This is a genomic window from Streptomyces sp. NPDC012825 (assembly GCF_042900925.1).
GTDB lineage: Bacteria > Actinomycetota > Actinomycetes > Streptomycetales > Streptomycetaceae > Streptomyces.
In genome coordinates this window covers 164,040-220,158 of sequence record NZ_JBIBBZ010000002.1, presented here as the reverse complement: position 1 = coordinate 220,158, position 56,119 = coordinate 164,040, and the positions used below count along the sequence as shown (strand labels likewise).

The following is a 56,119-nucleotide window of genomic DNA, read 5'->3' as shown; positions in this document are numbered from 1 at the left end:
AGGAACTGGCGGAGATCAGGAAGACGCCCAAGGTCGCGATCGTCACCAAGACCGACCTGGTCGACTCCAAGACGCTCGCCGAGCAGCTCATCGCCGTCGACCAGCTCGGCAAGGAGCTGGGCTTCGAGTGGCAGCAGATCGTCCCCGTCTCGGCCGTCGGCGGCAAGCAGGTCCAGCTCGTCGCGGACCTGCTGATCCCGCTGCTCCCCGAGTCCCCGCCGCTCTACCCGGAGGGCGACCTCACGGACGAGCCCGAACAGGTCATGGTCGCGGAGCTGATCCGCGAGGCCGCGCTCGAAGGCGTACGGGACGAGCTGCCGCACTCCATCGCGGTGGTCGTGGAGGAGATGATCCCCCGCGAGAACCGCCCGGCGGACCGGCCGCTGCTCGACATCCACGCCAACGTGTACATCGAGCGTCCCAGCCAGAAGGGCATCATCATCGGCCCCAAGGGCAGCCGCCTGAAGGAGGTCGGCATGAAGTCCCGCAAGCACATCGAGGCCCTCCTCGGCACCCCGGTCTTCCTCGACCTCCACGTGAAGGTCGCGAAGGACTGGCAGCGGGACCCCAAGCAGCTCAGGAAGCTCGGCTTCTGAAGGCCGTGAGCAGTCACGCGCCTTCCTCGAGGACCCTCGTGACGAGGGTCCTCTGTGCTTCCGTCAGGTTCGGGTCGCCGCAGCGGACCGTGCGGCCGTCGACGGTGATCTCGTACGAGAAGCCGTCCGGGACGCGGGAGCCGTCACCGCCCCCGTCGGCCGCGAGGACCGCTTCTGTCAGGACGGCCCACTCCCCGGCGTCGGGGCGGTCCGCCGTGTCCACCTCCGCCGACCGCTCGATGCCCGCGAAACCGCCCGTGCGCCGCACTCGAATCCGCATGAGCGTTCCTCTACCCCGGCTCAGTCCACCGGCACGCCCACGGCGGCCCAGGACTTGAGGACGGCCTGGATCTCCGCCCCGTCGCCGTACCGGTCCTTCGCGGCCTTCGCCGTCGCCGCCGCGAACTCGGCGAAGCGGGTCTCCGGGGTGAGGGCGCCGCCGGTCATCACGTCGTACCAGATCCGCCCGGCCCGCTCCCAGGCGTTGCCGCCCAGCTCGGTCGCCGCCAGGTAGAAGGCGTGGTTGGGGATGCCGGAGTTGATGTGCACCCCGCCGTTGTCGCCGCTCGTGCGGACGTAGTCGTCCATGTGTGCGGGCTGCGGGTCCTTGCCGAGGACGTCGTCGTCGTACGCCGTGCCCGGGGCCTTCATGGAGCGCAGCGCCCTGCCCCGCACGTCCGGGTGGAAGAGGCCCTCGCCGATGAGCCAGTCCGCCTCCTCGGCGCTCTGCCCGAGGGCGTACTGCTTCACGAGGGAGCCGAAGACGTCCGAGACCGACTCGTTGAGGGCGCCGGACTGGCTGAAGTACTCCAGGTTCGCCGTGTACTGGGTGAAGCCGTGGGCCAGTTCGTGGCCGATGACGTCCACGGGCAGGGTGAAGTCGAGGAAGATCTCGTCGTCGCCGTCCCCGAACACCATCTGCTCGCCGTTCCAGAAGGCGTTGGCGTAGTCCCGGTCGTAGTGGACGGAGGCGGTCAGCGGCAGTCCGGAGCCGTCGATCGAGTCGCGCCCGAAGGCGTTCAGGAAGAGGTCGAAGGTGGCGCCGAGGCCCGCGTACGCGCGGTTCACGGAGGCGTCGCCGGTCGCCTCCCCGCCCTCGTCGCGGACCTTCGCGCCCGGCAGGTCGGTGCCGTGCCGGCAGTCGTGGACGGTGCGGTGCGGCATGGCGGCGGCGCGGGAGGCGGCCGTCGGGGGCGGGGCCGGCCGCGACAGCACCCGGGCGGAGCGGGCCGAGGCGTCCGCGGCCAGGGTGCGGCGGGCGGTGGCCGCCACGGCGGCGTCGGAGGACCGCGCCAGGTGCTCCAGGAGGTGCGGCGGGACGATCGAACAGAAGACAGGCGTGTGTGCGCTCATTCCAGCAATGTGACAGGGCGTGATCGTGCTGTCACCGGGAGAGGCGAAGGATTGGCGAAATGGAGTGATCCGTCACTGTTCGAGTTTGATTCCGCGCGTGTCCCGCATACTGGAACGGGACGTCCGCTCGTACCGTCCCTGGGCTAAGCTGCGGCACATCATGCGTTTCGGGCTGCTTCTCCTTAGCTGCCGCGGCGAGGGCCTGTAGTCGTAGGCCGACCCCCTCCCCGCGGGACCTGGTGTTGCGTTCGACAGTCGGCCGTCCTTCTCCCAGCTGGACCCGAGGAGCCCCACGCAATGTCGCAGTCCCCGTTCATCGGCCGCCCCACGCCCGTCACCAACGAGGCCCCGCTGCAGAAGCCGTCCGGGATGCCGATCCACAAGTACGGCCGGTACGAGGCCGTCGGGATCCCCGACCGCACCTGGCCCGACCGGCGCATCACCCAGGCCCCCCGCTGGCTGTCCACCGACCTGCGCGACGGCAACCAGGCCCTGATCGACCCGATGTCCCCGGCCCGCAAGCGCGAGATGTTCGACCTGCTCGTACGCATGGGCTACAAGGAGATCGAGGTCGGCTTCCCGTCCTCCGGCGAGACCGACTTCGCCTTCGTGCGCTCCATCATCGAAGAGGGCGCGATCCCGGACGACGTCACCATCTCCGTCCTGACCCAGGCCCGCGAGGACCTGATCGAGCGGACCGTGGAGTCCCTGGTCGGAGCGAAGCGGGCCACCGTCCACCTGTACAACGCCACCGCGCCCACCTTCCGCCGGGTCGTCTTCCGCGGTTCGAAGGAGGACATCAAGCAGATCGCCGTGGACGGCACGCGCCTGGTGATGGAGTACGCGGAGAAGCTGCTGGGCCCGGAGACGACCTTCGGCTACCAGTACAGCCCCGAGATCTTCACCGACACCGAGCTGGACTTCGCCCTGGAGGTCTGCGAGGCCGTCTGCGACGTCTGGCAGCCGGGCCCGGGCCGCGAGATCATCCTCAACCTGCCCGCCACCGTGGAGCGTTCGACGCCGTCCACGCACGCGGACCGGTTCGAGTGGATGTCCCGGAACCTGACCCGCCGCGCGTACGTCTGCCTGTCCGCCCACCCGCACAACGACCGCGGCACCGCCGTGGCGGCGGCCGAGCTGGCCGTCATGGCCGGCGCCGACCGCGTCGAGGGCTGCCTGTTCGGCCAGGGCGAGCGCACCGGCAACGTCGACCTGGTGACCCTGGGCATGAACCTGTTCAGCCAGGGCGTCGACCCGCAGATCGACTTCTCGCAGATCGACGAGATCCGCCGCACCAGCGAGTACTGCAACCAGATGGAGGTCCACCCGCGCCACCCCTACGCGGGCGACCTGGTCTACACCGCCTTCTCCGGCTCCCACCAGGACGCCATCAAGAAGGGCTTCGACGCCATGGAGGCCGACGCGGCCGCCCGGGGCAAGACCGTGGACGACATCGAGTGGGCCGTCCCGTACCTGCCGATCGACCCCAAGGACGTCGGCCGCTCCTACGAGGCCGTCATCCGGGTCAACTCGCAGTCCGGCAAGGGCGGCATCGCGTACGTCCTGAAGAACGACCACAAGCTGGACCTGCCCCGCCGGATGCAGATCGAGTTCTCGCGGATCATCCAGCAGAAGACCGACAGCGAGGGCGGCGAGGTCACGCCGGCCGCGATCTGGGCCGTCTTCCAGGACGAGTACCTGCCCAACCCGGACAACGCCTGGGGTCGCATCCAGCTGCGCTCCGGCCAGACCACCTCCGACACGGACGGCACGGACACCCTGACCGTCGAGGCGGTCGTGGACGGCGTCGACACCGTCCTGACCGGCTCCGGCAACGGTCCGATCTCGGCCTTCTTCGCCGCGCTGCAGGCCGTCGGCGTCGACGCCCGCCTGCTGGACTACCAGGAGCACACGATGAGCGAGGGCGCCTCCGCGCAGGCCGCCTCGTACATCGAGTGCGCCATCGACGGCAAGGTCCTGTGGGGCATCGGCATCGACGCCAACACGACCCGCGCCTCCCTGAAGGCGGTCATCTCGGCGGTCAACCGCTCCGCCCGCTGACCTGCCCCGACACCGCTGCCCCGCACCCTCCGGAGGGTGCGGGGCAGTGTCGTGTCCGTACTGAAATGTGAGCCGCGTCACGGTTTTATCCTCAGTTAAGGAAGATCGTCCCGCGATGCCGGAAACCAGGTCGTATGAGGTGGGTTGACGGAAGATCGTCGAATGGCGGATGGTCGGCGCATCCCCCCCACGGACACCCCCCACATGCCCCTCCACCCCTCCCCGACCTGGAGTTTCGCATGCGCACGACCTCTGCCGTGGCCACCGTTCTCGCCGTGACCGGCGCCGCCCTCGGCTGGGCCCCCGCCGCTTCCGCCGCCACCGCCGGGGAGTGCGTGACGAACCCGCTCGGCACGGCGGGCCTGTACGCCGAGTTCGTCGAGAAGGACTCCGTGCGCCACTCGGACTCCGAGGGCGCGGTCGCGGTCGGCGGCGACGCGTACTTCGGCGACCCGGCGAAGCCCTCGGGCTTCTCCGTCGGCAGCCGCCTGACCGCCGCCGACCTCGCGAAGCTGCCCGGCGGCCACAGCGTCGTCGTCGGCGGCACCCTGTACGCCAACAACGTCGTCCTCGACAAGGGCACCGGCGTCGCGGGCGAGGTCGTCGACCGCTCCACCCCCGGCCAGGGCTTCGGCGTCGACGGCGACAAGGTGAAGACCGGCGCCTCCCCGGTCGACTTCGGCAAGGAGTTCACGGAGCTGCGCAGGCTCTCCGCCGGCTGGGCGGGCGTCGAGCCCAACGGCGAGGTCTCCGCCGACCCGAGCGGACAGGGCGTCTTCCTCACCGGCACCGACGCGAAGCTGAACGTCTTCGCCGTGAGCGCCTCCGACCTGGAGAAGGCCGGCGCGATATCGCTCAAGGTCCCGGCCGGCTCCTCCACCCTCGTCAACGTGCTCGGCGGCTCGTACGACATGCACGCCAAGCCGACGTACGGCGTGTGGATCTGGGACGAGAAGGCCGACGGCTTCGTGCAGGACGACTACGACTCGGGCAGCGACGCCTTCAAGCAGGTCCGCTCCCGGCTGCTGTGGAACTTCCCGCAGGCCGAGACCGTCAAGAAGAACTACTCCTCCTGGCCCGGCACGATCCTCGCCCCCAACGCCGCCGTCTCCATGGGGGGCGCGGGCTACGGCCCCGGCCACGTCAACGGCTCCGTCGTCGCCGAGTCCCTGACGACCGTCCCCGGCGCCGAGACCCACCGGATGAACTTCACCGGCTGCCTGCCGGGCGGGACCACCCCCGGCCCGGTCGTCACCCCCGAGCCCCCGAAGCCGACCGAGACCCCCGTCCCCACCCCGACGGCCACCACCACCCCCACGGCCCCCGCGACGACCCCGGGCACCCCCGCGGAGACGCCGTCCACCACCGCCCCCGCCACCCCCTCGGGGACGCCGTCCACCACCGCACCTGCCGGCACCCCGGAGGAGACCCCCACCACCCCGGCTCCGTCCGCCACTCCGGAGGGTGATCTCGCGACGACCGGTTCGTCCGTCGGACCCGGCGTCATCGGCGCCGCGGCCGCCGCCGTCCTCGCCGGCGGAGGCCTCCTGGCCTTCGCGAAGCGCCGCCGCCGCGCCTCCTGAGGCCCTCCCCGGGGCCTTCGTGAAGTCTTCGCGAAGTCTTTCGAACGGTGACGTGTCTCGGCCATCTCCACGGTGATCTGACGACGGGGTGCTGACGCCACATCAAGGATGTGGCTAACATCACGCCCACGCCGGCAGTGCTGCCGGGGCGTCGAGGAGGTGCGTATGCGGTCTGCCCGGAATTCACGTGGTGGGAAAGTGGGCATCTGCGGGATCCGCACCTCCTGGAACACCGTGGGGGACGGCGAGTTCTTCTGCGAGGAGTGCGGGGGCGACCGCAACTACCGGCGGCGCACCGGCCGCCGCAGGTTCGCCGTCCTGGGCGTCCCCGTCCTGCCCCGGGGCTGTACGGGCCCCGTCGTCGAGTGCGCGGCCTGTCACACGCACTTCGGTACGGAGGTGCTCGACCGCCCGACGACCAGCCGTTTCTCCGCGATGCTGCGGGACGGCGTGCACACCGTCGCCCTGGCCGTCCTCGCGGCCGGCGGCACCGACTCCCGCGCCGTCCTGGACCGGGCCGTCAGCGCGGTCCGGTCCGCCGGTTTCGCGGAGTGCACGGCCGTCCAGCTCGTCGACCTCGTCGAGGCCCTGGAGGCCGACACGGGGCGCTTCATGCCCGAGGTGAACCCGGAGGGCACGCTCCTCGCGATCGAGCTCCACGAGGCCCTGGAGCCGCTCTCCCCGCACCTGGCTTCCTCCGGCCGGGAGTCGATCCTCGTCCAGGCCGCCCGGATCGCCCTCGCCGACGGCCCGTACAGCCCGGCCGAGATGGAGGTCCTCGGCACCGTCGGCACCGCGCTCTCGCTGCCCCCGGACGACACCGTCCGGCTGCTCACCTCCGCGCGGACCGTCTCCTGAGGCCGGGAGCGGCCGGGGGAAACGACTCCGCGAGGACCCGGATCCCCTCCGGGCCCTCGCGGTCGACGTACCGGAGCGACGACTACTCGATCGCGCCGCTCGCGCGCAGCATGTCCTCGCGCTCCACGATCTTCACGCGCTCGCGGCCCTGCGGCTCGCCGAGCGCCTTCTCTGCGGCGTCGAGGGCGTACCAGCCCTCCCACGTCGTGTACGTGACGCCCCTGCCCTCCAGGAAGGCCACGACCGCGTCCGTCTCCGGGGCGGCCGGGTCGAGCAGGCGCCCGTTCGCGAAGTCGTCCAGGAGGTTCGCCACGGTCTCGTTGGCGTCACCCTTGGTGTGGCCGATGAGGCCGACCGGGCCGCGCCGGATCCAGCCGGTGACGTAGGTCGACGCCAGGTGCTCGCCGTTCTCCTGGACGACCCGTCCGCCCCGGTCCGGGACGGTGCCGCTGACGGCGTCCCACGGGAGCTTGGGCAGCTCGTCCGAGAGGTAGCCGACCGCGCGGTAGACGGCCTGGACGTCCCAGTCGGTGGTCTTCCCGGTGCCCTTGACGTTGCCCGTGCCGTCCAGCTCGGTGCGCTCGGTGCGCAGGCCGACGACCTTGCCGTCCTCGCCGAGGACCTCGACCGGGGACTCGAAGAAGTGCAGGAAGAGCTTGTGCGGGCGCTCGCCGACGTCGCGGATCGCCCAGTTCTCCAGGGTCTTCGCGACCATGTCGGTCTGCTTGTTCTTGCGGCGGTCCGCGATCGAGCCCTCGTCGTAGTCGATGTCCTCGGGGTTGACGATGACCTCGATGGTGGGGGAGTGGTCCAGCTCGCGCAGCTCCATGGGGCTGAACTTCGCCTGCGCCGGGCCGCGACGGCCGAAGACGTGGACTTCCAGGGCCTTGTTGGCCTTCAGGCCCTCGTAGACGTTGGCCGGGATCTCGGTCGGCAGCAGCTCGTCCGCCGTCTTCGCCAGGATGCGGGCGATGTCGAGGGCCACGTTGCCGACGCCGAGGACGGCGACCTTCTCGGCCGACAGGTCCCAGGTGCGCGGGACGTCCGGGTGGCCGTCGTACCAGGAGGCGAAGTCGGCGGCGCCGAGGCAGCCGTCCAGCTCCACGCCGGGGATCCTCAGCTCGCGGTCCGCCATGGCGCCGGTCGAGAAGACCACGGCGTCGTAGAAGGAGCGCAGGTCGTCCAGGTGCACGTCGGTGCCGTAGTCGACGTTGCCGAACAGGCGGACCTGCGGCTTGTCGAGGACCTGGTGGAGCGCGGTGATGATGCCCTTGATGCGCGGGTGGTCGGGGGCGACGCCGTAGCGGATGAGGCCGAAGGGCGCCGGCATCCGCTCGAAGATGTCGATCGACACGCCCGGCTCGGCGGCGGCCTCGGACTTCAGCAGCGCATCGGCGGCGTAGATTCCGGCGGGGCCGGCGCCGACGATCGCGACCCGGAGGGGGCGGGGCATGACTGGGTTCCCTTCGCAGCGACATGGCGGCGGAGCCGCCGACACTTAGGTCACCCTAAATAATGCACGGCCCGGAGCGGTACCCCGCCCCTGTCTATGAGGTCATAAGTCCACCTTATGACTTCCATAAGTGTGACTAGGTGGAGCCGTCGAGCGCCGTGGGGTCGAGGACCGTCAGGACGACGTTCTCGGGGCCCCGGGGGTCGTAGCTGACCTTGACGGCCGTACCGCCCGGCCAGGTGGACACGCTGCGGACCAGGCCCGCCGGGTCCGCGACGCCCCCGGAGACGACCGCGAGCAGGGCGGACGGGTCCCCGAGGACGCAGACGAGCACGCACGCGACGAGGACCACGCCGAGCAGGCCGTACGGCCCCCGCTTGATGATCCGCGTACGGCCGGCTCAGGAGCGGTGCGTCGCCGTCGAGCTGGAGCTAGGTCTTCTTCGCGCCCTGGACGACGGGTATGGACGGGGCCGTCGTCATCTCCGCACGCCCGCGACGAAGGCGGTCCAGGCGGCGGCGGGGACGACGAGGACGGGGCCGGGGTTCTTGCTGTCCCGGACGGGGACGACACCGGGGACGTCGTCCAGGACCTCGACGCAGTCGCCGCCCTCGCCGTTGCTGTAGCTGCTCTTGCGCCAAGAGGCGTCCGTGAAGTCGTACGAGACTTCGACGCAGTCGCCGCCGGACCCGTTGCTGTAGGAGCTCTTGAACCAGTTGGCGTTGGTCAGGTCGTACTCGCGCATCGTCTGTAGTCCTCCGCCGCCGACTCGATCCGTGCGAGGGACGCCTCCGGCGACAGCGTGGCGACCCTGAGCAGATCGTAGGTGTGCTGTGCCTGCTTCACCACCGCCGGATCGTCGAGGAGCGTCCCCGAAAACTCCGTCTCCGTATAGGCCGTTGGCGGCTGGTCCGCGAACTCCATGAGCTTGAGCGTGCCGGTCATGTGCGCGTGTGCGCCGACCTCGCGCGGCAGGACGGTCACCAGCACCCATCGGTTCCGGATCAGGGCTGCGATGTGGTCTAGCTGTTCCGCCATGGTCGCCGGACCGCCTACTGGGGTGAGGATCGCGTTCTCGTGCAGGATCACCCAATACTCGGGCCGTGTAGTGCCCTCCAGGATCTGGGCCCGGTCCAGTCGAGAGGTGACCTTCTCCTCGACGTACGCCTCTGCCGCGAAGGGGTGAACCGCCAGCGTCACCGCCCGCGCGTACGCCCCCGTCTGCATCAGACCCGGCACGACCGTCGGCGCGAACTCGCAGATCTTCGTCGCCACGGCCTCCAGCTCCGCGACCGCGTGGAAATAGGACGCGTACGGCGACTTGTCGATGAGCTTTCGCCATGTTCGTTCGAAAATACCGCCGGTTTGTAGGACCTCGTCGATTCGTTTCGCGACGTCCAGCTGTGGTTTTCGAATTCCCTGCTCGAACAGGCCGATGTAGGCGCCCGAGACGAACACCCGTCCGGCCAGTTCACCCTGGGAGAGCCCCGCCCCCTCCCGGCGCTCCTTCAGGAGTTCCCCGAAGAACTCCCACACGTCCTGTCGCTTGCCTCTGGCCATGGCTTAACTCCCCTGCCCTACCCCGCAGTTGTACGGCGTGCGCAACTGTCGATTCTACGGATCGGGGGCCATCCTGGAGAGGCGAAGCGAGAAATGGATTCAGAAAGGCATACGTTGGTGAAGGAAGACATCACGAAGGCGTCCACGGGGACGGTCGGAGTCGCACAAGAGGCGGTGGCGGAATTGCGCGAGGCGCTCGCGAGGGCGGGAATCACCCTTCCCTCGCTCGGCCTCGACGTCGTCACCCTCGCCGCCGATCCCCCGAGGCCGCTCGTGGAATTGGGATGCTGCACGGTGGAAACGGCCCGGCTCCTCGCCGCCGCCGTACTGCCGAGGGAGGAGAGTCGATCGTGACGCTGCCCATCGGGTCGTACGTCGTCGAGATCCGCACCGGACGGGTCGGAAGGCTCATGGGGCGCGAGGGGCCCTACGTCCAGATCCGCCCGCTGGGCGGCGGGCGCGAGTGGGACGTGGACCCGGAGGGGGTGCGGGAGGCCACCTCGGCCGAGCGGCTGAGCGCCGCCACCGCGCACGTCAACGCCCGCAGCCGGGGCGAGGTGCCTTGAGCGGCGGCGGGGCCCCGTAGCCCTCCCGTACGGCACCGGCGCCCGGCCCCGGGCCCGGCTGTCGGCGCCGTACGGGAGAATGGGCCGCATGAGTCTGTTCCGCGACGACGGCATCGTGCTGCGCACCCAGAAGCTGGGTGAAGCGGACCGCATCATCACGATCCTCACGCGCGGTCACGGGCGCGTACGCGCCGTGGCGCGGGGCGTGCGGCGCACGAAGTCGAAGTTCGGGGCCCGGCTCGAACCCTTCTCCCACGTGGACGTGCAGTTCTTCGCCCGGGGGAGCGAGCTGATCGGGCGCGGCCTGCCGCTCTGCACGCAGAGCGAGACCATCGCCGCGTACGGCGGCGGGATCGTCACCGACTACGCCCGCTACACCGCCGGCACGGCCATGCTGGAGACGGCCGAGCGGTTCACCGACCACGAGGGCGAGCCGGCCGTCCAGCAGTACCTGCTGCTCGTCGGGGGCCTTCGGACCCTCGCCCGGGGCGAGCACGCCCCCCACCTGATCCTGGACGCCTTCCTGCTGCGCTCCCTCGCCGTGAACGGCTACGCGCCGAGCTTCGGGGACTGCGCCAGATGCGGACTCCCGGGGCCGAACCGGTTCTTCTCGGTCGCGGCGGGCGGAGTCATATGCGGCGACTGCCGGGTGCCCGGAAGCGTCGTACCCTCTGCTGAGGCCATCGGCCTGCTCAGCGCGCTGCTCACCGGCGACTGGGCGACGGCGGACGCGTGCGAGCCGCGTCACGTCAGGGAGGGCAGCGGGCTCGTCTCCGCCTACCTGCACTGGCACCTGGAGCGCGGCCTGCGCTCGCTGCGATACGTAGAGAAGACCTAGGTAGGAGACCCATCGCCATGGCCATCGCACGACGCGGAATCCTCGGGCGGCAGCGCCGGGAGTACAAGCTCCCCGAGCCGCACCCGTCCGGCGCCCGCCCGCCGAAGCTTCCGGCCGAGCTGGTGCCGAACCACGTGGCCTGCGTGATGGACGGGAACGGCCGCTGGGCCAAGGAGCGCGGTCTGCCGCGCACCGAGGGCCACAAGGTCGGCGAGGGCGTCGTCCTGGACGTGCTCAAGGGCTGCCTGGAGATGGGCGTCAAGAACCTCTCCCTCTACGCCTTCTCCACCGAGAACTGGAAGCGCTCGCCCGACGAGGTCCGCTTCCTCATGAACTTCAACCGGGACGTCATCCGCCGCCGCCGCGACGAGATGGACGAACTGGGCATCCGCATCCGCTGGGTCGGCCGCATGCCCAAGATGTGGAAGTCGGTCGTCCAGGAGCTCCAGATCGCCCAGGAGCAGACCGTCGGCAACGACGCCATGACCCTGTACTTCTGCGTCAACTACGGCGGTCGCGCCGAGGTCGCGGACGCGGCGCAGGCCATCGCCCGGGACGTGGCGGCCGGGAAGCTGGACCCGTCGAAGGTCAACGAGAAGACCTTCCAGAAGTACCTGTACTACCCGGACATGCCGGACGTGGACCTCTTCCTGCGCCCGAGCGGCGAGCAGCGCACCTCGAACTACCTCATCTGGCAGAGCAGCTACGCCGAGATGATCTTCCAGGATGTGCTGTGGCCGGACTTCGACCGCCGCGACCTGTGGCGCGCCTGCGTCGAGTACGCCTCCCGCGACCGGCGCTTCGGCGGCGTCGACCCGGCCGACATGGCCGTCCTCGACAAGGGCTGAGGCGCGGTGACGGGGGAGGGGGGACGGATGGAGCTGGCCTACTCGGCCGACTTCGGCGAGGTGCACGAGGCGGTACGGGCCCGGCTGCGGGCCACCCGCTGGTGGCCGCTGCTGCGGTGGAGCGCGTACGGGGCCTGCGTGCTCACCGTCCTCGTCTCCGTCCTGGCCCTGCTGCCGCCCGCCCCGGAGCCCGGCACGGCGGTCCTGCTGGTCGCCCTCGGAGCGGTGGCCGTGACGTGTGCCGAGCTGGTCCCGTGGGCGACCGCCCGGAGCCTCTACCGGCTGATCGGCGCCCAGGGCGAGGCGAGGGCCGTCGTGGACGAGGACGGGGGGCGCTGGACCTCCCGGGACACCGAGACCACGATCCGGTGGGCCCTGCTCCCCCGGTACGTGGAGACGCCCCGGCTCTTCGTCCTCTTCACCGACCGCACGTCCGGCACCGGCTTCGCCTACCTGCCCAAGCGGGGCCTCGCCGACGCGGCCGACGCCGACCGGCTGCGGGCGCTCCTGGACCGCCACGCCGCGCGGGCGTGACGTACGGGTACGGCATGCGCGAGGGCCCGCACCGGAACCGTCCGGTGCGGGCCCTCCCGCGTACTCCACGTATGTCAGGTCACTTCTCGGCGCACTCCGCGCACGTGCCGAAGATCTCCACCGTGTGCGCCACGTTCACGAAGCCGTGCTCCGCGGCGACGGCCTCGGCCCACTGCTCCACCATCGGGCCCTCCACCTCCACGGCCTTGCCGCAGAGGCGGCAGACCAGGTGGTGGTGGTGGTCGCCGGTCGAGCAGCGCCGGTAGACCGTCTCGCCGTCGCTGGTGCGCAGCGCGTCGACCTCGCCCGCGTCCGCGAGGGACTGGAGCGTGCGGTAGACGGTGGTGAGGCCGACCGAGTCGCCGCGGTGCTTGAGCATGTCGTGCAGCTCCTGGGCGCTGCGGAACTCGTCCACCTCGTTCAGTGCCGCCGACACGGCGGCCCGCTGCTTGGTCGAGCGGCCGCGTACGGGGGGTCCTGCCGTCACCACGGGGGCCTCCTTGGATGCTTGTCTGCCCCCGCCATTCTGCCAGCCCCCCGCGCCCCCGGAACCGGACGTGGCTCACACCTTCGCGTCGTCGCCCGGCCGCCTCCCGGCCGGAACCCGTACGTCGCAGGCCGCCGGGTCCGCCGCGTCCGGCTCCGCCGCCCGCGCCCGCCGCCGCGCGAGCGGCGTGGCGAGCAGCGTGAGCAGGACGAAGACCCCGATCGCGTACAGCACGATCGTCGCGCCGGGCGGGGCCTCCACGTAGTACGTGGTGATCGTGCCCGACAGGGACACGACGACGCCGATGAGGACGGCGCCGAGGAACGTGGCCCGGAACGAGCGGGTCAGCTGCTGGGCAGCCGCGACCGGGACCACCATGAGCGCGCTGACCAGGAGCAGGCCCACGACCCGCATGGCGACGGTGACGGTGACCGCGGCCGTGACGGCGATCAGCAGGTTCAGGGCGCGCACCGGCAGGCCGGTGACCCGGGCGAACTCCTCGTCCTGGCTGACCGCGAAGAGCCTGCGGCGCAGGCCGACCGTGACCAGGACCACGAAGGCCGCCAGGATCGAGATCGCGGTGATGTCCTCCGGCGAGACGGTGGTGAGCGAGCCGAAGAGGTACGAGGTGAGGTTGGCGTTCGAGCCGGTCGGCGAGAGGTTGATCAGCAGGACGCCGCCCGCCATGCCGCCGTAGAAGAGCAGCGCGAGCGCCAGGTCGCCGCGGGTCTTGCCGTACGCCCGGATCAGCTCCATCGCGACCGAGCCGGCGACGGCGACGAGGGTCGCCATCCAGACCGGGCTGGAGTTCAGCAGGAAGCCCAGGCCGACACCGGTCATGGCGACGTGGCCGATGCCGTCGCCCATCAGCGCCTGGCGGCGCTGGACGAGGTAGACGCCGACGGCGGGGGCGGTGACGCCGACCAGGAGGGCGGCGATCAGCGCCCGCTGCATGAAGGCGGGTTCGAGGAATTCCATGATCAGCTCAGCAGTCCCGTGCGGAGCGGCTCGCCGGCCGCGTGCGGATGTACGTGGTCGTGGCCGGGCAGGGCGTGCTGCCCGACGGCCTCGGGCGGCGGGCCGTCGTGGACGACGCAGCCGTCGCGCAGGACCACGGCCCGGTCGATCAGCGGCTCCAGGGGGCCCAGCTCGTGCAGGACGAGGAGGACGGTGGCGCCGCCCGCGACCTGCTCGCGCAGGGTCGCGGCCAGGATCTCCTGGCTGGCGAGGTCCACGCCCGCCATCGGCTCGTCCATGATCAGGAGCTCGGGCTCGGAGGCCAGCGCGCGGGCGATCAGGACCCGCTGGTGCTGGCCACCGGAGAGGGCGTCCACGGAGTCCCCGGCGCGGTCGGCGAGGCCGACGAGGGAGACGGCCCGCTCGACGGCGGCCCGGTCGGCCTTGGAGAGCCGGCCGAACCGGCGGCGGGAGAGGCGGCCCGAGGTGACGACCTCGCGGACGGTGGCGGGGACGCCGCTCGCGGCGGTGGTGCGCTGCGGCACGTACCCGACGCGGGCCCAGTCGCGGAACCGCTTCTGCCCGGTGCCGAACAGCTCGATCGTGCCGCTGGTCAGCGGCACCTGGCCGATGACGGAGCGGACGGCGGTGGACTTGCCGGAGCCGTTGGCGCCGAGCAGCGCGACGACCTCACCGCGGTGGACGGTGAGGTCGACGCCCCGGAGGACGGGCCGGGCGCCGAGGGCCGCCGTGGCCCCGCGGACGGAGATGACGGGTGCTGCTGCGGGTTCCCGGTCCATGGGCCGTACCTCCTGCTGTGCTGTGGTCACTTGGCGCCGAGGGCCTTCTTCAGCGCGGTGAGGTTGGAACGCATGACCTCGACGTAGTCGCTGCCCCGGGACTTGTCCGTGATGCCCTCCAGCGGGTCGAGCACGTCGGTCTTCAGACCGGTGTCGCCCGCGAGGGTCTTCGCGGTCCTGTCGCTCGCCAGGGTCTCGAAGAAGACCGTGGAGACCTTCTCCTCGGCCGCGATCTCCTGGAGCTCCTTCATGCGGGCGGGGCTCGGCTCGGACTCGGGGTCGATGCCGGAGATGCCCTCCTGGTCCAGGTGGTAGCGCTCGGCGAGGTAGCCGAAGGCGGAGTGGGTGGTGATGAAGGTGCGGGTCGCGGTGTTCTTCAGGCCCGTCTCGAACTCGGCGTTCAGGTCGCCGAGCTTCTTCACCAGGGCGTCGGTGTTCTTCCTGTAGTCGGCCGCGTGGTCCGGGTCGGCCTTCGCGAAGGCGCTGCCGACGCCCTTGGCGACCTCGGCGTACTTCACGGGGTCGAGCCAGACGTGGGGGTCGGCGCCGGCCTCGGAGCCGTGGTCGTGGCCCTCTTCCCCGGCGTGCTCGCCTTCTTCGGCGTGCTCGTCGCCGTGGTCGTGGCCGACCTCGGTGCCGTGCGCCTCCAGCTTCGTGAGCGTGGTGGCGTCGACCGTGTTCTTCACGCCGGCCTGGGCGATGGCCTCGTCGACGGCGGGCTGGACGCCCTTGAGGTAGAGGATGACGTCGGCCTCGCCGAGCGCGCCGATCTGCTTCGGCTTGAGCTCCAGGTCGTGCGGCTCGACGCCGGGCTTCGTGAGCGTCTCGACGGCGACGTGGCCGCCGCCCACCTGCTCGGCCAGGTACTGCATCGGATAGAACGAGGTCACCACGTCCAGCTTGCCGCCCTTCCCCCCGTCGGCGGCGTCGGAGGTCCCGGCGCACGCGGAGAGGGAGACGAGGCCGAGCGCGACGGCTCCGGCGAGGGCGGTGGTGGGTATCGGGCGACGTACGTTCATGACACTCATTTTCAACAAAATTGGAAACGGTTGTCAATTGCCTTGCGTGTGGTCCGGCCCACGTGACGCCCCGGCGGCCCTCGTACCCTCCTCATCCGGAACCGATTTGATGCGGAGGGTGCGGGCGCCGGTAACCTGTGGCATTCGCACTTCGTCGTCGTAATGAAGAGAGCACCGTGGCCGCCGACAAGATCGACACCATCGTCAGCCTGAGCAAGCGCCGTGGCTTCGTTTTTCCCTGCAGTGAGATCTACGGCGGTCAGCGCGCCGCCTGGGACTACGGGCACCTGGGCGTCGAGCTCAAGGAGAACATCAAGCGCCAGTGGTGGCGTTACATGGTCACCTCGCGCGAGGACGTCGTCGGCATCGACTCGTCGGTCATCCTGGCCACCGAGGTCTGGGAGGCCTCCGGTCACGTCGCGACCTTCACCGACCCGCTGACCGAGTGCACCTCCTGTCACAAGCGCTTCCGCGCCGACCACCTGGAGGAGGCGTACGAGGAGAAGCACGGCCGTCTCCCCGAGAACGGCCTCGCCGACCTCAACTGCCCCAACTGCGGCAACAAGGGCACCTTCACCGAGCCGAAGAACTTCTCGGGTCTGCTCTCCACCCACCTCGGCCCGACCCAGGACAGCGGCTCCGTCGCGTACCTGCGCCCCGAGACCGCCCAGGGCATCTTCACCAACTTCGCCCAGGTGCAGACGACCGCGCGCAAGAAGCCCCCGTTCGGCATCGCGCAGATGGGCAAGTCCTTCCGGAACGAGATCACTCCGGGCAACTTCATCTTCCGCACCCGCGAGTTCGAGCAGATGGAGATGGAGTTCTTCGTCAAGCCGGGCGAGGACGAGCAGTGGCAGGAGTACTGGATGCAGCAGCGCTGGAACTGGTACACCGGCCTGGGCCTGCGCGAGGAGAACATGCGCTGGTTCGAGCACCCGCAGGAGAAGCTCTCCCACTACTCCAAGCGCACCGCCGACATCGAGTACCGCTTCTCCTTCGGCGGCAGCGAGTGGGGCGAGCTGGAGGGCGTCGCGAACCGCACGGACTACGACCTGAGCGCCCACTCCAAGGCCTCCGGCGCCAGCCTGACCTACCTGGACCAGGAGTCCAACGAGCGCTACACGCCGTACGTCATCGAGCCGGCGGCCGGTGTCGGCCGCACGATGCTGGCGTTCCTCCTCGACGCGTACACCGAGGACGAGGCCCCCAACGCCAAGGGCGTCATGGAGAAGCGCGTCGTGATGCGCTTCGACCACCGCCTGGCCCCGGTCAAGGCCGCGGTCCTGCCGCTCTCCCGCAACCCGCAGCTCTCCCCGAAGGCCAAGGGGCTGGCGGCGGACCTGCGCCAGAACTGGAACATCGAGTTCGACGACGCCGGCGCCATCGGCCGCCGCTACCGCCGCCAGGACGAGATCGGCACCCCGTACTGCATCACCGTCGACTTCGACACCCTCGAGGACAACGCGGTGACCGTGCGCGAGCGCGACACCATGAAGCAGGAGCGCGTCTCCCTCGACCAGATCCAGGGCTACCTGGGCAGCCGCCTCCTCGGCTGCTGAGCCGTAGCACCGCCGTACGGCGAAGCCCCCGGTTCCGGAACGACGGAGCCGGGGGCTTCGCCGTGTGCGAGCGGCGTCCGCCTCAGCAGGGGGCGGAGGCCTCAGGAGGCCTTCGCCCCCGCCCGGGGCCGATCCTCGGCGTGCTCCTCCGACCCCAGGCGGCGGGCCGTGCGCTCCGCCGTGCGACGGGCCCACGGTCCGCTGGTCAGCGCCCCGACCGCCAGGACGGCGAGGCCGCACCCCGTGATGATCCAGTAGGCGGGGCGGGCCGCCGCCACGAACGCGTCCGGGTCCGGCACCGTCCCGGCCCCCGCCGCCAGGACCGCGCCGATCACCGCCACCCCCAGCGTCTGGCCCACCTGGCGGCTCGTCGAGGCCACCGCCGACGCCACCCCGGCCTGCGCGCGGGGCATCCCGGAGACGGCGGTGTCGGTGATCGGCGCGTTCACCAGGCCGAAGCCGATGCCGAAGACCACGTACCCCGCGAAGAGCAGCGGATCGCTCGTCTCCGCCTCGAAGGCCGCGAAGAGCAGCGGCCCGGCCGCCATCCCCGTCCCCGCGAGCAGCAGCGGGACGCGCGGCCCGCGCGCCCCCGTCAGGCGCCCCGAGAGCGGCGCGCAGACCAGGGTCATGCCGGCCATCGGCAGCATGTACAGGCCGGCGTGGAGGGCGGACAGACCGCGCACGTCCTGGAGGTAGAGCGTGTTCAGGAAGAGGAACCCGCCGAGGGCCGCGAAGGCGCACACCGCGATCACGGTCGCCCCGCCGAACGGCGCGCTGTGGAAGAAGCGCAGGTCGATGAGGGGATCGCGGCGCCTCGGCTCGTACCGCAGCAGTCCGGCGAGCGCCACGGCCGCGATCCCGGCGAAGAGCGGGTCGGACTCGATGATCGCGTACGTGAGGGAGGCGAGGAGCGCCGCCACCAGGAACTGCCCGACGGGGTCGGGGCGCCGGGGCCGGGGCGCGCGGGACTCGGGGACGTACCGCAGGGTCAGGAGCAGGGCCGCGAGGGCGACCGGCAGGTTCACCCAGAAGATCGCCCGCCAGCCCACCGACTCCACGAGCAGGCCGCCGACCAGCGGGCCCGCCGCCATGGAGACGCCGACGACCCCGCCCCAGACCCCGATGGCACGCGCGCGTGCCGCCGGTTCCGTGAAGGTGTTGGTGATGATCGACATGGCGACCGGGTTCAGCATCGACCCGCCGACCGCCTGCACGGCCCGGAAGGCGACCAGGGCCTCCAGGCTCGGCGCGAGGGAGCAGAGCAGCGAGCCGAGCGCGAAGACGACGAGGCCGGTCACGAAGACCTTGCGGCGGCCGATCCGGTCGGCCGTGGAGCCCGCGAGCATCAGCAGGGAGGCGAGGACCAAGGTGTAGGCGTCGATCGTCCACTGCATGCCGGAGACGGAGGCGCCGAGGTCGCGCCGCATGGCGGGCAGGGCGACGTTGAGCGCGGTGTTGTCCAGGCTGACGATCAGCAGGCTCATGCAGCAGATCGCCAGGACGAGGAACTGTCGCCGACGGGGGAGCCGCTCCGGAACGGCCCGCCGGGATGTGAGGTCGGGCATGTTCGGATAGTACGACTAACTAATGACCGTCGTCGTACGCGACAATGGGCGGATGACCGCGTTCACCCCCCTCGCCATCGGGCCGCACCTCGTGCAGCCCCCGGTGGTGCTCGCCCCCATGGCCGGCATCACCAACGCTCCCTTCCGCACCCTCTGCCGCGAGTATTCGGGCGGCAAGGGTCTGTTCGTGAGCGAGATGATCACGACGCGCGCCCTGGTCGAGCGCAACGAGAAGACGATGCAGCTCATCCGGTTCGACGAGACGGAGAAGCCGCGCTCGATCCAGCTCTACGGGGTGGACCCGGTGACGGTCGGCAAGGCCGTGCGGATGATCGTCGACGAGGACCTGGCCGACCACATCGACCTGAACTTCGGCTGCCCGGTCCCCAAGGTGACCCGGAAGGGCGGCGGCTCGGCCCTGCCCTACAAGCGGCCGCTGCTGCGGGCGATCCTGCACGAGGCCGTGACCAACGCGGGCGACCTGCCGGTCACGATGAAGATGCGCAAGGGCATCGACGACGACCACATCACCTTCCTCGACGCGGGCCGGATCGCGGTCGAGGAGGGCGTCACGGCGATCGCCCTGCACGGACGGACGGCGGCCCAGCACTACGGCGGCACGGCCGACTGGGACGCCATCGCGCGCCTCAAGGAGCACGTGCCGGAGATCCCGGTCCTCGGCAACGGCGACATCTGGTCGGCCGACGACGCCCTGCGGATGATGCGCGAGACCGGCTGCGACGGCGTGGTCGTCGGGCGCGGCTGCCTGGGCCGGCCGTGGCTCTTCGGGGACCTCGTGGCGGGCTTCGAGGGCACGGGCTCGTACGCGCAGCCGGGGCTGCGGGAGGTCGCGGACGCGATGGTGCGCCATGCCCGGCTGCTCGGTGAGTGGCTCGGCGACGAGGCACGCGGTGTCATCGACTTCCGCAAGCACGTCGCCTGGTACCTGAAGGGCTTCGCGGTCGGCTCGGAGATGCGCAAGAAGCTGGCGATCACCTCCTCCCTGGACGAGCTGTCCGCTCAGTTGAGCGAGCTCGACCTGGACCAGCCGTGGCCCGTCGGCGCGGACGGTCCTCGGGGCCGTACGTCCGGAAACAACCGAGTCGTCCTGCCGGACGGCTGGTTGAAGGACCCGTACGACTGTTCCGGTGTGAGCGAGGACGCGGAGCTGGACACGTCCGGCGGCTGAGATCCGGCCTTTTCCGGGGAGTGATCCTCACCACCCTTGAGGGGGTGGGTGCTCACATGAGCAGGTTACGAACGACTGCATCGCCTGAAGGGTGGCACGGGGTGCCACCCTTTTTGCGTTCACAGGTTGAACGCAAAAGTCGCGATGATCGCTCATGTGAGCGTCTTGCCTCTGTTTTCGGTCATCGCGTCTTCGGGCCCTGAAAGCGGAAGCTACTGGTCGGTTACTTTCGAAGCGCTGGCGGACGGGTGGTTAAGACCAGCTGACCGCTAGGCGTACCTCCCTAGAAGCCTTCGATCTGGGTATGTTCCTCGCCGTCAGGGCAGCCAACCGAGTCGTCGAGGAGTCGTGGCCCGTGTCGGAAAACAATGATCAGAAGTTCGTCTACGACTTCACCGAGGGCAACAGGGACCTGAAGGACCTGCTCGGTGGCAAGGGCGCGAACCTGGCCGAGATGACCAACCTCGGTCTGCCGGTCCCCCCCGGCTTCACGATCACCACCGAGGCGTGCAAGGTCTACCTCGAGAGCGGCTCGGAGCCGGCCGCGCTCCGCGACGAGGTCAGCGCGCACCTCGACGCCCTGGAGCGGAAGATGGGCAAGAAGCTCGGCCAGGCCGACGACCCGCTGCTCGTCTCCGTCCGCTCCGGCGCCAAGTTCTCCATGCCGGGCATGATGGACACCGTCCTCAACATCGGCCTCTCCGACGAGTCCGTCGTGGGCCTCGCGCGGCAGGCCGACAACGAGCGCTTCGCGTGGGACTCGTACCGCCGCCTCATCCAGATGTTCGGCAAGACCGTCCTGGACGTGGACGGCGAGCTCTTCGAGGACGCCCTCGACGAGGTCAAGGCCGCCAAGAAGGTCGCCAGCGACACCGACCTCGACGCCGCCGACCTCAAGAAGGTCGTCAAGCAGTTCAAGAAGATCGTGAAGGCCCAGACCGGCCGCGACTTCCCGCAGGACCCGCGCGAGCAGATGGACCTCGCCATCGAGGCCGTCTTCAACTCCTGGAACACGGACCGCGCCAAGCTCTACCGCCGCCAGGAGCGCATCCCGGGCGACCTCGGCACCGCCGTCAACGTCTGCTCGATGGTCTTCGGCAACCTCGGCCCGGACTCCGGCACCGGCGTCGCCTTCACCCGCGACCCCGCCTCCGGCCACCAGGGCGTCTACGGCGACTACCTCCAGAACGCGCAGGGCGAGGACGTCGTCGCCGGCATCCGCAACACGGTGCCGCTGGCCGACCTGGAGTCGATCGACAAGACGTCGTACGACCAGCTCATGCAGATCATGGAGACCCTGGAGACCCACTACAAGGATCTCTGCGACATCGAGTTCACCATCGAGCGCGGCCAGCTCTGGATGCTCCAGACCCGGGTCGGCAAGCGCACCGCCGGTGCCGCCTTCCGCATCGCCACCCAGCTCGTGGACCAGGGCCTGATCGACGAGGCCGAGGCGCTCCAGCGCGTCAACGGCGCCCAGCTCGCCCAGCTGATGTTCCCCAAGTTCGACGAGAACGCCAAGGTCGAGCAGATCGGGCGCGGCATCGCCGCCTCCCCGGGCGCCGCCGTCGGCAAGGCCGTCTTCGACTCGTACACGGCCGTCAAGTGGTCCCGCTCCGGCGAGAAGGTCATCCTGATCCGCCGCGAGACCAACCCCGACGACCTGGACGGCATGATCGCCGCCGAGGGCATCCTCACCTCCCGCGGCGGCAAGACCTCGCACGCCGCCGTCGTCGCCCGCGGCATGGGCAAGACCTGTGTCTGCGGCGCCGAGGAGCTGGAGGTCGACACCAAGCGCCGCCGGATGACCACCTCCGACGGCCAGGTCGTCGAGGAGGGCGACGTCGTCTCCATCGACGGCTCCACCGGCAAGGTCTACCTCGGCGAGGTGCCCGTCGTGCCGTCCCCGGTCGTCGAGTACTTCGAGGGCCGGATGCACGCCGGCGCCGACGACGCCGACGAGCTGGTCGCCGCCGTGCACCGGATCATGGCCTACGCCGACCGCGTCCGCCGCCTGCGGGTCCGCGCCAACGCCGACAACGCCGAGGACGCCTCGCGCGCCCGCCGCTTCGGCGCCCAGGGCATCGGCCTGTGCCGCACCGAGCACATGTTCCTCGGCGAGCGCCGCCAGTACGTCGAGCGCCTGATCCTCGCGGACACGGACGCCGAGCGCGAGGACGCCCTCAAGGCCCTCCTGCCGCTCCAGAAGCAGGACTTCGTGGAGCTCTTCGAGGCCATGGACGGGCTGCCCGTCACGGTCCGGCTGCTCGACCCGCCGCTGCACGAGTTCCTGCCCGACATCACCGAGCTGTCGGTCCGCGTCGCCCTCGCCGAGTCCCGCAAGGAGCCGCACGAGAACGACCTGCGCCTGCTCCAGGCCGTGCACCGGCTGCACGAGCAGAACCCGATGCTGGGCCTGCGCGGCGTCCGCCTCGGCCTGGTCATCCCCGGCCTGTTCACCATGCAGGTCCGGGCCATCGCGGAGGCCGCGGCCCAGCGGATCGACGCCAAGGGCGACCCGCGCGCCGAGATCATGATCCCGCTCGTCGGCACCGTCCAGGAGCTGGAGATCGTCCGCGAGGAGGCCGAGCAGGTCATCGAGGAGGTCCGGGCGCAGACCGGCGTCGACCTGAGGCTCGCGCTCGGCACCATGATCGAGCTGCCGCGCGCCGCCGTCACCGCCGGACAGATCGCCGAGGCCGCCGAGTTCTTCTCCTTCGGCACCAACGACCTGACGCAGACGGTGTGGGGCTTCTCCCGCGACGACGTGGAGGCGAGCTTCTTCACGGCGTACCTGGAGAAGGGCATCTTCGGCGTCAGCCCCTTCGAGACCATCGACAAGGACGGCGTGGGCGCCCTGGTCCGCAGCGCCGTCGAGGCCGGCCGCGCCACCCGTCCCGACATCAAGCTGGGCGTCTGCGGCGAGCACGGCGGCGACCCGGAGTCGGTGCACTTCTTCCACGAGGTGGGCCTCGACTACGTCTCCTGCTCGCCCTTCCGGATCCCGGTGGCGCGTCTGGAGGCGGGCCGCGCGGCGGCCGGGTCCAAGGGCAGCGACAGCCGCTGAGGCGGTACGGCCCGCTCCTGAACCCCGGTTCAGGAGCCGGCCCGGATCCCTGCTGAACCCCCGTTCAGCAGGGATCCACCGAACCCCCGGGGCCGCCGCCGGTCCACTTCAGCACCCTCACCGGCGGGCGGCGGCCCCGGATTCACAGGGACGGGACGGACACCTTTGTGCGGAGGTGTCCGTCCCGTCGTGTTTCTCCCGGGGGTCCGGCCGCTCATTTCGCCCGGCCGTCGATCAGATGTGGATTCATGTTCAATTAAGGCCGTTTGAATTATTGGCCGTTGAACTTTTCCGTTTCCGCGCCGCAAAGAACGGGACGGGCGCGACCTCCGGATCCCCACCCGGAGGCCGCGCCCTTTACCGATGCCGGGCAGGTGAGCCGCAACCCTCGCCGACCGCCGCCGGACGGGCAAAGCCCCCCACGGTCTCCACCACGTCACCTCGGTCCAGAAGGTTTCCTGCCCGACCCGTACAGCTTTTCGGTTCCGCCCCGTTCGCCGCGATGCTTTTCAACTGTGGCTGAAACACCCTGGTAACGTGCAGTGATGCTGTGCATACTCGTCGTCGGGGGTGGTTGCGAGTGCACAGGTGGGGACCTCATGCTGCGGATTCATTTCACCGGAAACGACTTGGCGGGGGTGCGGACGGCGGCCCGGCCGGATGTTCTGTGGGAAACGATTCTGAGCTTTCACCGGTTAAGGGACCGACGCGGCCCCGTCGTCTACGGGGAATGGCGCGCGGAAGCGCGGGCGCGGCTCGGCGGTGAGACCCGCCTCCTCGCCGCCCTCGTGCCCAGCAGGGGCTATTTCCCCGACTTCCTGACGCCCGCCGAGGGCGTCAACGGCCTCGACGAGGGCCTCCAGGCGATCCGCGCGACCGACCTCGGCCGGCTGCGCGGGGAGCTCTCGCTGCTCGCCGCCGACCGCTCCGGCGGCCGGACCGTGCCCCACTCGCTGCGCGCCCTCGCCGACGGGGGAGCGGAGCCCTTCGACCGGCTCGTGGGGGCGCTGCGCGGCTACCACCGGGCCGTCGTCGAGCCGTACTGGCCGCACATCCGGGCCCGCGTCGAGGCCGACCGGGCCCGCCGCGGCCGGGCCCTCCTCGACGGCGGCGCCGAGGAACTCCTCGCCTCGCTGCCGCCGATGCTGCGCTGGCGCGCGCCCGTCCTGGAGGCCGACTACCCGGTGGACCGGGACGTGCACCTCGACGGGCGCGGACTGCTGCTCCAGCCCTCGTACTTCTGCCGGGGGACCCCCGTCGTGCTGCGCGACCCCGCGCTGCCGCCGGTCCTCGTCTACCCCGTCACCCACGGCGAGGCGCCGACCGTCCGCGCGCCCGGCGGCACCTCGCTCGCCAAGCTCGTCGGCCAGACCCGCTCGGCGGTGCTGCACGCCATCGGGGACGGCGGCACGACCAGCGAACTCGCGCGCCGCGCCGGGGTGTCGCTCGCCTCGGCCAGCCAGCACGCGGGCGTCCTGCGCGAGGCCGGGCTCATCGCGACCCTGCGCCACGGCAACGCGGTCCTCCACACCCTGACGCCACTGGGCGCCGCACTCCTCGGCGGCGCCCGGCAGAAGACGGTGGACCTGCACTGCTACGCGCGGAACGGGCCGGTCAGCCCGTGACGCGCGTCACGCGCGGAACGGGCCCGTCACCTCGTAGGTGATGCCGCCCGAGGAGCTGCCGCTCGTGCCCCGCTGGCTGGAGAAGTACAGCCGCTTCCCGTCGGGGGAGAAGGCCGGCCCGGTGATCTCCGAGCCGGACTGGCCGCCGATCCGCAGGAACGGGGCCACGACGTCGTCCGGGGTGATGACGCAGATCTCCATGTTGCCGCCGTCCTCGGCGACGTACAGGTCGCCGGAGGAGGTGCCGGTGACGTTGTCGACGCCCGTCAGCGGGGCGCCGCCGGAGACCAGCGAGTCGTCGTAGGCCAGCTCGTACGTGCCGGCGGCGAGGTTGACCTGCCAGACCCGGTTGTCGCCCTTGGTGGTGAACCAGACGGTGTCGTTCGCGTAGTAGCAGCCCTCGCCGCCGTTGAAGCGCTTGGCACCGGAGACCTGGTTGCGGGTGACGGTCGGGGAGCCGTCCGGGTCCGGCACGTTCTGCCAGGTGAAGGTGCCGGAGGTGGCCGTGGACGCCTTGAAGACCTGGAGGGTGCCGGAGGAGAGGTTGCCCCAGGTGGTGGGCAGGAAGCGGTAGAAGCAGCCGTCCGTCTCGTCCTCGGTCAGGTAGATCGCCCTGCGCACCGGGTCGGCCGCCGCCGCCTCGTGCTTGAAGCGGCCCATCGCGTCCCGGCGGTAGGCCGTGCCGCCCCACGGGTTCGACTCGTAGACGTAGCCGAGGGACACCTCCTCGCAGGACAGCCAGGTGTTCCACGGGGTGGCGCCGCCCGCGCAGTTCTGCCGGGTGCCGGAGAGGATGCGGTACGCGCCGGTGATCGTGCCCGACGCGTTGAACTTCACCGCGCTCGCGCCGCCGCTCGGGTTGATCTCCGAGTTCGAGACGTAGATCCAGCCGGTGCCGTCGACGAAGCAGGCGCCGCCGTCGGGGGCGCTGTGCCAGGTGTACGAGGTGCCGGCGACCGTCTGGCCGGACCGGGCGATCACCCGGCTGGTGAACCCGGCCGGCAGCTGGATGCCGTTCGCGTCCGCCGGGCCGAGCGCCCCGTAGGGGCCCGCGCCGGGCTGGGCCGGGGCCGCGAAGGCCGCCCCGTGCCACAGGCTGCCGCCGAAGGCGGCGGCCGAGGTACCGATGACCGCTCCGCGCAGGAAACCGCGTCGCTCCACGTCTCACTCCCGAGAAGGATGGTGAACCGCCCCGCCGCACCGGTCGGCGGCGGGGTCGCGCGTCTCCGGAACCTAGGAGCGGGGAATTGACGGGGCGACAACGAGCGGTGAAGAGGAGACGGCGGGTTGGCGGGGGGCGGGGGTGTGGGGGTGTGGAGGCACGGAGGTGCGGGGCGGGGACACGGGGGCGTGGAGGTACGGAGGTGCGGGCCCGGCCCCGTTCGGGCCCGGGACCTTCGGCACTGGGGAGGCGGCCGGGGGCGGGGGAGACTGGGGGCATGCGTGCCACCCGGGACATCAGCGACCGCGCCGACCTCGACGCGCTGCTGCGCCGCTTCTACACCGAGGCCTTCGCCGACCCGCTCATCGGGCCCTTCTTCACCGAGGTCGCCGGCACCGACCTGGAGGCCCACCTGCCGGGCATCACCGACTTCTGGGAGCGGGCCCTGTTCCGCACCGCCGCCTACGGGCGGGACCCCCTCGCCCCGCACGCCGCCCTCCATGCCGTACGGCCGCTCACCGCGGCCCACTTCGGGCGCTGGGTACAGCTCTGGCGCGCCTCCGTCGACGGACTCCACGCGGGGCCCCGCGCCGAGCGGGCCAAGGCGCAGGGGGAGCGGATCGCCCTGGCCATGCTGCGGCGGCTCGCCGGGCCCGACGCGCCCACCGGGGGCGGCGGCGGGTTCGTCCCCCTCGCGGCGCTCCGGCTGCGCACCGCCGCGGCCTGAGCGGAGCCCGTACCGCGGTGGGCCGCTCCGGGCCGGGGAGGAAATCCCTCCGGGAGCGATGAGTTCCGGGCGCCGCCCCCGTCCTACCTCTCGAAAGCGCCGGAACGCACCGAGCGGGCCGGCCGACCGAGGGAGAGAGCGTCATGGCCCAGCAGATGATCTTCGTGAACCTGCCCGTGAAGGACCTCGACGTCAGCAGGGCCTTCTTCGAGAAGCTCGGCTACTCCTTCAACCCGCAGTTCAGCGACGACACCGCCGCCTGTCTCGTCATCAGCGACACCATCTTCGCGATGCTGCTCACCGAGGAGAAGTTCAAGGAGTTCACCGCCCCGGGCAAGGAGATCTCCGACGCCACGAAGGCCACCGAGGTCCTGATCACGCTGAGCGCCGAGAGCCGCGAGAAGGCCGACGAGCTGGCCGACGCGGCCCTCGCCGCCGGTGGTACGCCGGCGAAGGAGCCGATGGACATGGGCTTCATGTACGGGCGCTCCTTCACCGACCCGGACGGCCACCACTGGGAGGTCTTCTGGATGGACCCGGCCGCCGCCCGGGGCTGAGCCGTCGAGGGCTCAGGCCGACACCCCGCCGTCGATCACCAGGTCGGTGCCGACGGCGGAGCCGGCCGCGTCCGAGGCGAGGTACAGGACCGCCGCCGCGACCTCCGCGGCGGACGAGATCCGGCCGAGCGGCGACTCGCCCTTCATCCGGACCTCCCGCTCGGCCTCGGTCTCGCCGGGCCGCAGCGACATCGTGGACTCCGCCGCCCCCGGGCTGACCGCGTTGATGCGGATCCCGTCGCCTATGTGGTCCAGGGCCGCGGCCCGGGTGAGCGCCGACACGGCCGCCTTGGAGACCTGGTAGCCGAAGAGGCCGGGGAACCGGACGTGCGCGCCCAGGTTGGACGACACGTTCACGATCGCCCCGCCGCCGTGCGCCCGCATGTGCGCCACCTCGGCCTGGAGGGCGTGCAGGACCCCCGTGACGTTGACGTCGAGCAGTTCCTTCCAGTCCTCCGGGGGGAGGTCGGCGGCGCTGTGGCCGCCGCCCCGGAAGATCCCCGCGTTGTTCACGGCGACGTCCAGGCCGCCGAAGAGCTCGACCGCGCGCCGGACCAGCTCCCGGGTGGACGCGGCGTCGGTCACGTCGGCGGTGACCGCCGCGGCGGTGCCCCCGGCGTTCCCGACCAGGGCGACCGTCTCCTCCAGGGTCTCCGGCGTGCGGCCGGCGACGACGACCTTCGCTCCCTCGGCGGCGAAGGCGAGCGCGACGGCCCGGCCGAGACCGGAACCCGCCCCGGTGACGAGGACGACCCGATCGGCGAAGCGTGCGGCGGGCTGTGCGACGGACATGGGGAAGCTCCTTCTTGTTTGACCGTACGTTCCAATATGAGGGTCGAAGAAAGGGCACCCGCGAGGGTGCCCTTTCCCCGGTCCGTTCAGTCCAGCAGGGCCAGCGCCTGTTCCGCCGCGTCCCCGACCCTGGCCGGGTCGCCCGACGCCTTGCCGACCACCCGTATGCCCTGCATCAGGACCAGGAGCATCCGGGCCAGCGCGCGCGGGTCCCGGTCCGCCGGGAGCTCGCCCCCGGCGCGGGCCCGGGCGAGCGCCGCGTGGAGCAGGGTCTCCAACTGCTCCCAGCTCAGCTCGACGCGGCGGGCCACCGCCGGGTCGTGCGGCCCCAGCTCCGCCGCCGAGTTGGTGACGAAACAGCCGTTCAGGCGCTCCCCGTCCGCCGTCGCCTCGGCGGCGAAGCGCCGGACCAGCGCCCGGACGGCCGGCAGGGCGGGGCCGGGCGCGGACAGCTCCTCGACGATCCGGGGGTCCCGGGTCTCCGTGTACCGGTCCATCGCCCTCAGGTACAGCTCGTGCTTGCTGCCGAAGGTCGCGTAGACGCTGGCGCGGCCCACCCCGAGGTGCTCCACGAGCGCCGACATCGTCGTCGCCTCGTAGCCGCGCGCCCAGAACAGTTCGAGGGCTGCCCCCAGCGCGGCGTCCGGATCGAACTCCTTGGTCCTGGCCACGACAGGACCCTAGATCTTTCTGGAACGTACGGTCAAGCTAGACGGCCCGTACCGGATACACCGCCACCGCGACCTCCTCGTCGTCCAGGCAGCGGCCCGTCTCCAGGTCGAACCGCTGCTTCAGGAGCGGCGAGGCCACGAACGGGCGTCCGTCCGCCGAGCCGATCAGCCCCCGGGAGAGCACCTGCGCCCCCGTGAACGGATCGCGGTTGTCGATCGCGTACGTCCGGCCCGACCGGTCCCGGAAGACCGCCGCCTGCCGGCCGTCCGGCAGCAGCGCCGCCACGCCCCGGCCCGGGATCAGCCGGGCCTCCTCGCAGACCGTCGTCCAGGATCCGTGGGCCGGGGAGAGTTCGAGCGTCTTCATCGGGAGGAGACTCCTTCCAGGGTGAGGAACGTGAGGTCCGGCTTGATCTGGTCGCGCTCCGGGACGAACCGGACCGTGGGGTCCGGCGCCTCCGGGGCGTTCACGAAGGAGACGAAGCGCCGCAGCCGCTCCGGGTCGTCGAGGGTCTGCGCCCACTCGTCCTGGTAGTTCTCGACGTGCGCCGCCATCAGCGCCTCCAGCTCGTCGCAGAGCCCGAGCGAGTCGTGCACCACCACGTCCTTGAGGTGGTCGAGCCCGCCCTCCAGGCGCTCCAGCCAGGTCGACGTCCGCTCCAGGCGGTCCGCCGTCCGGATGTAGAACATCAGGAACCGGTCGATCAGCCGGATCAGTTCGGCGTCCGACAGGTCCTGGGCGAGCAGGTCCGCGTGGCGCGGGGTCGCGCCGCCGTTCCCGCCGACGTACAGGTTCCAGCCGTTCGCCGTGGCGATGACCCCGAAGTCCTTCGCCTGCGCCTCGGCGCACTCGCGGGCGCAGCCCGAGACCCCCGACTTGAACTTGTGCGGGGCGCGCAGGCCCCGGTAGCGCAGTTCGAGCTGGATCGCCATCTTCACCGAGTCCTGCACGCCGTACCGGCACCAGGTCTGCCCCACGCAGGACTTCACCGTGCGCAGCGCCTTGCCGTACGCGTGCCCCGACTCGAAGCCCGCGTCGACGAGCCGCGTCCAGATCGCCGGGAGCTGGTCCACCCGGGCGCCGAACAGGTCGATCCGCTGACCGCCGGTGATCTTCGTGTAGAGGCCGAAGTCCCGGGCCACCTCGCCGATCACGATCAGCTTCTCCGGGGTGATCTCGCCGCCCGGGATGCGCGGCACCACCGAATAGGAGCCGTTGCGCTGCATGTTGGCGAGGAAGTGGTCGTTGGTGTCCTGGAGGGAGGCCTGCTCGCCGTCCAGGATGTAGCCGTTGTTCAGCGACGCCAGGATCGAGCCCACGGTCGGCTTGCAGACCTCGCAGCCCTCGCCGCCCCGCGCCTCCGGCCGCCCGTGCGAGTCGAGCAGTGCGGCGAACGAGGTCACGCGCAGGGTGCGGGCGATCTCGTACAGCTCGCTCCTGCCGTACGGGAAGCAGCCGCAGAGGCCCTTGTCGGCGGCGGCCGGCAGCAGCTTCTCGATCACCTTCACGCAACTGCCGCAGCCCGTACCGGCCTTGGTGCACTTCTTCACCTCGGCGAGCGAGGAGCACTGGCCGATTGCGTGCTTCGTGACGTTGTGGCAGGAGCAGATCACCGCGTCGTCCGGCAGCGCCGAGGGGCCGAGCGCCACCGGCGCGCCCGCGCCCGCCGGGAGCACCAGCTGCTCGGGGGAGACCGGCGGCACCGTGCCGGTCAGCGGCCTCAGCAGCCCGTACGCGTCGGCGTCGCCGACCAGGACGCCGCCGAGCAGCACGCCCTCGCCGTCCACCACCAGCTTCTTGTAGACGCCCGAGCGGGAGTCGGAGTACACGACGTCGAGGCAGCCCTCGGCCGTGCCGTGCGCGTCGCCGAACGAGGCCACGTCCACGCCGAGCAGCTTCAGCTTGGTCGAGGTGTCGGCGCCCGTGAAGCCGTCTCCGGCCTCCTCCTTCGCGAGGACCGCCGCCACCGTCTGCGCCATCTCGTAGCCCGGCGCCACCAGGCCGTAGACCCGCCCGTCGGCCGCGAGCGCGCACTCCCCGATCGCGAAGACCGCCGGGTCCGAGGTCCGGCACCGCTCGTCCACGGCGATGCCGCCGCGCTCGCCCACGGCGAGGCCGCAGTCCCGGGCCAGCTGGTCCCGGGGCCGCACGCCCGCCGAGAAGACCACCAGGTCGGTGGCCAGCTCGGAGCCGTCCGACAGCCGCATGCCCGTCACGGCGCCGTCCGCCGTCACGACCTCCTGCGTGCCCGTCCCCGTGTGGACGGTCAGGCCCATCCGCTCGATCGTGCGCAGCAGGGCCGCGCCGCCGCCCTCGTCCACCTGCACCGGCATCAGGCGCGGCGCGAACTCCACCACGTGCGTGTCCAGGCCGAGGCCCTTGAGCGCGCCCGCCGCCTCCAGGCCGAGCAGACCGCCGCCGACCACCGCGCCGGTCGTCGCCGTCTTCGCGTACTCCTCGATCGCCAGCAGGTCCTCGATCGTGCGGTAGACGAAACAGCCCCGGGCGTCCCTGCCGGGCACCGGCGGGACGAAGGGGTACGAGCCGGTGGCCAGGACGAGGGCGTCGTACGCGAAGACCCGCCCCGAGCGGGCGGTGACCGTCCGGGCCTCCCGGTCCACCGACTCGGCCGCGTCGCCCACGTACAGCTCGATGCCGTGCTCCGCCATGAAACCCGCCCCGACCATCGACAGGTCGTCGGGGGTGTTCCCGGAGAAGTACGAGGTGAGCCGGACGCGGTCGTAGGCCGGGCGCGGCTCCTCGCAGAGGACCACGATCCGGGCCCGCCGGGTCACGCCCCGGTCGGCGAGCGCCTCCAGGAAGCGCTGGCCGACCATTCCGTGGCCGACCAGGACGATCGTCGGGGTGTGCGCGGCCGTACCGGCGCTCGTGCGGGCACGCGTGTCAGCGTCAGCGCTCATGTCGGGAGCCTCCGTCGTGGGTGAGCAGATGGAGCAGGGGAGCCTCGGGGAGGGCCTCGTCGCCCTCCCAGGCACGGGCGAGCGCGCCGACCGCGGCCAGGTCGCCGAGGAGGACGCCCCCGACGAGCCGGTCGCCCCGGACGACGACCTTGCGGTACGCGCCGCGGGTGGGGTCGGTGAGCTGCACGGTGTCGTCGCCCGGCCGCGCGGTGACCTCGCCGAAGGCGGCCAGGTCGAGCGGGCGCGGGCCGGCGAGGGTGAGCCGGGTGAGGGCGCGGGTGCCGGTGTAGGCCGCCGGGACGGCGGGTTCGGACGCGTCGGAGACCTCGGCCCCGGTCTCCCCCGCCAGCACCTCCGCCAGCGCGTCCGCCTGTTCGAGCGCCGGGCCCGCGAGTCCGTAGACCCGGCCCGCGTGCTCCGCGCAGTCGCCCACCGCGTGGATCAGCGGGTCGGAGGTCCGCAGCTCGTCGTCGACCACGATCCCGGTGCCGACGTCGAGCCCGGCCTCCCGGGCCAGGGCCACCCGGGGCCGCACCCCGCAGGCCAGGACCACCACCCGGGCGTCGAGCACGAAGCCGTCGGCGAGTTCGACCGCCGTGACCGCCCCGTCCCGCTGCCGCAGGCCGGCGACCCGGCACTCGGTGTGCACCTCGACCCCGAGGGACTCGACGTGCTCCTGGAGCAGTGCCGACGCGTGGGCGTCGAGCTGGCGCTCCATCAGGCGCTCGCCCTGCTGCGCCAGGACCACGTCCGCGCCGAGCGCCGCGAGGGCCCGCGCCGCCGACACCCCGAGGAGCCCGCCGCCGACGACCACGGCCCGCACCCCGGGCCGTACCGCCGCGCGCAGCGCCAGGCAGTCGTCGAGCGTGCGGAAGGGGTGGACGCCCTCCGGGAGCGCCGCCCCGCGCAGTCCGCGCAGCGGCGGCAGCACCGGGTTGGAGCCCGTCGCCAGGACGAGCCGGTCGTAGCCGACGCGCGAGCCGTCCGCGCACTCCACCGTCCGCGCCGCCCGGTCGATCCGCACCGCCCGCGCCCCGAGCCGGGCCGGCTCGCGGGTCCCGGGCAGGGCGATCACCTCGGGGGCGTACCGCCCGGCGAGGACGTCGGCGAGCAGCACCCTGTTGTACGGTGCGTGCGGCTCCTCGCCGAGGAGGGTGACGGGCAGGCGCCGGGCGAGCCGGGCGCCCGCCGTCCCGCCCCCGACCACCACGATCCGTGTACTCATGACCGGAAGCGTGCGCGGCCGGTGTTACCCGGCGGCATCCCGGCTGTTTCCCGTACGGAACGCTGATCTCCGCCCGCGGCCCCGGCCGCTGTGAGGGCCCCGGCTCCGGCCGCTGTGAGGGCCCGCGGGACCGGCCCCGGGGTTAACCCGCGGTCAGCCTCGCCTCAAGCCCGTCTTAAGGATCGGGCGTGCGCGGCTGAGCTGGGGATTCCCGTATACGGGCGCCCCTAGGGTGCCGGATGTGACCACCGAGGCCAGCCACCCCCTCTACGTACCCCTCGCGCCCCTCGCCGCGCTGCGGGCGCCTGTCCCGCCCCTCACCGCGCCGCAGACCTTCGCCGCGTTTCCCGCCGCACCGAAAGCCCCCGCCGCGCCCCGCCGTCCCCCGGCGGCCCCGCCCCGCACCGCGCCGCAGTCCTCCGCCGTGTTTCCCGACGGGCCGAACGGTCCCGCGCCCCGCCGTCCCCCGGCCGCCCCGCCCGTCCCCGTCCCCGCCCTGCGGCTCGCTCCCGAGCGGCTGCGGGGCGGGATCGTCGCCGGTGCCGGGGCCGTCGGGCTCCTCTGGGGGCTCCAGGCCCGGCCCTCCGCCCGGCTCGACGTCCTCTTCGCGTCCGGCGCCCACCTCACCGGACTCCTCGGCGGGTACGGCGTCCTCGTCCTGCTGCTGCTCATGGCCCGGGTCCCGGCCGTCGAGCACGGCGTCGGCGCCGACCGGCTCGCCCGCTGGCACGCCCTCGGCGGCCGGTACGCCCTCGGCCTGGTCGCCGCCCACGCCGTCCTCGCCCTCTGCGGCCACGCTGTGCACACCCGCGCCGACCTGGTCGCCGCCACCGGGGACCTCCTCTCGTACGGGGCGATCGCCGCCGCCACCGCCGGCACCGCCCTGTTCGCCGCCGTCGGGATCACCTCCGCCCGTTCCGTACGGCGCCGGCTCCGGCACGAGACCTGGCGGGCCGTCCACCTCGGCGCCCTGCTCGCCGCCGCGCTCGGCTTCGTCCACCAGCTCGCCGGTCCCGACGTCGCCGGCGGCCCGCTCACCCGCTGGTTCTGGTCCCTGGCGCACGCCGTCGTCGCCGTCCTCCTCGTCTGGTACCGGCTCGTCGTCCCCGCCCGCGCCGCCCTCCGCCACGACCTGCGGGTCGCCGAGGTCCGCGACGAGGGCCCCGGGGTCGTCTCGGTCCTCGTCCGGGGCAGGGGAGTGGACCGACTGGGCGCCGAACCGGGCCAGTTCTTCCGCTGGCGCTTCCTGCGGCGCGGCCTGTGGGCCACCGCCCTGCCCTTCTCGCTCTCCGCGCCCGTCCGCGACGACACCCTGCGGATCACCGTCAAGGCGCTCGGCGACCACACCCGCCGCGTCCGGCGGCTGCGCCCCGGCACCCGGGTCCTCGCCTCCGGGCCCTTCGGGGCGCTCACCGCCCACCGCCGCACCCGCCGCAAGGTCCTGCTGCTCGCGGGCGGGGTCGGCATCACGCCGCTGCGGGCCCTCTTCGAGACCCTGCCCGGCGGCCCCGGCGACGTGACCCTCCTCTACCGCGCCCCGGACGCCTCCGCCGTCGTCCTGCGCGGGGAGCTGGAGGCCATCGCCCGCGAACGGCGGGCCGCCCTCCACTTCCTCCTCGGTCCCTCCGACGGCTCCTTCGACCCCCTCGCCCCGCGCGCCCTGCGCCACCTCGTGCCCGACCTCGCCGCCCACGACGTGTACCTGTGCGGCCCGCCCGCGATGGCCCGGGCCGCGACCGCCTCCCTGCGCCGGGCCGGGGTCCCGGCCTCCCGCATCCACAGCGAGGACTTCGCCCATGCCTAGACACGGAGCACCGCACCCTCCCCCGGAGCGGGCCCGGCGCCGCCTCGCCGCCGGGCTCCTCGGCGCCGGGGCGCTCGCCGCGACCCTGCTCACCGCCCTCGTCACCCCCGCCGGCCCGCCCGCGCCCGACCGGGGGCCGGGCGCGGCAAGCTCAGACGTAGCTCAACTCTCCCGGGACTGATGGACGGGCCGACGATCACGTCCCTAGGCTCACGGCCATGCCCGAGATATCGCTGACCACCCTCGTCCTGCTCTGCCTCGCCGCGCTCGTGGCGGGCTGGATCGACGCCGTGGTGGGCGGTGGCGGGCTGCTCCTGCTGCCCGCCCTGCTGCTCGGGCTCCCGCACGCCCCGGCCGCGCAGATCCTCGGCACGAACAAGGCCGTCGCCATCGTCGGCACCACCGGCGCCGCCGTCACCTACGTCCGCAAGGCGCCCGTCCGGGTCGGGACGGCGGTGCGGATCGGGCTCGCGGCCCTCGCCGGCTCCATGGCCGGCGCCTTCTTCGCCGCCGGGATCAGCAGCGACGTCCTGCGCCCGGTGATCATGGTGGTGCTGCTCGGGGTGGCGGCCTTCGTGATGCTCCGGCCCTCCTTCGGCGCGCGGGCCGAGGGGGAGGAGCGGGCGCCGCTGACGCGGGCCCGGATCGTGACCGCGATCGTGGTCGTCGGCGGCGGGATCGGCTTCTACGACGGCCTGTTCGGGCCGGGCACCGGCACCTTCCTGGTCCTGGCCCTGACCGCCGTCCTCCACCTCGACCTGGTGACCGCCTCCGCCACCGCCAAGATCGTCAACGTCTGCACCAACGCGGGCGCCCTCGCGATGTTCGCGTACCAGGGCACCGTGTACGGGCAGCTCGCCGCCGTCATGGCGGTCTTCAACCTGGCCGGCGGGACGGCCGGCGCCCGGATGGCGCTGAGCAGGGGGGCCGGGTTCGTCCGGGGGGTGCTGCTCGTGGTCGTCCTCTCGCTGGTCGCGAAGCTCGCCTTCGACCAGTGGGCGTGAGCCGCCGGGGGCGGGCTACCGCACGCCGATGAGGTGCCCGAAGGCGACCACGTTCCCCTGGTAGCCGTTCTTCTTCGAGAAGCCGCCGCCGCAGGTGATGACCCGGATCTCGGCCCGGCCCGCCTCGGCGTACACCTTGTCGTCCGGGAAGGCGTCGTTCTCGTACACCTCGACCGCGTCGACCGTGAACACGGCGGTGCGCCCGTCCTCCCGGTCCACCTCGATCCGGTGGCCCTTCTCCAGCGCGCCGAGGGTGTAGAAGACGGCGGGCCCGTCCGCGTTGTCGACGTGGCCCGCGACGATCGCGGTGCCCTTCGCGCCGGGCGCGGTCCCGCCCCCGTACCAGCCGGCCAGGTTCCGGTCCTCGGCCGGCGGCACGTCGAGCGAGCCGTCCGCCGCCAGGCCGAGCCGTGTCACCGGGGCGTCCACGTCGGTCTCGGGGATGCGCAGCCGTACGGGCGCCGAGGGCGGCAGCGGGTCGGCGGCGGCGTCGGTGTGGACGCTCGGCCCGGCGGCGAAGGCCTGGGCGGCGGACGGCACGGGCGGGGTGACGTCCTCCGAGCCGTTCTGGACGAGCCAGACGCCCACGCAGGCGGCCACCGCCAGGCCCCAGCCCTTGCTCCTGTTGCTCACCTGCGGTCCCTTCCGTCTCTTCGGGGGGCGTCACCGGGATGTGCCGGGACGTGGTCCTGCCCCCGCCGGGCCCGTACGGGCGTGCGGCGGGGGCAGGAGAGGGGCGGTGTCTCAGTGCCCCCGCGCGCCGCTCGCCCGGCGGCGCAGGAGCCAGACACCGCCGACGGCGGCCGCGGCCAGCACCGCCGCGCCCGCCGCGACCCGGGTGGTGTCGGGGCCGACGCTGCCCCCGACACCCGTCTGGACGTGGCCGCTGGGACGCCGGTGCGTGACGGTCAGGTCGCCCCGGGCCGTCTTGCCGTTGTCGCAGGCCACGCTGATGCCGTACGTACCGGCCTTGGCGTGCTCGGGCACGGTGAACTGCCCGACCACGATCTCCTTGTGCGTGCTCGGCTTCAGGTGGAACTCGCCCGCGCCGAGCGCGTTCGCGTCGCCGACGCCGTGCCCGTTCTTGCCGCAGGCGAGGGTGTTGACGGTGACCGTGGTGCCGGGGGCCGCGGACGACGGATAGACCTCGAGGGTCTCGTGCCGCCCCCCGGTCTCGTTCCACTCCTCGCCGGCGTGCGCCGCCGGGGCGGCGAACGCCCCGAGCGCGGCGACCGTCAGCGCGGTACCGGTGAACAGACGGGCAGTGGTGCGCATGGGGGTCCTCCGGGGCGCGCGTACGGTCGTGCGGGGACGGTCCTGCCGGGAGGGACTTCCCGGAGCCGGACCTGCTGTGACCGAGATAAAGCCCGCCGCGCGCCCCCCGCCTCCTGAGGGAGTATCAGGAAGGGGCCGTCCGATACGGCGTGCCGCCTGGATTCCGGACGTTTTCGCAGGTCGGAGGCGTTTTCGACACGCCGGGCCGCGCCCCGCGCCGAACGGGTGACCGAGGCCGGCGGCCGGAGCGCCCGCCCCTCAGGGGCGGATCTCCTCCGCCGGCACCCCGTCGTACGCCGCGCACACCCGCTCCATCAGCTCCCCGTCCACCGCGAACGCCGTCCCGTCGATCGCCGTCACGGGCGCGATCGTCCGCGCGTTGGTCGTGAAGGCGGCCCGGTAGCGGGGCAGGTCGGCCAGGGAGACCGGCCGCCGGACCGAGCCCAGGCGCGGCTCCAGGAGGGCCATGGTGACGCCGTGGAGGCAGGGCGCCGACGGCCAGACCAGCGAAGTCCCGTCCCAGAGGGCGATGTTGGCGACCGCACCCTCGGCGATCTCCCCGGACGGGGAGGTCAGCAGGGCCTCGTCGTACCCCGCGCGCCGGGCCGCCTCGCCGTGGTACCGCTGCCCGAAGCCGCCCAGGTGCTTGAGGTGCGCGGCCGGACGCTCGTACGCCACGCTCGTCAGGCGCTGCGGGGCGCCGGGACCGTCCGGGGCCGGGGCGCGGACGGTCACGACCGTGCGGGCCCCCTCGTACACGTACACCCTGACCGAGGCGTCCCGCCGTCCGGCGGCCTCCAGGGCGCCGGCGACCAGCCCCCGGACCCGTCCGCCGTCCAGGCCCCGGCCGAAGAGCTCGCGGGTCGAGCGGTCGAGCCGTTCGAGGTGCAGTCCGAGCCCCTTCGCGCCCCCGTCCCGCACCTGCATCGCCGTGAAGTGGCCGTAGCCGCTCATGAGGACGCCGAGGAGCGCCGGATCGTCCACCGGGACGCCGTCGGCCTCGACGCGGACGCGGTCGTCGGCGGGGGAGGCGGGAGGGGTCGTCATGCCCCCACCGTAGGGGGGGCGCCGCCGCGCCCCGTCGCGGGGGTCTCCGGCACGCCCTCGTCGCACGTCCTCGTCGCACGGCCGGAAGAACCGCTTGACCTCAACCAAACTTGAGGTACCACGATCACCGACATGGACCTCACGAACTCCACCCCGACCGCCGTTCCCTCCGCCCCCCTCTCCCTCGCCCTCGTCGTCGCCAGCGACCGCGAAGGCCGCTTCGCCCCCGTCCTCGCCGACTGGTTCCTCTCCCGCCTCGCCGAGCGCGAGGACTTCGCCGTCACGGTCGTCGACCTCGCCGGGGTCGAGCTCCCCACCTCCCTCTCGTACGCCCCCTCCCCGGCCGTCCGCGCCGCACTCGCCGGGATCACCCCGGCCCTCGCGGCCGCCGACGCCTTCGTCGTCCTCACCCCCGAGTACAACCACTCCTTCCCCGCCTCCCTCAAGAACCTGATCGACCGGCACTACACCGAATGGCAGGCCAAGCCCGTCGGCTTCGTCTCCTACGGCGGGATCTCCGGCGGTCTGCGGGCCGTCGAGCAGCTCCGCCAGGTCTTCGCCGAGCTGCACTCCGTCACCGTCCGGGACACGGTCTCCTTCCACCACGTCCACGGGCAGTTCGACGAGGACGGGCGGCACAAGGACCCGGCCGGCGCCGAGGGCGCGGCCAAGACCCTCCTCGACCAGCTCGCCTGGTGGGGCCACGCCCTCAAGGACGCCAAGGCCGTCCGCCCGTACGGCGCGTGAAGGGGGCGGCACCGTGTTGTTCCGGATCGTCGTCCCCCGCCTGCGGCCCTACCGGGCCCTCCTCGCCCTCCTCGTCGCCCTCCAGCTCGTCCAGACCCTGTCCTCCCTCGCCCTGCCCGCCCTCAACGCCGGCGTCATCGACCACGGCGTCCTGCGCGGGGACACCGGCCGGGTCCTCTCCGGCGGCGCCACGATGGCCGCCGTCACCCTCCTCCAGGTGGCGGCGGCGGCCGCCGCCACCTGGACCGGCGCCCGCGTCGCCCTGGGCGTCGCCCGCGACCTGCGCTCCGAGGTCTTCCGCCGCGTGCAGGAGTTCTCCGCCCGAGAGCGGGGCCGCTTCGGCGCCGCCTCCCTCATCACCCGCACCACCAACGACGTCCAGCAGATCCAGACGTTCACCGTCCTCGTCCTGACGATGCTGGTCGCCTCCCCGCTCCTGTGCGTCGGCGGCATCGCCATGGCCCTGCGCCAGGACGTGCCGCTCGCCCTCGTCCTGATCCTCTTCGTGCCCGTGATGGCCGGGGCCGTCGGCACCGTCGTCCTGCGCATGCGGCCCCTCTTCCGGGGCATGCAGCTCCGCGTCGACCGGACCAACCGGATCCTGCGGGAACAGATCACCGGCGTCCGGGTCGTCCGCGCCTTCGTCCGCGACCGGCACGAGCGGGAACGGTTCGCCGCCGCCAACGACGAGCTGTTCGCCGTCGGCCTGCGGGCCGGCCGGTTACAGGCCCTCATGTTCCCCACGGTCCTGGTGATCTGGGAGCTGACCACCGTCGCCCTGGTGTACGCCGGCGCCCACCGCATCGACTCCGGCGCGCTCCAGCCCGGCGGCCTCGTCGCCTTCCTCGGCTACCTCCTCCAGACCTCCATGTCCGTGATGATGGTCCTCTTCCTCCTGATGCACATGCCGCGCGCCGAGGCGGGCGCCGAACGCGTCCGCGAGGTCCTCGCCACCCGCTCCTCCGTCCCCCCGCCCGAGCACCCGGTCCGCGCACTCCACGGCTCCGGCCGGCTCGAACTCGACGGCGTCGGCTTCCACTACCCCGGCGCGGAGGAACCCGTCCTGCACGGCGTCGGGCTCGTCGCCCGGCCCGGCGAGACCACCGCGATCGTCGGCTCCACCGGCAGCGGCAAGTCGACCCTCCTCGGACTCGTGCCCCGCCTCTTCGACGCCACCGAGGGCCGGGTCCTCGTCGACGGCGCCGACGTCCGCACCCTCGACCCCGCCCTCCTGGCCGGGACCGTCGGACTCGTCCCCCAGAAGCCGTACCTCTTCGCGGGCACGATCGCCTCCAACCTCCGCTACGGCCGGCCCGGCGCCACCGACGAGGAGCTGTGGCACGCCCTGGGGACCGCCCAGGCCGCCGACTTCGTCCGGGAGCTCGACGGGGGGCTCGACGCGTCCGTCTCCCAGGGCGGCGCCAACTTCTCCGGCGGCCAGCGCCAGCGGCTCGCCATCGCCCGCGTCCTCACCGCCCGCCCCCGCCTCTACCTCTTCGACGAGTCCTTCTCCGCCCTCGATCCCGGGACCGACGCCCGGCTGCGGGCCGCGCTCGCCGAGGAGACGGCCGGCTCCACCGTGGTGGTCGTCGCCCAGCGGATCTCCACCGTCCGCCACGCCGACCGGATCGTCGTCCTCGACCGGGGCCGGGTCGTCGCCACCGGCACCCACACGTCCCTCCTGCGGGACGACCCCACCTACCGGGAGATCGTCCTCTCCCAACTCACCGAGGAGGAAGCCGCGTGAGCACGAGCACGAGCACGGCGCCCCGTGACCGGACCTCCGGCCACGACGGGGCCCCCGCCGCCCCCGCCCGCACCGGCCCACCGCCCCAGCGCGGCCCCGGCCTCGCCGTCCCCTCCCTCGAACGCTCCCTCTCCTTCCGCGCCTCCGGTCTGCGCCTGCTGCGCACCCTCGCCCCCGACCGGGCCCGGCTGCTCGCCCTCCTCGCCGCCGGCGCCGCCGGCGTCGCCCTCTCCGTCCTCGGCCCCCTCCTCCTCGGCCGCGCCACCGACCTCGTCGTCACCGGCGTCACCCGCCCCGCCGGGGTCGACTTCGCGGCCGTCGGCCGGGTCCTCGCCCTCTCCGCCGCCGCCGTCCTCGGCTCGTCCGTCCTCCTCTGGATCCAGCAGCGGATCGCCACCGCCGTCGTCCAGCGCGCCGGACACCGCCTGCGGGAACGGGCCCAGCACAAGCTGGCCCGGCTGCCCCTCTCCCACCTGGACCGGCAGCCGCGCGGCGAGGTCCTCTCCCGCACCACCAACGACATCGACAACATCACCCAGACCCTCCAGCAGGCCTTCAGCCAGATGGTGCGCGCCCTGCTCACCCTGGTCGGCGTCCTCGCGATGATGTTCTGGATCTCCCCGCCGCTCGCCCTCGTCGCCCTGGCCACCGTCCCCGTCTCCCTCGCCGTCGCCGCCCTCGTCGGACGCCGCGCCCAGCCGCAGTTCGTGAAGCAGTGGGCGGTCACGGGCCGGCTCGGCGGCCACGTCGAGGAGATGATCACCGGCCACACCGAGGTCGTCGCCTTCGGACGGCGCGAGGAGGCCGTGGGCCGCTTCGACGAGCTGGGCGAGGAGCTGTACCGGGCGAGCTTCCGCGCCCAGGTCGTGTCCGGCCTCATCCAGCCCGTCCTGACCTTCGTCGGGAACCTGAACTACGTGGCCGTCGCCGTGGTCGGCGGACTGCGGGTGGCGAGCGGCACCCTCACCGTCGGGGACGTGCAGGCCTTCGTCCAGTACTCGTACGAGTTCAACGGCCCCGTCACGCAGATCGCCGCCATGGCCAACCTGCTCCAGTCCGGGGTGGCCTCCGCCGAGCGGGTCTTCGACCTCCTCGACGCCGAGGAGGAGACCCCCGACCCGGCCGAGCCCCTGCGGCCCGAACCGCTGCGCGGCCGGGTCTCCTTCGAGAAGGTCTCCTTCCGCCACGACCCCGCCCGGCCGCTGATCGAGGACCTCTCCCTCACCGTCGAGCCCGGCCGGACCGTCGCCGTCGTCGGCCCCACGGGCGCCGGCAAGACCACCCTGGTCAACCTCCTCATGCGCTTCCACGAGCCGACCGGCGGCCGGATCACCCTCGACGGCGTCGACACGGCCGCGATGACCCGGGAGGAGCTGCGCTCCGGCACCGGCATGGTCCTCCAGGACACCTGGCTCTTCGGCGGCACCATCGCCGAGAACATCGCCTACGGGGTCCCCGGCGAGGTCTCCCGGGAGCGGATCGTCGCGGCGGCGCGGGCCGCCCACGCCGACCGGTTCGTCCGCACCCTGCCCGACGGCTACGACACCGTCCTCGACGAGGACGGCGGCGGCCTCAGCGCCGGCGAGAAGCAGCTCGTCACCCTCGCCCGCGCCTTCCTCTCCGACCCGGTGATCCTCGTCCTCGACGAGGCCACCAGCTCCGTCGACACCCGCACCGAACTCCTCGTGCAGCGGGCCATGTCCTCGCTGCGCGCGGGCCGCACCAGCTTCGTCGTCGCCCACCGGCTCTCCACGATCCGCGACGCCGACACCATCCTGGTGATGGAGCGCGGCGCGATCGCCGAGCAGGGCACCCACGAGGAGCTGCTCGCCGCCGGAGGGGCCTACGCCCGGCTGCACGCGGCCCAGTTCGCCCGTACGGTGGAGACGTGATCGTCACCGTCCGCACCACCACCGACGCGCGCGCCAAGGCCGACGCCCTGGCGCGCGGCGCCGTCGAGGCCCGGCTCGCCGCCTGCGCGCAGGTCTCGGGGCCCCTCACCTCCGTCTACCACTGGAGGGGCGCGATCGAGGCCTCCGAGGAGTGGCAGGTGGAGTTCAAGACCACCGAGGCCCGCCACCCCGCCCTGGAGGCGCACCTCCTCGCCGCCCACGACTACGAGACGCCCGAGATCCTCGCCACCCGGGTCACCCGGGTGAGCGAGGGGTACGCCCGCTGGGTCGAGCGCGAGACCGCGCCGGACCCGGCGATCGAGGGCCCGGTGGCCGACGACGGACTGCCGTTCTTCATGTACGGGACGCTCCGCCCGGGCGCGTACAACCACGACCGGTTCCTCGCCGGCCGGATCGGCGCCGAGGCGGACGCCGTGCTGGAGGGCGCGGTCCTGCACGACGGTCCCGGCTACCCGTACGCCGTCCCGGCGGAGAAGGGCCGGGTGGCCGGCACCCTGCTCACGCCCGCGCCCGGCGCCTACGGCGAGCTGTTCGGCCTGCTCGACCGCCTCGAACTGCCCGCCGGCTACGAGCGGGTGGCGAAGGAGGTCGTCCGGGTGCGGGACGGGGCGCGGGTCCGGGCCTGGGTGTTCCTGGCGGCGCCGGACGCGCCCCTCGGCCCGGTCATCGGGACCGGCGACTGGTTCAACCGCTCGTAGCGGCGTCCCCGGCGCGCTCCAGGCGCACCGCGCACACCTTGAACTCCGGCATCCGGGAGATCGGGTCGAGCGCCGGGTTCACCAGCGTGTTGGCCCGTCCCTCGCCCGCCCAGTGGAACGGCATGAAGACGGTGTCGGGCCGGATCGACGCGGTGATCCGGGCCGGCGCGACGGCCCGGCCGCGCCGCGACACCACCGTGATCCGCTCGCCCTCGGCCACCCCGATCCGCTCGGCCAGCCTCGGGTGCAGCTCCACGAAGGGGCCGGGCGCCGCCGCGTTCAGCTCGTCGACCCGCCGGGTCTGCGCCCCCGACTGGTAGTGGGCCACCACGCGGCCCGTGGTCAGGACGACCGGGTACTCGGCGTCCGTCTCCTCGGCCGCCGCCCGGTGCGTCACCGGCACGAACCTGGCCCGCCCGTCGGCCGTCGCGAACCGGTCCAGGAACAGCCGGGGCGTCCCCGGGTGCGGACCGGCGCCCTCCGGGGCCGCGGGGCAGGGCCAGAAGACGCCCTGCTCCTCCTCGACGCGCCGGTAGTCGATGCCCGAGTAGTCGGCGGGCCCGCCCGCCGAGGCGCGCCGCAGCTCCTCGAAGACCTCCTCGGGGTCGGTGGGGAAGCCCTTCTCGGACCCGTTCCCGTCGCCGAGGAGTTCCGCGAGCCCGTGCAGCACCTCCAGGTCGCTCCGCACTCCGGCGGGCGGGTCGAGGGCCCGGCGGCGCAGCAGCACGCGCCCCTCCAGGTTGGTCATGGTGCCGGTCTCCTCCGCCCACTGGGTCACGGGCAGGACGACGTCGGCGAGCGCGGCGGTCTCGGAGAGCACCACGTCCGCGACGGCGAGGAAGCCGAGCGACCGCAGCCGCTCCTCGACGTGCGCGGCGCGCGGCGCGGAGACCACCGGGTTGGAGGCCATGACGAGCAGGGCCCGCACGTCCCCGCCGAGCGCGTCGAGGAGTTCGTACGCGCTCCGCCCCGGCCCCGGCAGCGATTCGGGCGCGACTCCCCACACCCCGGCCACGTGCGCGCGTGCGGCCGGGTCGTCGAGCTTGCGGTAGCCGGGCAGCTGGTCGGCCTTCTGGCCGTGCTCGCGCCCGCCCTGGCCGTTGCCCTGGCCGGTGAGGCAGCCGTACCCGCTCAGCGGCCGGCCCGCCCGGCCGGTGGCCAGGCACAGGTTGATCCAGGCGCCGACGGTGTCGGTGCCCTTGGACTGCTGCTCGGGGCCGCGCGCGGTGAGCACCATGCCGCTGTCGGCGTCGCAGAACATCGCGACCGCCTCGCGCAGCAGCGGCACGGGGACGCCGGTGATCCGCTCGACCTGCTCGGGCCAGTGGGACATGGCCCCGGCGCGGGCGGCCTCCCAGCCGCCGGTCCGCTCCCGCACGAACTCCTCGTCCACCCGGCCCTCGGCCACCACGAGGTGCAGCAGGCCGAGGGCGAGCGCGAGGTCGGTGCCGGGGCGCGGGGCCAGGTGCAGGTCGGCCTGCTCGGCGGTGCGGGTGCGGCGCGGGTCGACGACGATCAGTCTTCCGCCGTTCTCCTTCAGCTCGGTGAGGTAGCGCAGGGCGGGCGGCATGGTCTCGGCGAGGTTGGAGCCGACGAGGATCACGCACCCGGTCCGGGGAACGTCCTCCAGGGGGAAGGGGAGTCCCCGGTCGAGGCCGAAGGCCCGCTGGTGCGCGGCGGCGGCCGAGGACATGCAGAAGCGTCCGTTGTAGTCGATCTGCGAGGTGCCGAGGACGACCCGGGCGAACTTGCCCAGGGAGTACGCCTTCTCGTTGGTGAGGCCGCCGCCGCCGAAGACCCCCACGGCGTCGGGACCGTGGTCGGCGCGGGTCCGGCGCAGCCCGTCGGCGACGGCGGCGAGCGCCTCCTCCCAGGACGCGGGCGCCAGGGCCCCCGTGTCGGGGTTCCGGACCAGGGGCTCGGTGAGCCGGACCCGGGAGGAGAGCACGGCGGGGGCGGTGCGGCCCTTGCCGCACAGGGCACCCCGGTTGACGGGGAAGTCGGTCCGCTCGACCACCTCGGCGGGCAGCCCGGGGGCGCCGGTGGGGCGCAGCGACATCCCGCACTGGAGCGCGCAGTAGGGGCAGTGGGTGGGGACGGCCGTGGTGTCGGACATGCCGCCAGGGTGGGACGGGAGTGTTACGCGGGGCGGCGCGGCGTATTACGGGCGCGGTGCCATGCCCTCCGCCGGGCGGGCGGCGGAGGGTGAGGGGTCCGCCCGGTCTCACCGCGCGCGGGGCGACGCGAGCGCCTCGGTGACGCCCTTCTCCTCCGGGCCGAGGAAGTGGGGATCGGGCCGCAGGCCGGCGTCGAGGGCCGCCTTGCCCGCCGCGAGGACCTCCCGGGTGGTGCCGTAGTACCAGGTGCGGTCGCGGGGTTCGGCGACCCCGACCCCGTACGCGTCGACGCCCGCCCGTCCGCACAGCGCGACGGCCCGCTTGACGTGGAAGTCCTGGGTGACGAGGACGGCCCGGTCGACGCCGAAGACCTTCCGGGCCCGGACGCAGGAGTCCCAGGTGTCGAAGCCCGCGTAGTCGCTGACGATCCGTCCGTCCGGCACCCCGCGCCCGGTGAGGTACGCGCGCATGGCGCTGGGCTCGTCGTACGCGGTCCGGCTGTTGTCGCCGGTGACGAGGAGGACCCGCACCTTGCCCGTGCGGTACAGCTCGGCGGCGGTGTCGAGCCGGTGCGCGAGGTACGGGGTGGGGCGGCCCTTCCACAGGCCCGCGCCGAAGACGACGGCGACGTCCCGGGCGGGCACGTCGGCGGTGGTACGGAGCTTCCCGGCGGCGGCCGTGTGCATCCAGGTGGCGGGCAGGAGCGCGAGGACGGCGCCGGCCATCACGGCCCGGACGGCGCGGCGGCGGGTCCGGACGGTGCGGGGGAGCCACCGGGTGAACCGTGCGGGCATGCGGGAACCTCCGGGGACGGGAACGGGTGTGCTGTCACCCCGTTCGACGCGCCTCGGCCGGGTTCGGTTCACCGGACGCCCCGTCCGTTCCGTACAGCACACCCGCCAGGACCAGGCCGCACAGCATCCCGAGGAGCTGCGCGGCGGCGAAGGCGGGCACCGAGGCGGGGGCGATCCCGGTGAAGGAGTCGGAGAGGGAACGGCCGACGGTGGCCGCCGGGTTGGCGAAGGAGCCGGAGGAGGTGAACCAGATCGCCGCGCCGATGTACCCGGCCACGGCGACCGGGGCGAGGGCCGGGCGGCCGATGTGCCGCAGGCCCTGCACCACCACGACGAGCCCGGCGGTGGCGACGGCCTCGCCGAGCAGCAGATGGAGCGCGGCGCGGGGCTCGGTGGCCCAGGCGCCGGGCGTCCGGCCGAACATCGCCTCGGCGAGCAGGGCGCCCGCGACGGCCCCCGCGAGCTGGGCGCCGATGTAGGCGAGGGCCTCGCGCCCCCCGCGCTCGGGGCGCCGGGACCACCACTCGGAGAGGGTCACCACGGGGTTGAAGTGGGCGCCGGAGAGCGGGCCGATGAGGGCGATGAGCAGCCCGAGGCCGAGCGCGGAGGCGGAGGCGTTGGCGAGCAGCCGGACGCCGGTGTCCTGGCTGAGGGAGTCGGCGCGGATGCCGGAGCCGACGACGACGGCGACGAGGGCGGCGGTGCCGATGAACTCGGCGGCGGCGCGCCGGGGGAGCGACGCGGGGGACATTCTCATGGTGGAAAAGATATTCCGTGATTCGGAAGGAAAAAAGAGGGGAGGGGGAGGGGTGCCGACCCGTAGGATCCGCCGGTGATCATCGACGCCGCCCGCGCGGACCTCCTCGACGCCGCCGCCCGCAACAACGCCGAGTGGTGCCGGACGGTGTGCCGCGCCCACGGCGACCCCGGCACCTTCGGGCCCCGCGCCTGGACCAGCGCCCGCCGCACCCCGCCCTACTACCCGGACGCGGTGACCCTGAGCGGCGACGCGGAGGCGCGGGACGTCCTGCCCGGCATCGACCGCACGTCCCCGGGCGCCTCGGTCAAGGACTCCTTCGCCCGTCTCGACCTGGCCGCCGAGGGCTTCCGGCTCCTCTTCGAGGCGCGCTGGATCCACCGCCCGGCCGGCCGTCCCGCCCCGGCCCCCACCGGCGACTGGCGGCCCGTCCGCACGCCGGAGGAGCTCGGGGAATGGGCCCTGGCGTGGAGCGGCGGCGACCCGGACGAGGCGGGGATCCTCCGCCCCGCTCTCCTCGCCGACCCGGCGACGACGCTGCTCGCGGGGCGCGGGCCCGACGGCCGGATCACCGGCGGCGCTGTCCTCAGCGACAGCGGCACGGTGACGGGCGTCTCCAATCTCTTCAGCACGGGCGGCGCCGACCCCTCCCGCGTCTGGGAGGGCGCCCTCGCCGCGGTCCCCGCCGGCCGCCCGGTCGTCGGCTACGAAGCGGGCGACGACCTGACCGCCGCCCTCGCCGCAGGCTTCGAGGAGCTCGGCCCCCTCCGGGTCTGGCTGGACGCCTGACGGGCGCACCTGACGGCCGCCCGGGGCCGGACGTGAGGCCCCGGCAAACAGCCGTGACCCCGGCGCAACGGGCGGGCAACGTGCCCCCGGCAGGATCGGTCCGTGACGGAGCCGGACAGCACGTTCGACACCACCGCCGAACTGCTCACCGGGATCACCGAGCAGCTCGGGAACCGGCTCGCCGAGGTGCGTCCGTACGGCGCCCCGCAGGGGAAGTCCGACGAGGAGGTACACCCGCCATGCGCCACCGCACCGCTCCCGCGCACCACCGCGCCGCACCGACCGCCACCGCCCGCCGTCCGGCGACCCTCGTCGCCGTCGGCCACGGCAGCCGCGACCCCCGCGCCCGCGCCACCCTGCTCCGGCTCCTCGACCGCGTCCGCGCACTCCGCCCAGGGCTCGACGTCCGCCTCGCCCACATCGAACTGAACGCCCCCCTCCTCGGCGAGACGCTCGCGGACCTCGCCGACGAGGGCCGCGAGGCGGTCCTCGTTCCCCTGCTCTTCGCTCCCGGCCACCACGTCACCCACGACCTGCCCGCCGCCGTCGCCGCCGTGCCCGGCCTCCGGGCCCGCGTCGCCGCGCCCCTCGGCGCCCACCCCCTCCTCGCCGAGGCCCTCGCCGGCCGCCTCGCCGAAGCGGGCTGGCCCTCCGAAGGTCCACCCGACGAGCACCCCGGCGCGCACGACCCGCGCACCACCGGCGTCGTCCTCGCCGCCGCCGGCTCCCGCGACCCCCGGTCCGGCGCCGAGACCCGCCGCATCGCCGCCCTCCTCGGCGAGCGCCTCGGCGGCGTCCCCGTCGTCCCCGCCTACGCCTCCGCCGCCGCGCCCACCGTCCCCGAGGCCGTCGCCGCCCTCGCCGCCCGGGGCCGCCACCGGATCGCGGTCGCCTCCTGCTTCACCGCGCCCGGCCTCTTCGCCACCCGCGCCGCCGCCCACGCCCCCTGGATCGCCGCCGCGCCGCTCGGCGCCCACCCGGCCCTCGCCCGCCTGGTCCTCCACCGCCACGACCGCGCGCTCGCCGCCACCCGCACGCGGGAACCCACCGCCGTCTGAGCGCTTCTGTCGGCCCCTCCGGTTACCTTCGGGGACATGGAAGGCATCGAGGACACCAAGGACAGCCAGGTCACCGCCCACACCCCCGGATACGACCCCGCCGCGACCGAGCGCTGGGACCCCGAGCCCGACAAGCGGCCGGGCCGCACCGCCTTCCAGCGCGACCGCGCCCGCGTGCTGCACTCCGCCGCGCTCCGCCGCCTCGCGGGCAAGACCCAGGTCGTCACCCCCGGCACCAGGAGCCACGCCTGGGACGCCAGCCCCCGCACCCGGCTCACCCACTCCCTGGAGTGCGCCCAGGTCGGCCGCGAGCTCGGCGCCGCCCTCGGCTGCGACCCCGACCTCGTCGAAGCCGCCTGCCTCTCCCACGACATGGGCCACCCGCCCTTCGGGCACAACGGCGAACAGGCCCTCAACGACGTCGCCGAGGACTGCGGCGGCTTCGAGGGCAACGCCCAGTCGCTCCGCCTCCTCACCCGCATCGAGCCCAAGCGCTTCGTCAAGGACGCCGACGGCGAACTCGCCAGCGTCGGCCTCAACCTCACCCGCGCCGCCCTCGACGCCGCCACCAAGTACCCCTGGGAGCGCGGCGGCGACCCCCGCGACCCCGGCTCGCCCAAGTTCGGCGTGTACGAGGACGACCTGCCCGTCTTCGAGTGGATCCGGCGCGGCGCCCCCGCCCACCGCAAGTGCTTCGAGGCCCAGGTCATGGACTGGTCCGACGACGTGGCCTACTCGGTCCACGACTTCGAGGACGGCCTGCACGCCGGGCACATCGACCCCAACCTCCTCCTCGCCGAGCCCGAGCGCGCCGACATCTGGCAGGTCGCCATCGGCCGCTACGTACCCGGGGACACCGACCCGCAGGAGCTGGCCGAGGCCCTCGACCGGCTCGTCGACCAGGAGTGGTGGCCGCACGGCTACGACGGCTCGGCCGTCGCCCAGGCCCGCCTCAAGGACGCCACCAGCCAGCTCATCGGCCGCTTCTGCCTCGCCGCCGAGGGCGCCACCCGCCAGGCGTACGGCTCGGGCCGCCTCACCCGTTACGGCGCCGAGCTGGTCGTCCCGCGCGAGACCCGCAACGAGTGCGCCGTCCTCAAGGCCGTCGCCGTCCGGTACGTGATGCAGCGCGCCGAGCAGGAGGCCCTCCGCGCCGACCAGCGGATCGTCGTCGCCGAGCTCGCCGAGGCCCTCGTCGCCCGCGCCCCCGACGGCCTCGAACCGCAGTTCCGCGCCGCGTACGACAAGGCCCCCGACGACCGGGCCCGCAAGCGCGTGGTCGTCGACCAGATCGCCTCCCTCACCGACGCCTCCGCCCGCGCCCTGCACGCCCGCTTCCACCACCCGCGGGCATAGGCGAGGGACGGCCGGGGCGCGGCGGGGGACCGCACGGCCCTCTTCCGCCGCCCCCCTCCGTGCGGGACGCTCGCATGCGGTCCCGGGGCGGTACGGCCCGAAGAACGCCCGGGGGCGTAGGTTGGAACCGGTCGCAACGAGGAGGAAACGACGTGGTCGACGCAGATCAGACCTTTGTCATCGTCGGCGGGGGCCTGGCAGGGGCCAAGGCGGCGGAGACCCTGCGCGCCGAGGGGTTCAACGGCCGGGTGATCCTCATCGGCGACGAACGCGACCACCCCTACGAGCGCCCACCCCTCTCCAAGGGCTACCTCACCGGGGCGAAGGAGCGCGACAGCACCCTCGTCCACGAGCCCGCCTGGTACGCGGCGAACGACGTCGAGCTGCACCTCGGGCAGGCCGTCACCGCGATCGACCGCGAGGCCCGCACGGTCCGCCTCGGCGACGGCACCGTCATCCGCTACGACAAGCTGCTCCTGGCCACCGGCTCCGAGCCCCGCCGCCTCGACGTCCCCGGCACCGACCTCACCGGCGTCCACCACCTGCGCCGGCTCGCCCACGCCGACCGGCTCCGCCAGGTCCTCGCCGGCCTCGGCCGGGACAACGGACACCTGGTGATCGCCGGCGGCGGCTGGATCGGCCTGGAGGTCGCCGCCGCCGCCCGCGGCTACGGCGCCGAGGTCACCGTCGTCGAGGCCGACCCCACCCCGCTCCACCGGGTCCTCGGTCCCGAGCTCGGCCAGCTCTTCGCCGACCTCCACAGCGACCACGGCGTCCGCTTCCACTTCGGCGCCCGGCTCACCGAGATCGTCGGCCAGGACGGCCTGGTCCTCGCCGTCCGCACCGACGACGGCGAGGAGCACCCGGCGCACGCCGTCCTCGCCGCGGTCGGCGCCGCCCCCCGCACCGCCCTCGCCGAGAACTCCGGACTCGCCCTGGTCGACCGGGCCGACGGCGGCGGCGTCGCCGTCGACGAGTCCCTGCGCACCTCCGACCCCGACATCTTCGCCGCCGGCGACGTGGCCGCCGCCCACCACCCGCTCCTGCGCACCCGGCTGCGCGTCGAGCACTGGGCCAACGCCCTCCACGGCGGCCCCGCCGCCGCCCGCGCCATGCTCGGCAAGCCCGTCTCGTACGACCGCGTGCCGTACTTCTTCACCGACCAGTACGACCTGGGCATGGAGTACTCGGGCTGGGCGCCCCCCGGCTCGTACGACCAGGTCGTGGTCCGCGGCGACACCGGCAAGCGCGAGTTCATCGCCTTCTGGCTCAAGGAGGGGCGCGTCCTCGCCGGGATGAACGTGAACGTGTGGGACGTCACAGAGCCGGTCCAGAACCTCGTCCGCGCCCGGACGCCGGTGGACCCCGAGGCCCTCGCGGACCCCTCCGTCCCCCTGGACGGCCTGCTCTGATCACCGCCGCGTCCCCGTAGACTTCACGCGTGGCAGGCAGGATCAACGACGACGACGTGAAGGCGGTCCGGGACGCGGTCCCGATCGACGCCGTCGTGTCCGAATACCTCCAGCTGCGCAACGCGGGCGGCGGGAACCTCAAGGGGCTCTGCCCCTTCCACGACGAGAAGTCGCCCTCCTTCCAGGTCAGCCCGAGCAAGGGACTCTTCCACTGCTTCGGCTGCCAGGAGGGCGGCGACACCATCGCCTTCGTGATGAAGATCGACCACCTCTCCTTCTCGGAGACGGTCGAGCGCCTCGCCGCCAAGGCGGGCATCACGCTGCGGTACGAGGAGGGCGGCTACAACCCCGGCCACCAGCGCGGGGAGCGCATCCGCCTGATCGAGGCCCACCAGGCCGCCGCCCGCTTCTACGCCGAACAGCTCGGCTCCGCCGAGGCCGAGATCGGCCGGAAGTTCCTCGCCGAGCGCGGCTTCGACCAGGCCGCCGCCGAGCACTTCGGCGTCGGCTACTCCCCGGCCGGCTGGGACCACCTCACCCGCTTCCTGCGCGGCAAGGGCTTCTCCGACAAGGAGCTGATCCTCTCCGGACTCTCCCAGGACGGCCGCCGCGGCCCCATCGACCGCTTCCGCGGCCGGCTCATGTGGCCGATCAGGGACGTCGGCGGCGAGATCGTCGGTTTCGGCGCGCGCAAGCTCCGCGACGACGACAACGGCCCCAAGTACCTCAACACCCCCGAGACCCCGGTCTACAAGAAGTCCCAGGTCCTCTACGGCATCGACCTCGCCAAGAAGGAGATCGCCAAGAGCAGCCGGGCCGTCGTCGTCGAGGGCTACACCGACGTCATGGCCTGCCACCTCGCCGGGGTCACCACCGCCATCGCCACCTGCGGCACCGCCTTCGGCGGCGACCACGTCAAGATCCTCCGCCGCCTCCTCATGGACAACGGCTCGGCCCGTGTCATCTTCACCTTCGACGGCGACGCCGCCGGCCAGAAGGCCGCCCTGCGCGCCTTCGAGGACGACCAGAAGTTCGCCGCCGAGACGTACATCGCCGTCGCCCCCGAGGGCATGGACCCCTGCGACCTGCGGCTCGCCAAGGGCGACGAGGCCGTCGCCGACCTGGTCGAACCCCGCACCCCGCTCTTCGAGTTCGCCCTCCGCCAGATCGTGCGGCGCTACGACCTGGAGACCCCGGCGGGCCGGGCCGCCGCCCTGGACGAGGCCGCCCCGATCGTCGCCAAGCTCAAGAACCTGGCCGTGCGGCACGGCGTCGCCGTCCAACTCGCCGGCATGCTCGGGATCATGGACGAGCGGTTCGTCGTGCACCGGGTCAGCCGGGTCGCCCAGTGGCAGCGCGACCGCGGCGGCCGGGGCCGCGCGGACGACCACCGGCCGCGCCGCGAGACGCCCGCGATCCAGGCCCCCGTGGCGCCCCCCGGCCCCGCGCTCAACCTGCGCAGCCCCGCCCACCGCACCGAGCGCGAACTCCTCAAACTCGCCCTCCAGCGGCCCGAACTGGTCTCCCCGGCCTTCGACGCCTACGGGGTGGACGAGTTCACCGCCCCGCCCTACGCGGCCGTCCGCCAGTGCGTCCAGGACGCGGGCGGCGCCACCGGCGCCCCCGCCGACTACCTCGACGCCGTCCGCGCGGCCGCCCCGAACGACACCGTCCGCGCCCTCGTCACCGAACTCGCCGTCGAGACGATCTTCGCCAAGACCGTGGACGAGGCCTACGCGGGCGACCAGCTCGTCACCGTCCGGCTCCGCGCCGTCGACCGCCGCATCCGCGACGTCCAGGGCGCCTTGGCCCGCCTCGGCCCGAACGGCGACGCGGAGAAGGCCGCGGCCGTGCAGAACGAGCTGTGGGTGCTCACCCAGTACGGGCAGTCCCTGCGGAACAACGGCGCCGCCGCGCTCTGACGCACGGTCACCCGGCGGACTCAAAAAGTCACCGCACGCCCCTCGTGGCGGCGATGTGTCGTACCCCACACTGGACGACGGTGCCGTTCCGCTCCTTCTGGAGGTCGCCCGCCGTGCAGACCCAGACCGTGCCGCAGGACCAGCAGGACCGGGCAGCGTTCGCCGAGGAGGTGGCGGAGCCCGCGGTCCCGGCCCGGCGCCCCCGCCCCGACCCCGGCGGCAACGGACTCTCCTCCGACCTCTTCCGCCAGTACCTGCGCGAGATCGGCCGCATCCCGCTCCTCACCGCCGAGGAGGAGGTCGAACTGGCCCGCCGCGTCGAGGCCGGGCTCTTCGCCGAGGAGAAACTGGCCGGCACCCCGGACCCGGACACCCGCCTCGCGGGCGACCTGGACCGTCTCGTCGTCCTCGGCAGGATCGCGAAGCGCAGGCTCATCGAGGCCAACCTCCGCCTCGTCGTCTCCGTCGCCAAGCGGTACGTCGGCCGCGGCCTGACCATGCTCGACCTCGTCCAGGAGGGCAACCTCGGCCTCATCCGGGCCGTCGAGAAGTTCGACTACGCGCGCGGCTACAAGTTCTCCACGTACGCCACCTGGTGGATCCGCCAGGCCATGTCCCGGGCCCTCGCCGACCAGGCCCGCACCATCCGCGTCCCCGTCCACGTGGTCGAACTCATCAACCGGGTCGTCCGGGTCCAGCGCCGCATGCTCCAGGAACGCGGCTACGAACCCACCCCCGAAGAGGTCGCCGCCCACCTGGACCTGCCCCCCGAGCGCATCGGGGAGGTGCTCCGCCTCGCCCAGGAACCGGTCTCCCTGCACACCCCCGTCGGCGCAGAGGACGACGTCGCCCTCGGCGACCTCATCGAGGACGGCGACGCCGCCTCCCCGGTCGAGTCCGCCGCCTTCCTCCTCCTGCGCCGCCACCTGGAGGACGTCCTCTCCACGCTCAACGAGCGCGAACGCAAGGTCGTCCAGCTCCGCTACGGCCTCGACGACGGCCGCCCCCGCACCCTGGAGGAGATCGGCCGGCTCTTCGGCGTCACCCGCGAACGCATCCGCCAGATCGAGTCCAAGACCCTCGACAAACTCCGCGACCACGCCTACGCGGACCAGCTGCGCGGCTACCTCGACTGAGGACCGGCCCGCGGCCCGTACCACCCGTGGAGCGGTACGGGCCGCCCGGCCGTCAGTCGACCTCGACGACCGCCTGCGCGAACTGCGCCGCGTACAGGCGGGAGTACGCCCCGCCCGACGCCAGCAGCTCCTCGTGGGTGCCCTGCTCCACGATCGAGCCGTTCTCCATCACCAGGATCACGTCCGCGTCCCGGATCGTGGAGAGCCGGTGGGCGATCACGAACGAGGTGCGGCCGTGGGCGAGGCGGGCCATCGCCTTCTGGATCAGCACCTCGGTGCGGGTGTCGACCGAGCTGGTGGCCTCGTCCAGGACGAGGATCACCGGGTCGGACAGGAACGCGCGCGCGATGGTGATCAGCTGCTTCTCGCCCGCGCTCACCCCCGCCCCCTCGTCGTCCAGGACCGTGTCGTACCCGTCGGGCAGGGTCCGGACGAACCGGTCGGCGTGCGCGGCCCGCGCCGCCGCCTCGACCTCCTCCCGGGTCACCGGGCGCGTCGCGCCGTACGCGATGTTGTCCGCGATCGTCCCGCCGAAGAGCCAGGTGTCCTGGAGGACCATCCCGATCCCGCTCCGCAGCCGCTCGCGCGACGTCTTCGCGATGTCCACCCCGTCCAGGGTGATCCGGCCGCCCGTCACCTCGTAGAACCGCATCAGCAGGTTCACCAGGGTCGTCTTGCCCGCGCCCGTCGGTCCGACGATCGCGACCGTCTGCCCCGGCTCCACCGTCAGGGACAGGTCCTCGATGAGCGGCTTGTCCTCCTCGTAACGGAAGGAGACGTGCTCCAGGGCGACCCGGCCGCGCGACTCCAGCGGCTCCTCACTCGTCGGGGCGTCCGGCTCCTGCTCCTCCGCGTCGAGCAGCTCGAAGACCCGCTCGGCCGAGGCCACGCCCGACTGCACCAGGTTCGCCATCGACGCCACCTGCGTCAGCGGCATCGAGAACTGGCGCGAGTACTGGATGAAGGCCTGCACGTCACCGATGGAGAGCGTGCCGCTCGCCACCCGCAGACCGCCGACCACGGCCACCAGGACGTAGTTGATGTTCGAGACGAAGAACATCACCGGCTGCATCACGCCGGAGTTGAACTGCGCCTTGAACCCGGCCCCGTACAGCTCCTCGTTCTGCTCGCGGAAGTCCCGCGCGGACTCCTCCTGCCGCCCGAAGACCTTCACCAGGGCGTGCCCGGTGTACATCTCCTCGATGTGCGCGTTGAGCGTGCCCGTGGACTTCCACTGCTGCACGAAGTGCGGCTGCGAGCGCTTGCCGATCCGCGCCGCGACGAACACCGACACCGGCACCGTCACCAGCGCCACCAGGGCGAGCAGCGGCGAGATCCAGAACATCATCGCGAGGACGCCGACGATCGTGAGCAGCGAGTTGATCAGCTGGCCCATCGACTGCTGGAGCGTCTGCGAGATGTTGTCGATGTCGTTGGTCGCCCGGGACAGCACCTCGCCCCGCTTGGCCTTGTCGAAATACGACAGCGGCAGCCGCGCCAGCTTCGTCTGGACGTCCTCCCGCATCCGGTAGACCGTCCGGTTGATCACCTTGATCGACAGCCTGGTGGAGACCAGCATCAGCAGGCCCGCCGCCACGTACACCGCGAGGACCAGGAGCAGCACCCCGCCCACGGCCGAGAAGTCGATCCCCTGACCCGGGGTGAAGTCGACCCCGGACAGCATGTCCGCCATGCCGTCCTGCCCCCCGGCGCGCAGCCGGTCCAGGGTCTCCGCCTTCGTGGCGCCCGGGTCCGTCTGCCGTCCGACCACCCCGGCGAAGATCAGGTCCGTCGCCCGGCCCAGGATCTTCGGCCCGACCACGGAGGCCGCCACCGAGAGCACGCCGGCGACCAGCATCACCCAGAGCGTCCCGCGCTCCGGTGCGAGCTGCCCCAGCAGCCGCTTTCCGGAGCCCTTGAAGTCCATCGACCGCTGGTCGGGGCCGCCACCGGCCATCATGCGTCC

General features: G+C 72.9%; 52 protein-coding genes (2 of these 52 only partly in view). 28 read left to right on the top strand and 24 right to left on the bottom strand.

What is annotated here, in order from left to right:
- A protein-coding gene (era, locus tag ACFY7E_RS06600; RefSeq protein ID WP_383438361.1) for a GTPase Era crosses the window boundary here: on the top strand, positions 1 to 596 show its 3' portion. Its footprint begins 355 nt before the window's first position; only the last 596 of its 951 coding nucleotides appear in the window; the start codon falls outside the window, past its left edge; the stop codon is at positions 594 to 596.
- Between the two features lie 13 nt (positions 597 to 609).
- On the opposite strand, the gene ACFY7E_RS06595 is transcribed toward era, so the two are convergent.
- Together ACFY7E_RS06595 and ACFY7E_RS06590 are read right to left on the bottom strand one after the other, a co-directional pair.
- Positions 610 to 876 (bottom strand): protealysin inhibitor emfourin, encoded by a 267-nt coding sequence (locus ACFY7E_RS06595; RefSeq protein WP_389481494.1) that lies wholly within the window; start codon positions 874 to 876, stop codon positions 610 to 612.
- Positions 877 to 896: 20 nt separating this feature from the next.
- On the bottom strand, positions 897 to 1,949 hold the full coding sequence (locus tag ACFY7E_RS06590; RefSeq protein WP_389481492.1) for a M4 family metallopeptidase: 1,053 nt from the start codon (positions 1,947 to 1,949) through the stop codon (positions 897 to 899).
- Positions 1,950 to 2,246: 297 nt separating this feature from the next.
- On the opposite strand from ACFY7E_RS06590, the gene leuA reads away from it, so the two are divergent.
- From leuA to ACFY7E_RS06575, 3 genes are all read left to right on the top strand, one after another.
- Positions 2,247 to 4,010 (top strand): 2-isopropylmalate synthase, encoded by a 1,764-nt coding sequence (gene leuA, locus ACFY7E_RS06585; RefSeq protein WP_389481490.1) that lies wholly within the window; start codon positions 2,247 to 2,249, stop codon positions 4,008 to 4,010.
- Positions 4,011 to 4,249: 239 nt separating this feature from the next.
- Positions 4,250 to 5,593 (top strand): choice-of-anchor A family protein, encoded by a 1,344-nt coding sequence (locus ACFY7E_RS06580; RefSeq protein WP_389481488.1) that lies wholly within the window; start codon positions 4,250 to 4,252, stop codon positions 5,591 to 5,593.
- A gap of 165 nt (positions 5,594 to 5,758) precedes the next feature.
- Positions 5,759 to 6,451, top strand: coding sequence for a TerB family tellurite resistance protein (locus ACFY7E_RS06575; protein ID WP_389481486.1), 693 nt, complete (start codon positions 5,759 to 5,761; stop codon positions 6,449 to 6,451).
- A gap of 82 nt (positions 6,452 to 6,533) precedes the next feature.
- Here ACFY7E_RS06575 and ACFY7E_RS06570 read toward each other — a convergent pair whose 3' ends face one another.
- From ACFY7E_RS06570 to ACFY7E_RS06555, 4 genes are all read right to left on the bottom strand, one after another.
- Positions 6,534 to 7,904, bottom strand: a complete 1,371-nt coding sequence (locus ACFY7E_RS06570; RefSeq protein ID WP_389481484.1) for an FAD-dependent oxidoreductase — start codon at positions 7,902 to 7,904, stop codon at positions 6,534 to 6,536.
- Between the two features lie 136 nt (positions 7,905 to 8,040).
- On the bottom strand, positions 8,041 to 8,256 hold the full coding sequence (locus tag ACFY7E_RS06565) for a hypothetical protein (protein WP_389481482.1): 216 nt from the start codon (positions 8,254 to 8,256) through the stop codon (positions 8,041 to 8,043).
- Positions 8,257 to 8,382: 126 nt separating this feature from the next.
- The gene (locus ACFY7E_RS06560) at positions 8,383 to 8,649 is read right to left on the bottom strand and encodes a DUF397 domain-containing protein (protein ID WP_389481480.1); all 267 of its coding nucleotides are present in this window, start codon (positions 8,647 to 8,649) and stop codon (positions 8,383 to 8,385) included.
- Positions 8,631 to 9,464, bottom strand: a complete 834-nt coding sequence (locus ACFY7E_RS06555; RefSeq protein WP_389481477.1) for a Scr1 family TA system antitoxin-like transcriptional regulator — start codon at positions 9,462 to 9,464, stop codon at positions 8,631 to 8,633. The genes ACFY7E_RS06560 and ACFY7E_RS06555 overlap by 19 nt, the downstream gene beginning before the upstream one ends.
- A gap of 117 nt (positions 9,465 to 9,581) precedes the next feature.
- On the opposite strand from ACFY7E_RS06555, the gene ACFY7E_RS06550 reads away from it, so the two are divergent.
- The 5 genes from ACFY7E_RS06550 to ACFY7E_RS06530 all read left to right on the top strand — a co-directional run bounded on the left by ACFY7E_RS06550 (position 9,582) and on the right by ACFY7E_RS06530 (position 12,250).
- Positions 9,582 to 9,818, top strand: coding sequence for a hypothetical protein (locus tag ACFY7E_RS06550; RefSeq protein ID WP_383438389.1), 237 nt, complete (start codon positions 9,582 to 9,584; stop codon positions 9,816 to 9,818).
- Complete coding sequence (locus ACFY7E_RS06545; protein WP_389482248.1) at positions 9,815 to 10,030, top strand: hypothetical protein; 216 nt, start codon at positions 9,815 to 9,817, stop codon at positions 10,028 to 10,030. Before ACFY7E_RS06550 ends, ACFY7E_RS06545 begins: the two co-directional genes overlap by 4 nt.
- A gap of 88 nt (positions 10,031 to 10,118) precedes the next feature.
- Positions 10,119 to 10,868 carry a DNA repair protein RecO gene (recO, locus tag ACFY7E_RS06540; RefSeq protein ID WP_389481475.1) on the top strand — a complete coding sequence of 250 codons (750 nt, stop codon included), beginning with the start codon at positions 10,119 to 10,121 and terminating at the stop codon, positions 10,866 to 10,868.
- A 23-nt stretch (positions 10,869 to 10,891) separates the two neighbouring features.
- On the top strand, positions 10,892 to 11,716 hold the full coding sequence (locus tag ACFY7E_RS06535; protein ID WP_109186119.1) for an isoprenyl transferase: 825 nt from the start codon (positions 10,892 to 10,894) through the stop codon (positions 11,714 to 11,716).
- A gap of 27 nt (positions 11,717 to 11,743) precedes the next feature.
- Positions 11,744 to 12,250 (top strand): YcxB family protein, encoded by a 507-nt coding sequence (locus ACFY7E_RS06530; RefSeq protein ID WP_389481473.1) that lies wholly within the window; start codon positions 11,744 to 11,746, stop codon positions 12,248 to 12,250.
- Between the two features lie 79 nt (positions 12,251 to 12,329).
- On the opposite strand, the gene ACFY7E_RS06525 is transcribed toward ACFY7E_RS06530, so the two are convergent.
- The 4 genes from ACFY7E_RS06525 to ACFY7E_RS06510 form a co-directional block, all read right to left on the bottom strand.
- Positions 12,330 to 12,740 (bottom strand): Fur family transcriptional regulator, encoded by a 411-nt coding sequence (locus ACFY7E_RS06525; RefSeq protein WP_383438398.1) that lies wholly within the window; start codon positions 12,738 to 12,740, stop codon positions 12,330 to 12,332.
- Positions 12,741 to 12,812: 72 nt separating this feature from the next.
- Positions 12,813 to 13,715, bottom strand: a complete 903-nt coding sequence (locus ACFY7E_RS06520) for a metal ABC transporter permease (RefSeq protein WP_389481471.1) — start codon at positions 13,713 to 13,715, stop codon at positions 12,813 to 12,815.
- Positions 13,716 to 13,717: 2 nt separating this feature from the next.
- Positions 13,718 to 14,494 carry a metal ABC transporter ATP-binding protein gene (locus ACFY7E_RS06515; RefSeq protein WP_389481469.1) on the bottom strand — a complete coding sequence of 259 codons (777 nt, stop codon included), beginning with the start codon at positions 14,492 to 14,494 and terminating at the stop codon, positions 13,718 to 13,720.
- Positions 14,495 to 14,520: 26 nt separating this feature from the next.
- Positions 14,521 to 15,513: a metal ABC transporter substrate-binding protein gene (locus ACFY7E_RS06510; protein WP_389481467.1), complete on the bottom strand. Its 993-nt coding sequence runs from the start codon at positions 15,511 to 15,513 to the stop codon at positions 14,521 to 14,523.
- Between the two features lie 176 nt (positions 15,514 to 15,689).
- Here ACFY7E_RS06510 and ACFY7E_RS06505 point away from each other — a divergent pair, with 176 nt between their 5' ends.
- On the top strand, positions 15,690 to 17,072 hold the full coding sequence (locus ACFY7E_RS06505; protein WP_389481465.1) for a glycine--tRNA ligase: 1,383 nt from the start codon (positions 15,690 to 15,692) through the stop codon (positions 17,070 to 17,072).
- Positions 17,073 to 17,173: 101 nt separating this feature from the next.
- Here ACFY7E_RS06505 and ACFY7E_RS06500 read toward each other — a convergent pair whose 3' ends face one another.
- Complete coding sequence (locus tag ACFY7E_RS06500) at positions 17,174 to 18,640, bottom strand: MFS transporter (protein ID WP_389481463.1); 1,467 nt, start codon at positions 18,638 to 18,640, stop codon at positions 17,174 to 17,176.
- Between the two features lie 52 nt (positions 18,641 to 18,692).
- Here ACFY7E_RS06500 and dusB point away from each other — a divergent pair, with 52 nt between their 5' ends.
- From dusB to ACFY7E_RS06485, 3 genes are all read left to right on the top strand, one after another.
- Positions 18,693 to 19,829 carry a tRNA dihydrouridine synthase DusB gene (gene dusB, locus ACFY7E_RS06495; RefSeq protein WP_389481459.1) on the top strand — a complete coding sequence of 379 codons (1,137 nt, stop codon included), beginning with the start codon at positions 18,693 to 18,695 and terminating at the stop codon, positions 19,827 to 19,829.
- Positions 19,830 to 20,184: 355 nt separating this feature from the next.
- Positions 20,185 to 22,896 carry a pyruvate, phosphate dikinase gene (gene ppdK, locus ACFY7E_RS06490; protein ID WP_389481457.1) on the top strand — a complete coding sequence of 904 codons (2,712 nt, stop codon included), beginning with the start codon at positions 20,185 to 20,187 and terminating at the stop codon, positions 22,894 to 22,896.
- 599 nt (positions 22,897 to 23,495) lie between these two features.
- The gene (locus ACFY7E_RS06485; RefSeq protein ID WP_389481455.1) at positions 23,496 to 24,521 is read left to right on the top strand and encodes a helix-turn-helix domain-containing protein; all 1,026 of its coding nucleotides are present in this window, start codon (positions 23,496 to 23,498) and stop codon (positions 24,519 to 24,521) included.
- 6 nt (positions 24,522 to 24,527) lie between these two features.
- Here ACFY7E_RS06485 and ACFY7E_RS06480 read toward each other — a convergent pair whose 3' ends face one another.
- Entirely contained in the window at positions 24,528 to 25,682 is a 1,155-nt protein-coding gene (locus ACFY7E_RS06480) for an alkaline phosphatase PhoX (RefSeq protein ID WP_389481453.1), read from the bottom strand.
- 278 nt (positions 25,683 to 25,960) lie between these two features.
- Between ACFY7E_RS06480 and ACFY7E_RS06475 the strand changes: the two genes are divergently transcribed.
- Positions 25,961 to 26,410 carry a group III truncated hemoglobin gene (locus tag ACFY7E_RS06475; RefSeq protein ID WP_389481451.1) on the top strand — a complete coding sequence of 150 codons (450 nt, stop codon included), beginning with the start codon at positions 25,961 to 25,963 and terminating at the stop codon, positions 26,408 to 26,410.
- A 143-nt stretch (positions 26,411 to 26,553) separates the two neighbouring features.
- Positions 26,554 to 26,967, top strand: a complete 414-nt coding sequence (locus tag ACFY7E_RS06470; RefSeq protein WP_389481449.1) for a VOC family protein — start codon at positions 26,554 to 26,556, stop codon at positions 26,965 to 26,967.
- Positions 26,968 to 26,979: 12 nt separating this feature from the next.
- Here the strand turns inward: ACFY7E_RS06470 and ACFY7E_RS06465 are convergent, their stop codons facing one another.
- The 5 genes from ACFY7E_RS06465 to ACFY7E_RS06445 form a co-directional block, all read right to left on the bottom strand.
- A complete protein-coding gene (locus tag ACFY7E_RS06465) occupies positions 26,980 to 27,759 on the bottom strand; it encodes an SDR family NAD(P)-dependent oxidoreductase (RefSeq protein ID WP_389481447.1) in 780 nt (259 codons plus the stop codon).
- Between the two features lie 86 nt (positions 27,760 to 27,845).
- The gene (locus ACFY7E_RS06460) at positions 27,846 to 28,430 is read right to left on the bottom strand and encodes a TetR/AcrR family transcriptional regulator (RefSeq protein WP_389481445.1); all 585 of its coding nucleotides are present in this window, start codon (positions 28,428 to 28,430) and stop codon (positions 27,846 to 27,848) included.
- A gap of 37 nt (positions 28,431 to 28,467) precedes the next feature.
- Complete coding sequence (gene nirD, locus ACFY7E_RS06455; protein ID WP_383438681.1) at positions 28,468 to 28,797, bottom strand: nitrite reductase small subunit NirD; 330 nt, start codon at positions 28,795 to 28,797, stop codon at positions 28,468 to 28,470.
- Entirely contained in the window at positions 28,794 to 31,352 is a 2,559-nt protein-coding gene (nirB, locus tag ACFY7E_RS06450) for a nitrite reductase large subunit NirB (protein ID WP_389481441.1), read from the bottom strand. Before nirB ends, nirD begins: the two co-directional genes overlap by 4 nt.
- Positions 31,342 to 32,577 carry an NAD(P)/FAD-dependent oxidoreductase gene (locus tag ACFY7E_RS06445; protein ID WP_389481438.1) on the bottom strand — a complete coding sequence of 412 codons (1,236 nt, stop codon included), beginning with the start codon at positions 32,575 to 32,577 and terminating at the stop codon, positions 31,342 to 31,344. The genes nirB and ACFY7E_RS06445 overlap by 11 nt, the downstream gene beginning before the upstream one ends.
- Before the next feature lie 232 nt (positions 32,578 to 32,809).
- Between ACFY7E_RS06445 and ACFY7E_RS06440 the strand changes: the two genes are divergently transcribed.
- Genes ACFY7E_RS06440 through ACFY7E_RS06430 form a run of 3 tightly spaced genes read left to right on the top strand, consistent with a single transcriptional unit; the run spans position 32,810 to position 35,385 of the window.
- Positions 32,810 to 34,381, top strand: coding sequence for a ferric reductase-like transmembrane domain-containing protein (locus ACFY7E_RS06440; protein WP_389481436.1), 1,572 nt, complete (start codon positions 32,810 to 32,812; stop codon positions 34,379 to 34,381).
- The gene (locus tag ACFY7E_RS06435) at positions 34,374 to 34,562 is read left to right on the top strand and encodes a hypothetical protein (RefSeq protein WP_389481434.1); all 189 of its coding nucleotides are present in this window, start codon (positions 34,374 to 34,376) and stop codon (positions 34,560 to 34,562) included. The genes ACFY7E_RS06440 and ACFY7E_RS06435 overlap by 8 nt, the downstream gene beginning before the upstream one ends.
- Positions 34,563 to 34,599: 37 nt before the next feature.
- Positions 34,600 to 35,385, top strand: coding sequence for a sulfite exporter TauE/SafE family protein (locus ACFY7E_RS06430; RefSeq protein WP_389481431.1), 786 nt, complete (start codon positions 34,600 to 34,602; stop codon positions 35,383 to 35,385).
- A 15-nt stretch (positions 35,386 to 35,400) separates the two neighbouring features.
- Here ACFY7E_RS06430 and ACFY7E_RS06425 read toward each other — a convergent pair whose 3' ends face one another.
- The 3 genes from ACFY7E_RS06425 to ACFY7E_RS06415 all read right to left on the bottom strand — a co-directional run bounded on the left by ACFY7E_RS06425 (position 35,401) and on the right by ACFY7E_RS06415 (position 37,707).
- Positions 35,401 to 36,018: a class F sortase gene (locus tag ACFY7E_RS06425; RefSeq protein ID WP_389481429.1), complete on the bottom strand. Its 618-nt coding sequence runs from the start codon at positions 36,016 to 36,018 to the stop codon at positions 35,401 to 35,403.
- A 111-nt stretch (positions 36,019 to 36,129) separates the two neighbouring features.
- The gene (locus ACFY7E_RS06420) at positions 36,130 to 36,660 is read right to left on the bottom strand and encodes a hypothetical protein (protein ID WP_389481427.1); all 531 of its coding nucleotides are present in this window, start codon (positions 36,658 to 36,660) and stop codon (positions 36,130 to 36,132) included.
- A gap of 258 nt (positions 36,661 to 36,918) precedes the next feature.
- Positions 36,919 to 37,707, bottom strand: a complete 789-nt coding sequence (locus ACFY7E_RS06415) for an aminotransferase class IV (RefSeq protein WP_389481424.1) — start codon at positions 37,705 to 37,707, stop codon at positions 36,919 to 36,921.
- 132 nt (positions 37,708 to 37,839) lie between these two features.
- Between ACFY7E_RS06415 and ACFY7E_RS06410 the strand changes: the two genes are divergently transcribed.
- From ACFY7E_RS06410 to cutA, 4 genes are read left to right on the top strand one after another with little or no spacing between them, the layout of a single operon-like run.
- Positions 37,840 to 38,454 carry an NADPH-dependent FMN reductase gene (locus tag ACFY7E_RS06410; protein WP_389481421.1) on the top strand — a complete coding sequence of 205 codons (615 nt, stop codon included), beginning with the start codon at positions 37,840 to 37,842 and terminating at the stop codon, positions 38,452 to 38,454.
- Between the two features lie 13 nt (positions 38,455 to 38,467).
- Entirely contained in the window at positions 38,468 to 40,201 is a 1,734-nt protein-coding gene (locus ACFY7E_RS06405; RefSeq protein WP_389481419.1) for an ABC transporter ATP-binding protein, read from the top strand.
- Positions 40,198 to 42,093, top strand: coding sequence for an ABC transporter ATP-binding protein (locus ACFY7E_RS06400; RefSeq protein ID WP_389481417.1), 1,896 nt, complete (start codon positions 40,198 to 40,200; stop codon positions 42,091 to 42,093). Before ACFY7E_RS06405 ends, ACFY7E_RS06400 begins: the two co-directional genes overlap by 4 nt.
- Positions 42,090 to 42,812, top strand: coding sequence for a divalent cation tolerance protein CutA (gene cutA / locus ACFY7E_RS06395; RefSeq protein WP_389481415.1), 723 nt, complete (start codon positions 42,090 to 42,092; stop codon positions 42,810 to 42,812). Before ACFY7E_RS06400 ends, cutA begins: the two co-directional genes overlap by 4 nt.
- Here cutA and ACFY7E_RS06390 read toward each other — a convergent pair.
- From ACFY7E_RS06390 to ACFY7E_RS06380, 3 genes are all read right to left on the bottom strand, one after another.
- On the bottom strand, positions 42,799 to 44,928 hold the full coding sequence (locus ACFY7E_RS06390) for a molybdopterin oxidoreductase family protein (RefSeq protein ID WP_389481413.1): 2,130 nt from the start codon (positions 44,926 to 44,928) through the stop codon (positions 42,799 to 42,801). The genes cutA and ACFY7E_RS06390 overlap by 14 nt on opposite strands.
- Positions 44,929 to 45,036: 108 nt before the next feature.
- Positions 45,037 to 45,723, bottom strand: coding sequence for a vancomycin high temperature exclusion protein (locus ACFY7E_RS06385; RefSeq protein WP_389481410.1), 687 nt, complete (start codon positions 45,721 to 45,723; stop codon positions 45,037 to 45,039).
- A 34-nt stretch (positions 45,724 to 45,757) separates the two neighbouring features.
- Positions 45,758 to 46,480, bottom strand: coding sequence for an aquaporin (locus ACFY7E_RS06380; protein WP_389481408.1), 723 nt, complete (start codon positions 46,478 to 46,480; stop codon positions 45,758 to 45,760).
- An 81-nt stretch (positions 46,481 to 46,561) separates the two neighbouring features.
- Here ACFY7E_RS06380 and ACFY7E_RS06375 point away from each other — a divergent pair, with 81 nt between their 5' ends.
- The 6 genes from ACFY7E_RS06375 to ACFY7E_RS06350 all read left to right on the top strand — a co-directional run bounded on the left by ACFY7E_RS06375 (position 46,562) and on the right by ACFY7E_RS06350 (position 54,153).
- On the top strand, positions 46,562 to 47,269 hold the full coding sequence (locus tag ACFY7E_RS06375; protein ID WP_389482198.1) for a hypothetical protein: 708 nt from the start codon (positions 46,562 to 46,564) through the stop codon (positions 47,267 to 47,269).
- 239 nt (positions 47,270 to 47,508) lie between these two features.
- Positions 47,509 to 48,327 carry a sirohydrochlorin chelatase gene (locus tag ACFY7E_RS06370; RefSeq protein WP_389481406.1) on the top strand — a complete coding sequence of 273 codons (819 nt, stop codon included), beginning with the start codon at positions 47,509 to 47,511 and terminating at the stop codon, positions 48,325 to 48,327.
- Between the two features lie 36 nt (positions 48,328 to 48,363).
- Positions 48,364 to 49,683 carry a deoxyguanosinetriphosphate triphosphohydrolase gene (locus ACFY7E_RS06365; RefSeq protein WP_389481404.1) on the top strand — a complete coding sequence of 440 codons (1,320 nt, stop codon included), beginning with the start codon at positions 48,364 to 48,366 and terminating at the stop codon, positions 49,681 to 49,683.
- Positions 49,684 to 49,835: 152 nt separating this feature from the next.
- On the top strand, positions 49,836 to 51,095 hold the full coding sequence (locus ACFY7E_RS06360) for an NAD(P)/FAD-dependent oxidoreductase (protein ID WP_389481401.1): 1,260 nt from the start codon (positions 49,836 to 49,838) through the stop codon (positions 51,093 to 51,095).
- 29 nt (positions 51,096 to 51,124) lie between these two features.
- A complete protein-coding gene (gene dnaG, locus ACFY7E_RS06355) occupies positions 51,125 to 53,017 on the top strand; it encodes a DNA primase (protein WP_389481399.1) in 1,893 nt (630 codons plus the stop codon).
- A gap of 53 nt (positions 53,018 to 53,070) precedes the next feature.
- Entirely contained in the window at positions 53,071 to 54,153 is a 1,083-nt protein-coding gene (locus ACFY7E_RS06350; protein ID WP_389481397.1) for an RNA polymerase sigma factor, read from the top strand.
- A 52-nt stretch (positions 54,154 to 54,205) separates the two neighbouring features.
- Here the strand turns inward: ACFY7E_RS06350 and ACFY7E_RS06345 are convergent, their stop codons facing one another.
- Positions 54,206 to 56,119 carry the 3' portion of an ABC transporter ATP-binding protein gene (locus ACFY7E_RS06345; RefSeq protein WP_389481395.1) on the bottom strand. Its footprint extends 15 nt past the window's final position, so 1,914 of the gene's 1,929 nt are visible here — the last part of the coding sequence; its start codon lies off the right edge, out of view; the stop codon is at positions 54,206 to 54,208.

Coding starts and splice junctions, on each gene's coding strand:
- ACFY7E_RS06595 (WP_389481494.1), bottom strand. CDS start 876: ATGCGGATTCGAGTGCGGCGCACGGGCGGTTTCGCGGGCATCGAGCGG.
- ACFY7E_RS06590 (WP_389481492.1), bottom strand. CDS start 1,949: ATGAGCGCACACACGCCTGTCTTCTGTTCGATCGTCCCGCCGCACCTC.
- leuA (WP_389481490.1), top strand. CDS start 2,247: ATGTCGCAGTCCCCGTTCATCGGCCGCCCCACGCCCGTCACCAACGAG.
- ACFY7E_RS06580 (WP_389481488.1), top strand. CDS start 4,250: ATGCGCACGACCTCTGCCGTGGCCACCGTTCTCGCCGTGACCGGCGCC.
- ACFY7E_RS06575 (WP_389481486.1), top strand. CDS start 5,759: ATGCGGTCTGCCCGGAATTCACGTGGTGGGAAAGTGGGCATCTGCGGG.
- ACFY7E_RS06570 (WP_389481484.1), bottom strand. CDS start 7,904: ATGCCCCGCCCCCTCCGGGTCGCGATCGTCGGCGCCGGCCCCGCCGGA.
- ACFY7E_RS06560 (WP_389481480.1), bottom strand. CDS start 8,649: ATGCGCGAGTACGACCTGACCAACGCCAACTGGTTCAAGAGCTCCTAC.
- ACFY7E_RS06555 (WP_389481477.1), bottom strand. CDS start 9,464: ATGGCCAGAGGCAAGCGACAGGACGTGTGGGAGTTCTTCGGGGAACTC.
- recO (WP_389481475.1), top strand. CDS start 10,119: ATGAGTCTGTTCCGCGACGACGGCATCGTGCTGCGCACCCAGAAGCTG.
- ACFY7E_RS06530 (WP_389481473.1), top strand. CDS start 11,744: ATGGAGCTGGCCTACTCGGCCGACTTCGGCGAGGTGCACGAGGCGGTA.
- ACFY7E_RS06520 (WP_389481471.1), bottom strand. CDS start 13,715: ATGGAATTCCTCGAACCCGCCTTCATGCAGCGGGCGCTGATCGCCGCC.
- ACFY7E_RS06515 (WP_389481469.1), bottom strand. CDS start 14,494: ATGGACCGGGAACCCGCAGCAGCACCCGTCATCTCCGTCCGCGGGGCC.
- ACFY7E_RS06510 (WP_389481467.1), bottom strand. CDS start 15,513: ATGAACGTACGTCGCCCGATACCCACCACCGCCCTCGCCGGAGCCGTC.
- ACFY7E_RS06500 (WP_389481463.1), bottom strand. CDS start 18,640: ATGCCCGACCTCACATCCCGGCGGGCCGTTCCGGAGCGGCTCCCCCGT.
- dusB (WP_389481459.1), top strand. CDS start 18,693: ATGACCGCGTTCACCCCCCTCGCCATCGGGCCGCACCTCGTGCAGCCC.
- ACFY7E_RS06485 (WP_389481455.1), top strand. CDS start 23,496: ATGCTGCGGATTCATTTCACCGGAAACGACTTGGCGGGGGTGCGGACG.
- ACFY7E_RS06475 (WP_389481451.1), top strand. CDS start 25,961: ATGCGTGCCACCCGGGACATCAGCGACCGCGCCGACCTCGACGCGCTG.
- ACFY7E_RS06470 (WP_389481449.1), top strand. CDS start 26,554: ATGGCCCAGCAGATGATCTTCGTGAACCTGCCCGTGAAGGACCTCGAC.
- ACFY7E_RS06465 (WP_389481447.1), bottom strand. CDS start 27,759: ATGTCCGTCGCACAGCCCGCCGCACGCTTCGCCGATCGGGTCGTCCTC.
- nirD (WP_383438681.1), bottom strand. CDS start 28,797: ATGAAGACGCTCGAACTCTCCCCGGCCCACGGATCCTGGACGACGGTC.
- nirB (WP_389481441.1), bottom strand. CDS start 31,352: ATGAGCGCTGACGCTGACACGCGTGCCCGCACGAGCGCCGGTACGGCC.
- ACFY7E_RS06445 (WP_389481438.1), bottom strand. CDS start 32,577: ATGAGTACACGGATCGTGGTGGTCGGGGGCGGGACGGCGGGCGCCCGG.
- ACFY7E_RS06435 (WP_389481434.1), top strand. CDS start 34,374: ATGCCTAGACACGGAGCACCGCACCCTCCCCCGGAGCGGGCCCGGCGC.
- ACFY7E_RS06430 (WP_389481431.1), top strand. CDS start 34,600: ATGCCCGAGATATCGCTGACCACCCTCGTCCTGCTCTGCCTCGCCGCG.
- ACFY7E_RS06420 (WP_389481427.1), bottom strand. CDS start 36,660: ATGCGCACCACTGCCCGTCTGTTCACCGGTACCGCGCTGACGGTCGCC.
- ACFY7E_RS06415 (WP_389481424.1), bottom strand. CDS start 37,707: ATGACGACCCCTCCCGCCTCCCCCGCCGACGACCGCGTCCGCGTCGAG.
- ACFY7E_RS06410 (WP_389481421.1), top strand. CDS start 37,840: ATGGACCTCACGAACTCCACCCCGACCGCCGTTCCCTCCGCCCCCCTC.
- ACFY7E_RS06390 (WP_389481413.1), bottom strand. CDS start 44,928: ATGTCCGACACCACGGCCGTCCCCACCCACTGCCCCTACTGCGCGCTC.
- ACFY7E_RS06385 (WP_389481410.1), bottom strand. CDS start 45,723: ATGCCCGCACGGTTCACCCGGTGGCTCCCCCGCACCGTCCGGACCCGC.
- ACFY7E_RS06380 (WP_389481408.1), bottom strand. CDS start 46,480: ATGAGAATGTCCCCCGCGTCGCTCCCCCGGCGCGCCGCCGCCGAGTTC.
- ACFY7E_RS06370 (WP_389481406.1), top strand. CDS start 47,509: ATGCGCCACCGCACCGCTCCCGCGCACCACCGCGCCGCACCGACCGCC.
- ACFY7E_RS06365 (WP_389481404.1), top strand. CDS start 48,364: ATGGAAGGCATCGAGGACACCAAGGACAGCCAGGTCACCGCCCACACC.
- ACFY7E_RS06350 (WP_389481397.1), top strand. CDS start 53,071: ATGTGTCGTACCCCACACTGGACGACGGTGCCGTTCCGCTCCTTCTGG.